Annotated in this window: 54 protein-coding genes (1 of these 54 only partly in view); 35 read left to right on the plus strand and 19 right to left on the minus strand. The window is 73.3% G+C overall.

Annotated elements, in window-relative coordinates; all coding sequences use genetic code 11:
* The first annotated feature begins 122 nt into the window (after positions 1 to 122).
* The 3 genes from dop to ACA361_RS39805 all read left to right on the plus strand — a co-directional run bounded on the left by dop (position 123) and on the right by ACA361_RS39805 (position 3,331).
* Positions 123 to 1,640, plus strand: coding sequence for a depupylase/deamidase Dop (gene dop, locus ACA361_RS39795; protein ID WP_375020324.1), 1,518 nt, complete (start codon positions 123 to 125; stop codon positions 1,638 to 1,640).
* Positions 1,641 to 1,791: 151 nt separating this feature from the next.
* The gene (locus ACA361_RS39800) at positions 1,792 to 2,004 is read left to right on the plus strand and encodes a ubiquitin-like protein Pup (RefSeq protein WP_375020325.1); all 213 of its coding nucleotides are present in this window, start codon (positions 1,792 to 1,794) and stop codon (positions 2,002 to 2,004) included.
* 130 nt (positions 2,005 to 2,134) lie between these two features.
* Positions 2,135 to 3,331 (plus strand): endonuclease VII domain-containing protein, encoded by a 1,197-nt coding sequence (locus ACA361_RS39805; RefSeq protein WP_375020326.1) that lies wholly within the window; start codon positions 2,135 to 2,137, stop codon positions 3,329 to 3,331.
* A 24-nt stretch (positions 3,332 to 3,355) separates the two neighbouring features.
* On the opposite strand, the gene ACA361_RS39810 is transcribed toward ACA361_RS39805, so the two are convergent.
* Positions 3,356 to 4,801 (minus strand): hypothetical protein, encoded by a 1,446-nt coding sequence (locus ACA361_RS39810; RefSeq protein ID WP_375020327.1) that lies wholly within the window; start codon positions 4,799 to 4,801, stop codon positions 3,356 to 3,358.
* A gap of 137 nt (positions 4,802 to 4,938) precedes the next feature.
* Between ACA361_RS39810 and prcB the strand changes: the two genes are divergently transcribed.
* The 6 genes from prcB (at position 4,939) to ACA361_RS39840 (ending at position 10,638) form a co-directional block, all read left to right on the plus strand.
* On the plus strand, positions 4,939 to 5,814 hold the full coding sequence (gene prcB / locus ACA361_RS39815) for a proteasome subunit beta (RefSeq protein WP_375020328.1): 876 nt from the start codon (positions 4,939 to 4,941) through the stop codon (positions 5,812 to 5,814).
* A 21-nt stretch (positions 5,815 to 5,835) separates the two neighbouring features.
* On the plus strand, positions 5,836 to 6,591 hold the full coding sequence (prcA, locus tag ACA361_RS39820) for a proteasome subunit alpha (RefSeq protein WP_375020402.1): 756 nt from the start codon (positions 5,836 to 5,838) through the stop codon (positions 6,589 to 6,591).
* 288 nt (positions 6,592 to 6,879) lie between these two features.
* The gene (gene pafA / locus ACA361_RS39825) at positions 6,880 to 8,238 is read left to right on the plus strand and encodes a Pup--protein ligase (protein WP_375020329.1); all 1,359 of its coding nucleotides are present in this window, start codon (positions 6,880 to 6,882) and stop codon (positions 8,236 to 8,238) included.
* Between the two features lie 185 nt (positions 8,239 to 8,423).
* The gene (locus ACA361_RS39830) at positions 8,424 to 9,365 is read left to right on the plus strand and encodes an FKBP-type peptidyl-prolyl cis-trans isomerase (RefSeq protein WP_375020330.1); all 942 of its coding nucleotides are present in this window, start codon (positions 8,424 to 8,426) and stop codon (positions 9,363 to 9,365) included.
* A 67-nt stretch (positions 9,366 to 9,432) separates the two neighbouring features.
* Positions 9,433 to 10,113, plus strand: a complete 681-nt coding sequence (locus ACA361_RS39835; protein WP_375020331.1) for a helix-turn-helix transcriptional regulator — start codon at positions 9,433 to 9,435, stop codon at positions 10,111 to 10,113.
* Between the two features lie 33 nt (positions 10,114 to 10,146).
* Positions 10,147 to 10,638: a DUF3291 domain-containing protein gene (locus ACA361_RS39840; protein ID WP_375020332.1), complete on the plus strand. Its 492-nt coding sequence runs from the start codon at positions 10,147 to 10,149 to the stop codon at positions 10,636 to 10,638.
* A gap of 79 nt (positions 10,639 to 10,717) precedes the next feature.
* Here ACA361_RS39840 and ACA361_RS39845 read toward each other — a convergent pair whose 3' ends face one another.
* Positions 10,718 to 11,797 (minus strand): DUF3866 family protein, encoded by a 1,080-nt coding sequence (locus tag ACA361_RS39845; protein WP_375020333.1) that lies wholly within the window; start codon positions 11,795 to 11,797, stop codon positions 10,718 to 10,720.
* A 104-nt stretch (positions 11,798 to 11,901) separates the two neighbouring features.
* On the opposite strand from ACA361_RS39845, the gene ACA361_RS39850 reads away from it, so the two are divergent.
* Genes ACA361_RS39850 through ACA361_RS39875 form a run of 6 tightly spaced genes read left to right on the plus strand, consistent with a single transcriptional unit; the run spans position 11,902 to position 18,326 of the window.
* On the plus strand, positions 11,902 to 12,924 hold the full coding sequence (locus ACA361_RS39850) for a helix-turn-helix transcriptional regulator (RefSeq protein WP_375020334.1): 1,023 nt from the start codon (positions 11,902 to 11,904) through the stop codon (positions 12,922 to 12,924).
* A complete protein-coding gene (locus tag ACA361_RS39855) occupies positions 12,921 to 13,910 on the plus strand; it encodes a helix-turn-helix transcriptional regulator (protein WP_375020335.1) in 990 nt (329 codons plus the stop codon). The genes ACA361_RS39850 and ACA361_RS39855 overlap by 4 nt, the downstream gene beginning before the upstream one ends.
* A 23-nt stretch (positions 13,911 to 13,933) precedes the next feature.
* The gene (locus ACA361_RS39860; RefSeq protein WP_375020336.1) at positions 13,934 to 14,155 is read left to right on the plus strand and encodes a hypothetical protein; all 222 of its coding nucleotides are present in this window, start codon (positions 13,934 to 13,936) and stop codon (positions 14,153 to 14,155) included.
* Between the two features lie 27 nt (positions 14,156 to 14,182).
* Positions 14,183 to 14,542, plus strand: a complete 360-nt coding sequence (tatA, locus tag ACA361_RS39865) for a Sec-independent protein translocase subunit TatA (RefSeq protein WP_375020337.1) — start codon at positions 14,183 to 14,185, stop codon at positions 14,540 to 14,542.
* A gap of 52 nt (positions 14,543 to 14,594) precedes the next feature.
* The gene (gene tatC / locus ACA361_RS39870; protein ID WP_375020338.1) at positions 14,595 to 15,512 is read left to right on the plus strand and encodes a twin-arginine translocase subunit TatC; all 918 of its coding nucleotides are present in this window, start codon (positions 14,595 to 14,597) and stop codon (positions 15,510 to 15,512) included.
* Between the two features lie 45 nt (positions 15,513 to 15,557).
* Complete coding sequence (locus tag ACA361_RS39875; RefSeq protein WP_375020339.1) at positions 15,558 to 18,326, plus strand: DEAD/DEAH box helicase; 2,769 nt, start codon at positions 15,558 to 15,560, stop codon at positions 18,324 to 18,326.
* A gap of 27 nt (positions 18,327 to 18,353) precedes the next feature.
* Here the strand turns inward: ACA361_RS39875 and ACA361_RS39880 are convergent, their stop codons facing one another.
* The 3 genes from ACA361_RS39880 to ACA361_RS39890 all read right to left on the minus strand — a co-directional run bounded on the left by ACA361_RS39880 (position 18,354) and on the right by ACA361_RS39890 (position 21,723).
* Positions 18,354 to 20,300: a cytochrome c oxidase assembly protein gene (locus ACA361_RS39880; protein WP_375020340.1), complete on the minus strand. Its 1,947-nt coding sequence runs from the start codon at positions 20,298 to 20,300 to the stop codon at positions 18,354 to 18,356.
* A gap of 23 nt (positions 20,301 to 20,323) precedes the next feature.
* The gene (locus tag ACA361_RS39885; RefSeq protein WP_375020341.1) at positions 20,324 to 20,857 is read right to left on the minus strand and encodes a hypothetical protein; all 534 of its coding nucleotides are present in this window, start codon (positions 20,855 to 20,857) and stop codon (positions 20,324 to 20,326) included.
* A gap of 149 nt (positions 20,858 to 21,006) precedes the next feature.
* Positions 21,007 to 21,723 carry a VOC family protein gene (locus ACA361_RS39890; RefSeq protein ID WP_375020342.1) on the minus strand — a complete coding sequence of 239 codons (717 nt, stop codon included), beginning with the start codon at positions 21,721 to 21,723 and terminating at the stop codon, positions 21,007 to 21,009.
* 75 nt (positions 21,724 to 21,798) lie between these two features.
* Here ACA361_RS39890 and ACA361_RS39895 point away from each other — a divergent pair, with 75 nt between their 5' ends.
* The 9 genes from ACA361_RS39895 (at position 21,799) to ACA361_RS39935 (ending at position 29,974) form a co-directional block, all read left to right on the plus strand.
* A complete protein-coding gene (locus ACA361_RS39895; RefSeq protein ID WP_375020343.1) occupies positions 21,799 to 22,266 on the plus strand; it encodes a MarR family transcriptional regulator in 468 nt (155 codons plus the stop codon).
* A 76-nt stretch (positions 22,267 to 22,342) separates the two neighbouring features.
* Positions 22,343 to 23,116: a helix-turn-helix domain-containing protein gene (locus ACA361_RS39900; RefSeq protein ID WP_375020344.1), complete on the plus strand. Its 774-nt coding sequence runs from the start codon at positions 22,343 to 22,345 to the stop codon at positions 23,114 to 23,116.
* Positions 23,117 to 23,359: 243 nt separating this feature from the next.
* Positions 23,360 to 24,400, plus strand: coding sequence for an iron-siderophore ABC transporter substrate-binding protein (locus ACA361_RS39905; RefSeq protein ID WP_375020345.1), 1,041 nt, complete (start codon positions 23,360 to 23,362; stop codon positions 24,398 to 24,400).
* A complete protein-coding gene (locus tag ACA361_RS39910; protein WP_375020346.1) occupies positions 24,397 to 25,440 on the plus strand; it encodes a FecCD family ABC transporter permease in 1,044 nt (347 codons plus the stop codon). The genes ACA361_RS39905 and ACA361_RS39910 overlap by 4 nt, the downstream gene beginning before the upstream one ends.
* Positions 25,437 to 26,525, plus strand: coding sequence for a FecCD family ABC transporter permease (locus ACA361_RS39915; RefSeq protein ID WP_375020347.1), 1,089 nt, complete (start codon positions 25,437 to 25,439; stop codon positions 26,523 to 26,525). The genes ACA361_RS39910 and ACA361_RS39915 overlap by 4 nt, the downstream gene beginning before the upstream one ends.
* Complete coding sequence (locus ACA361_RS39920; protein ID WP_375020348.1) at positions 26,522 to 27,355, plus strand: ABC transporter ATP-binding protein; 834 nt, start codon at positions 26,522 to 26,524, stop codon at positions 27,353 to 27,355. The genes ACA361_RS39915 and ACA361_RS39920 overlap by 4 nt, the downstream gene beginning before the upstream one ends.
* A gap of 44 nt (positions 27,356 to 27,399) precedes the next feature.
* Positions 27,400 to 28,047, plus strand: coding sequence for a hypothetical protein (locus ACA361_RS39925; protein WP_375020349.1), 648 nt, complete (start codon positions 27,400 to 27,402; stop codon positions 28,045 to 28,047).
* 203 nt (positions 28,048 to 28,250) lie between these two features.
* Complete coding sequence (locus ACA361_RS39930) at positions 28,251 to 28,772, plus strand: copper chaperone PCu(A)C (RefSeq protein WP_375020350.1); 522 nt, start codon at positions 28,251 to 28,253, stop codon at positions 28,770 to 28,772.
* 2 nt (positions 28,773 to 28,774) lie between these two features.
* Entirely contained in the window at positions 28,775 to 29,974 is a 1,200-nt protein-coding gene (locus tag ACA361_RS39935) for a Dyp-type peroxidase (RefSeq protein ID WP_375020351.1), read from the plus strand.
* 55 nt (positions 29,975 to 30,029) lie between these two features.
* Here the strand turns inward: ACA361_RS39935 and ACA361_RS39940 are convergent, their stop codons facing one another.
* Positions 30,030 to 31,001, minus strand: coding sequence for an alpha/beta hydrolase (locus ACA361_RS39940; RefSeq protein WP_375020352.1), 972 nt, complete (start codon positions 30,999 to 31,001; stop codon positions 30,030 to 30,032).
* A gap of 678 nt (positions 31,002 to 31,679) precedes the next feature.
* Positions 31,680 to 32,411 carry a hypothetical protein gene (locus ACA361_RS39945; RefSeq protein WP_375020353.1) on the minus strand — a complete coding sequence of 244 codons (732 nt, stop codon included), beginning with the start codon at positions 32,409 to 32,411 and terminating at the stop codon, positions 31,680 to 31,682.
* 151 nt (positions 32,412 to 32,562) lie between these two features.
* Between ACA361_RS39945 and ACA361_RS39950 the strand changes: the two genes are divergently transcribed.
* Positions 32,563 to 32,760 (plus strand): hypothetical protein, encoded by a 198-nt coding sequence (locus ACA361_RS39950; protein WP_375020354.1) that lies wholly within the window; start codon positions 32,563 to 32,565, stop codon positions 32,758 to 32,760.
* 99 nt (positions 32,761 to 32,859) lie between these two features.
* Here ACA361_RS39950 and ACA361_RS39955 read toward each other — a convergent pair whose 3' ends face one another.
* Positions 32,860 to 33,591 (minus strand): Crp/Fnr family transcriptional regulator, encoded by a 732-nt coding sequence (locus tag ACA361_RS39955; protein ID WP_375020355.1) that lies wholly within the window; start codon positions 33,589 to 33,591, stop codon positions 32,860 to 32,862.
* A gap of 383 nt (positions 33,592 to 33,974) precedes the next feature.
* The gene (locus ACA361_RS39960; protein WP_375020356.1) at positions 33,975 to 34,913 is read right to left on the minus strand and encodes a 5'-3' exonuclease H3TH domain-containing protein; all 939 of its coding nucleotides are present in this window, start codon (positions 34,911 to 34,913) and stop codon (positions 33,975 to 33,977) included.
* 139 nt (positions 34,914 to 35,052) lie between these two features.
* Here ACA361_RS39960 and ACA361_RS39965 point away from each other — a divergent pair, with 139 nt between their 5' ends.
* The 5 genes from ACA361_RS39965 to ACA361_RS39985 all read left to right on the plus strand — a co-directional run bounded on the left by ACA361_RS39965 (position 35,053) and on the right by ACA361_RS39985 (position 41,366).
* A complete protein-coding gene (locus ACA361_RS39965) occupies positions 35,053 to 36,162 on the plus strand; it encodes a M24 family metallopeptidase (RefSeq protein WP_375020357.1) in 1,110 nt (369 codons plus the stop codon).
* 322 nt (positions 36,163 to 36,484) lie between these two features.
* Positions 36,485 to 37,717, plus strand: a complete 1,233-nt coding sequence (locus ACA361_RS39970; protein WP_375020358.1) for an ABC transporter ATP-binding protein — start codon at positions 36,485 to 36,487, stop codon at positions 37,715 to 37,717.
* Complete coding sequence (locus ACA361_RS39975) at positions 37,714 to 39,030, plus strand: ABC transporter substrate-binding protein (protein WP_375020359.1); 1,317 nt, start codon at positions 37,714 to 37,716, stop codon at positions 39,028 to 39,030. Before ACA361_RS39970 ends, ACA361_RS39975 begins: the two co-directional genes overlap by 4 nt.
* 12 nt (positions 39,031 to 39,042) lie before the next feature.
* The gene (locus ACA361_RS39980; RefSeq protein WP_375020360.1) at positions 39,043 to 40,428 is read left to right on the plus strand and encodes an ABC transporter permease subunit; all 1,386 of its coding nucleotides are present in this window, start codon (positions 39,043 to 39,045) and stop codon (positions 40,426 to 40,428) included.
* A complete protein-coding gene (locus ACA361_RS39985; RefSeq protein ID WP_375020361.1) occupies positions 40,425 to 41,366 on the plus strand; it encodes a carbohydrate ABC transporter permease in 942 nt (313 codons plus the stop codon). The genes ACA361_RS39980 and ACA361_RS39985 overlap by 4 nt, the downstream gene beginning before the upstream one ends.
* 96 nt (positions 41,367 to 41,462) lie before the next feature.
* On the opposite strand, the gene ACA361_RS39990 is transcribed toward ACA361_RS39985, so the two are convergent.
* Complete coding sequence (locus ACA361_RS39990) at positions 41,463 to 42,707, minus strand: ABC transporter ATP-binding protein (RefSeq protein ID WP_375020362.1); 1,245 nt, start codon at positions 42,705 to 42,707, stop codon at positions 41,463 to 41,465.
* A gap of 149 nt (positions 42,708 to 42,856) precedes the next feature.
* Here ACA361_RS39990 and ACA361_RS39995 point away from each other — a divergent pair, with 149 nt between their 5' ends.
* Complete coding sequence (locus tag ACA361_RS39995; RefSeq protein WP_375020363.1) at positions 42,857 to 43,903, plus strand: LacI family DNA-binding transcriptional regulator; 1,047 nt, start codon at positions 42,857 to 42,859, stop codon at positions 43,901 to 43,903.
* A 65-nt stretch (positions 43,904 to 43,968) separates the two neighbouring features.
* Entirely contained in the window at positions 43,969 to 44,409 is a 441-nt protein-coding gene (locus ACA361_RS40000; protein WP_375020364.1) for an Lrp/AsnC family transcriptional regulator, read from the plus strand.
* A 59-nt stretch (positions 44,410 to 44,468) separates the two neighbouring features.
* On the opposite strand, the gene ACA361_RS40005 is transcribed toward ACA361_RS40000, so the two are convergent.
* The 3 genes from ACA361_RS40005 to ACA361_RS40015 are packed head-to-tail and all read right to left on the minus strand — an operon-like array spanning position 44,469 to position 47,050.
* Positions 44,469 to 45,374 (minus strand): TIGR03619 family F420-dependent LLM class oxidoreductase, encoded by a 906-nt coding sequence (locus ACA361_RS40005; protein ID WP_375020365.1) that lies wholly within the window; start codon positions 45,372 to 45,374, stop codon positions 44,469 to 44,471.
* A gap of 41 nt (positions 45,375 to 45,415) precedes the next feature.
* Positions 45,416 to 46,483 carry a PLP-dependent cysteine synthase family protein gene (locus ACA361_RS40010; protein ID WP_375020366.1) on the minus strand — a complete coding sequence of 356 codons (1,068 nt, stop codon included), beginning with the start codon at positions 46,481 to 46,483 and terminating at the stop codon, positions 45,416 to 45,418.
* Positions 46,484 to 46,510: 27 nt separating this feature from the next.
* On the minus strand, positions 46,511 to 47,050 hold the full coding sequence (locus ACA361_RS40015) for an FHA domain-containing protein (RefSeq protein ID WP_375020367.1): 540 nt from the start codon (positions 47,048 to 47,050) through the stop codon (positions 46,511 to 46,513).
* A gap of 248 nt (positions 47,051 to 47,298) precedes the next feature.
* Here ACA361_RS40015 and ACA361_RS40020 point away from each other — a divergent pair, with 248 nt between their 5' ends.
* Both ACA361_RS40020 and ACA361_RS40025 read left to right on the plus strand, forming a co-directional pair.
* Positions 47,299 to 47,631: an ArsR/SmtB family transcription factor gene (locus ACA361_RS40020; RefSeq protein ID WP_375020368.1), complete on the plus strand. Its 333-nt coding sequence runs from the start codon at positions 47,299 to 47,301 to the stop codon at positions 47,629 to 47,631.
* Positions 47,632 to 47,641: 10 nt separating this feature from the next.
* Positions 47,642 to 48,685: a TIGR03086 family metal-binding protein gene (locus ACA361_RS40025; RefSeq protein ID WP_375020369.1), complete on the plus strand. Its 1,044-nt coding sequence runs from the start codon at positions 47,642 to 47,644 to the stop codon at positions 48,683 to 48,685.
* Positions 48,686 to 48,711: 26 nt separating this feature from the next.
* On the opposite strand, the gene cynS is transcribed toward ACA361_RS40025, so the two are convergent.
* Entirely contained in the window at positions 48,712 to 49,161 is a 450-nt protein-coding gene (cynS, locus tag ACA361_RS40030; protein WP_375020370.1) for a cyanase, read from the minus strand.
* 177 nt (positions 49,162 to 49,338) lie between these two features.
* On the opposite strand from cynS, the gene ACA361_RS40035 reads away from it, so the two are divergent.
* Complete coding sequence (locus tag ACA361_RS40035) at positions 49,339 to 50,184, plus strand: formate/nitrite transporter family protein (RefSeq protein ID WP_375020371.1); 846 nt, start codon at positions 49,339 to 49,341, stop codon at positions 50,182 to 50,184.
* 48 nt (positions 50,185 to 50,232) lie between these two features.
* On the opposite strand, the gene ACA361_RS40040 is transcribed toward ACA361_RS40035, so the two are convergent.
* From ACA361_RS40040 to ACA361_RS40060, 5 genes are all read right to left on the minus strand, one after another.
* On the minus strand, positions 50,233 to 51,483 hold the full coding sequence (locus tag ACA361_RS40040) for a PP2C family protein-serine/threonine phosphatase (protein WP_375020372.1): 1,251 nt from the start codon (positions 51,481 to 51,483) through the stop codon (positions 50,233 to 50,235).
* A 113-nt stretch (positions 51,484 to 51,596) separates the two neighbouring features.
* Positions 51,597 to 51,998, minus strand: a complete 402-nt coding sequence (locus tag ACA361_RS40045; protein WP_375020373.1) for a hypothetical protein — start codon at positions 51,996 to 51,998, stop codon at positions 51,597 to 51,599.
* 235 nt (positions 51,999 to 52,233) lie between these two features.
* Positions 52,234 to 53,475 carry an acyl-CoA dehydrogenase family protein gene (locus ACA361_RS40050; RefSeq protein WP_375020374.1) on the minus strand — a complete coding sequence of 414 codons (1,242 nt, stop codon included), beginning with the start codon at positions 53,473 to 53,475 and terminating at the stop codon, positions 52,234 to 52,236.
* Positions 53,476 to 53,511: 36 nt separating this feature from the next.
* On the minus strand, positions 53,512 to 54,594 hold the full coding sequence (locus ACA361_RS40055; RefSeq protein WP_375020375.1) for a DUF3616 domain-containing protein: 1,083 nt from the start codon (positions 54,592 to 54,594) through the stop codon (positions 53,512 to 53,514).
* 12 nt (positions 54,595 to 54,606) lie between these two features.
* Positions 54,607 to 55,785: the 3' portion of a cytochrome P450 gene (locus ACA361_RS40060; protein WP_375020376.1), read on the minus strand. 39 nt of this gene lie beyond the right edge of the window; the window shows 1,179 of its 1,218 coding nt (coding positions 40-1,218); the start codon falls outside the window, past its right edge; its stop codon occupies positions 54,607 to 54,609.

Consider the following 55,785-nt stretch of genomic DNA (forward strand, 5'->3'; position numbering starts at 1 on the left):
CCCCCCCCCCGCTTCCACCACACCCCCCACCGCCCGCGAAACGCAACCACGGGCGAAACACCCGGCCCCCACCACCGGGAGCCCCATGGCTCCACCCCCGCGCCCCCGATAGGCTCGACGATATGAGTGTTCGGCGGGTGATGGGCATCGAGACCGAGTACGGCATCTCCGTACCGGGACAGCCAGGGGCCAACGCGATGGTGACCTCCTCACAGGTCGTCAACGCCTACCTCGCGGCATCGGCCGCACGGGCCAGAAGAGCCCGCTGGGACTTCGAGGAGGAGAACCCCCTCCGCGACGCCCGCGGCTTCGACCTCGCCCGCGAGGTCGCCGACCCCAGCCAGCTCACCGACGAGGACCTCGGCCTCGCCAACGTCATCCTCACCAACGGCGCACGCCTCTACGTCGACCACGCCCACCCCGAATACTCCGCACCCGAATGCACCAACCCCCGGGACGCCGTCATCTGGGACAAGGCAGGCGAACGCGTCATGGCCGACGCCATCCGCCGCGCCGCCATGGTCCCCGGCACCCACCCCATCCAGCTCTACAAGAACAACACCGACAACAAGGGCGCCTCCTACGGCTGCCATGAGAACTACCTCATGAAGCGCGAAACGCCCTTCGCCGACATCGTCCGCCACCTCACCCCCTTCTTCGTCTCCCGCCAGGTCGTCACCGGCGCCGGCCGCGTCGGCATCGGCGTCGACGGCCGCGGCGACGGCTTCCAGATCAGCCAGCGCGCCGACTTCTTCGAAGTCGAGGTCGGCCTCGAGACCACCCTCAAACGCCCCATCATCAACACCCGCGACGAACCCCACGCCGACCCCGAGAAATACCGCCGCCTCCACGTCATCATCGGCGACGCCAACATGAGCGAGGTCTCCACCTACCTCAAGCTCGGCACCACCTCACTCGTCCTCGCCATGATCGAAGACGGCTTCCTCACCACCGACCTCTCCGTCGACATGCCCGTCGCCGCCCTCCGCGCCGTCTCCCACGACCCCGCCTGCAAACACCTCCTCACCCTCCGCGACGGCCGCAAGATGACCGCCGTCCAACTCCAGATGGAGTACCTCGAACAGTCCCGCAAATACGTCGAAGACCGCTTCGGCGCCGACGTCGACGAGATGACCAAGGACGTCCTCGACCGCTGGGAATCCGTCCTCCACCGCCTCGGCGACGACCCCATGCAGCTCTCCCGCGAACTCGACTGGGTCGCCAAACTCTCCCTCCTCGAGAGCTACCGCGAACGCGACGGCCTCGACTGGTCCCACCCCCGCCTCCAGCTCGTCGACCTCCAGTACACCGACATCCGCCCCGAGAAGGGCCTCTACAACCGCCTGGTCACCCGCGACCGCATCGAGCGCATCGCCACCGAGGACGAGGTCCAGGCGGCCATCGAGGACCCTCCGGAGGACACCCGCGCCTACTTCCGCGGCCGCTGCCTGCGGCAGTACGCCGAATCCGTCGCCGCCGCCTCCTGGGACTCCGTCATCTTCGACGTCCCGGGCCGCGAGTCCCTCCAGCGCGTCCCCACGCTCGAACCTCTGCGCGGCACCAAGCAGCACGTGGGCGGCCTCCTGGACCGCTGCCGCACGGCGGCCGAACTCGTCCAGACGCTCACCGGACAAGGCTGACCCGCCGCACGTTCGTGACCACTTTGCCCGTTTCACAGCTTCGCGGAACGGCGATAACCCCAGCAGGCCCCCGCGCCGTCGAGGCAGCCAAATCCACTCGACGTCGGTGATCGGAGATAGGCTTGGGGGACCGGCGAAGTGGGAGGTAAGCATGGCCACGAAGGACAACTCGGGCGGTCAGAAGCAGGCCCCGCGGCGTACCGAAGAGGTCGAGGAGACCCAGGCCGCACCCGATGAGGAAGTCCAGGAGCGCCAGGAAAAGCTCTCGGACGATGTCGATGCAATTCTGGACGAAATCGACGAAGTTCTCGAAGAGAACGCAGAGGAATTCGTGCGCGGTTTCGTCCAAAAAGGGGGCCAGTAGGCATATGTCTACATAAAACGGACAGGAGAAAATCGAATAATTCGGATTTTGCGGCCATTTTCTTGATGGTCGGCCCGGAGAATTCGAAACTCTGTGCGAGGCGGTGGGTGGGGGCAGTAGGGTTTGGCCTGTGGAAGGAAAAGAATGCCGCGACTGCGGCCAGGTCAAACCCGCTGCCGAGTTCTGGAAGCGCAAAGCTTCCGAGGACGGGTTGGCGCTGTACTGCAAGGAGTGCTTCGGCCTCCGGAATGCGGCCAGCGGCCGCAAGCGTGCGGCGGCACAGGGAAGAGTCATGCGGCCCTACCGAAGATGGTCGGCCGTTCCGGAGGGCATGAAATATTGCCCCCGCTGTCAAGAGACCAAAGCGGTATCGGAGTTCGGGCGTAACCGGGCGGGCAGGTCCGGGCTCGGCAGCTATTGCAAGCCGTGCTGGACGATCGTGGTGGCTGAGAACAAGCGGCGCAACCACGGCAGTGAGCGCAACTACCTGCTCAAACTTCGGTACGGCGTCACCGCCGACGAAGTCGACGCACAACTGCGCAGCCAGAGCGGCGTCTGCGTGATCTGTCTCCGGGCCGCCGCCAAGCATGTGGACCACGACCACATGACGGGCCTTTTCCGTGCACTGTTGTGTTTCCGGTGTAATGGTGCGCTCGGACAGTACGACGACGATCCATGGCGAATGCGGGAGTCCGCCGACTACCTGGAAGGGCGCAGTTCCCATTCGCGGGCGATGATGCTCGAACTGGGGGTGGTGGTCATCGACGGTCATGCGCGTCGACTCGTGCGGCGGCTGCCTCGGCAGGGCACCGCACGCGATGACCACTTGCGGGAGCGGTACGGACTCGGCGAGGCGGAGGTCGAGAATCTCAAGCGGGTGCAGCGTGGTTACTGCGCGATCTGCCGCGATCGCGCGGCTGAGCACGTCGATCACGATCATGTGACTGGTGCGGTCCGTGGCGTCCTCTGTGGTGGCTGCAACACGGGGATGGGGCAGCTGGATGACGATCCGGTGTCGCTGCGCCGGGCGGCGGACTACGTGCAGGGCAGGCTGATCATGCGGCTGCCCGCGGCGGACGGCGGCGTGCGGTTCTCGTTCACGTGGCCGGACGTCGATCCCGCGACGGTTCCCGTGGACGGCTGGGAGCCGTACAGGGCGGCCGATGGCGCGCATCGGCGTCTTCTCCTGGAGTGGGAGGGGCGCATGGAGGAGCAGCCCGGTCTGAGGTTCGCGGTGAGCCTCTCCACCCGGTGCCGTCGGGAAGTGTTGATGCCTGGTGCGCAGGCGGTGTTTCCGAGGCTGGTGGCGGCGGCGGTGTCGCGCTGAGGAAGGCCGCCCTGGACGGCCCGGTCATGCGTCGTTGAGTGCGTCCAGGTGGGCGGCGTGGGCGTTGGCGACGGGGAGGCCGGCGGGCGGTATGGGGATTCCTCCTGCCAGGCGGCACCAGGCGAAGCCGAGGCCGGCGGCGGCGCCGAGGATTCTGAGGGTGGTGTCGGGGTCGTCGCTGGTGGGGGTGGGCCAGAGTTCGCGCAGGTAGTGGGTCTCGTCGTCGAGGATCTCGGTGAGCAGGGCGCGGAGTTCGGGGTCGAGCCAGCGGCCGACGGGGGTGGCGAGGTCGGGGCGGTAGGCGGCGATGTCGGCGGCGAGGAGGGCCGTGGCGGCGTGGCGGGGTTCGGTGTAGGTGGTCTGGTCTTCGGGGTCGCCGCAGGCCGGGGTGAGGGCGGTGGCGAGGTCGTAGAAGGCGAGCTGGAGGGCTTCGCCGGGGGCTGAGTCGGCGAAGAGGCTGGCGAAGAGGGGTGCGGGGCAGCGGCGGCGCCATTCGCGTTCGAGGACGTGGTCGCCGTAGGGGAGTGCGCGGTGGTCGAGGGCGGGGTTGGCCTGGAGGGGTTCGATCATGGAGAGCAGGGCGGAGGCGCGGACGCGGAAGCGGGTGTCGTCGCGGAGGGCCTGGGCCGTCATGACCATGCAGCGGATGAGTTGGGCGGCGGCGTCGGCGCGGCCGGCGCGGAGGCGTTCGGCGTAGAGGCCGATGAGGGTGTGGAGGGGTGGGGGCGGGAGCCAGCGGAGGCGGCCGTGGTCGGCGGGGGTGGCGGGGGCGGGGGCGAGGTGGGGTTCCCAGAGGTCGAGGAGGCCGAGTTCGGGGTCGAAGAGGGGGACGGCGGCGCACCAGAGGAGGGTGCTCCAGGTGGCGGCGATGGTGCTGGGGGTGCCGTGGAGGAAGTGGCTGAGGCCGAGGGGGTAGTCGGCGGGTGGTGCGTGGGCGGCTTCGGAGAGGACGGAGCGGAGGCGGTAGGTGAGGGCGCCGGATAGGGGTTTGCCGACCATGGCGAGGGGTGGGCCGTAGTCGGTGAGGTAGTCGGCGCCGGTGGGGAGGATCTCGGCGGGGATGGGGGGTGGGGTGGGGCCGGGGGCGGCGTTCTGGCGTAGGTGGGCGGCCTGTGGTGGCGGGGAGGGGAACCAGCGGCCGTCGGCGGGGTGCCAGCGGTACCAGCGGCGCCAGGCGGCGTAGAGCCACCAGCTGTGGTCGGGGAGGGTGAGGAGGCGGGGTTGGAGGGCCTGGCGGCGTTGGAGCGGGGTGGCGGCGGGCCACCAGGGGGCGGTGACGGCGGCGTGGGTTTCGTGTTCGGCGGTGGTGAAGGGGTCGGCGCCGTCGGGGAGGACGATGTCCTCTTCGGTGACGGGTGCGCGGTACGAGGGGCGGCGCGGCGGCCAGCCGGGTTGGCCGGGCGCGCTCGGCCATGTCGGTTGCCCGAGGGGGCTCGGCCAGCCCGGCTGGCCAGGGGGTCCCAACACCACGCCGTCATCGTAGTGGGCGGTGGTGGGTTCGCCGTGGGCGGAGGGCGTGCGGATCACGTGGCATGCGCCGGGCGCTCGTTGAACAGTAGGGTCTGAGTGGTCAGCGCCGGTGGTCCTGTGGTGGGGCCGCCGGTGCCATGGTGGAGGGAAGGAGTCGCGTGGCGTCCCACGATCGACACACCGGGCGGCTGCCGGGGCTGTTCGCGAGCCCCGATACGTCGTCGTTCACGGAGTTCCTTGGGGCTTACAGTCCGCAGTCGCTGCCGGGGCGGCGGTCGTTGCCGGCGGGTCCGTCGGGGTTCTCGGAGCACGACATTCCCCATGCCACGACGATCGTTGCGGTGACGTTCCCGGGCGGCGTGGTGATGGCGGGTGACCGGCGGGCGACGGCGGGGAACGTGATCGCGTCGCGGGACATCGAGAAGGTGTTCCGGGCGGACGAGTTCTCGGCGATCGCGATGGCCGGTACGGCCGGGATCGGGATGGAGCTGATCCGGTTGTTCCAGGTGGAGCTGGAGCATTACGAGAAGCGGGAGGGGCGGACGCTCTCGGTGGAGGGCAAGGCGAATCGGCTGGCGACGCTGGTGCGCGGGAATCTGGGCATGGCGATGCAGGGGCTGGCGGTGGTGCCGCTGTTCGCGGGCTTCGACGAGGAGCGCGGTGAGGGGCGGATCTTCTCGTACGATCCGGCGGGCGGCCGGTACGAGGAGCGCGAGTTCCATTCGATCGGTTCGGGTTCGGTGTTCGCGCGGGGTGCGCTGAAGAAGCTGTTCCGTGCGGATCTGTCGGCGGAGGATGCGGCGCTGGTGTGCGTGCAGGCGCTGTACGACGCGGCCGATGACGATTCGGCGACGGGCGGGCCGGATCTGGTGCGCCGGATCTTCCCGTTGGTGGCGGTGGTGGACGCCGATGGTTACCGGAGGCTCGGCGAGGACGAGGTGGGCGCGCTGGCCCAGGCCGTGGTCGACGGACGTAACGACTCGCCGGGCGGTCCGACCGCCCCGCTGCGATAGAAGGGATCGAGACCGGTGTCCATGCCGTTCTATGTGTCGCCCGAACAGCAGATGAAGGACAAGGCGGACTATGCGCGTAAGGGGATCGCGCGTGGCCGTAGTGTCGTGGTGCTGCAGTACGACGACGGCATCCTGTTCGTGGCGGACAATCCGTCGCGTGCGCTGCACAAGATCAGTGAGATCTATGACCGGATCGCGTTCGCGGCGGTGGGGAAGTACAACGAGTTCGAGAATCTGCGGCTGGGCGGTGTCCGGTACGCGGATGTGAACGGTTACCAGTACGACCGTCGTGATGTGACGGCGCGGGGGCTGGCGAACGTGTACGCGCAGTCGCTGGGGACGATCTTCACGGAGACGAACAAGCCGTACGAGGTGGAGCTGGTCGTCGCGGAGGTGGGTGACGACGCGGAGACGGATCAGATCTACCGGCTGACGTTCGATGGTTCGGTGGCCGATGAGCACGGCTATGTGGCCATGGGCGGTCAGGCCGATGCGGTGGCGCAGGTGCTGAAGGACCGGTACCGGGAGGGGATGCCGCTGGCGGAGGCGCTGCGGGTGGCGGTGCGTGCGCTGGAGGCGCAGGACGCGGACCGGCATCTGGAGGCGAAGTCGCTGGAGGTGGCGGTGCTGGACCGGAATCGGGAGCATCGGCTGTTCAAGGCGCTGACGGCGGAGCGGATCGGGCGGCTGCTGAACGAGGCGGAGGACGGGGGCGCCGGCTCGGCGGGTGCCTCTGGTGCGTCGGAGGGGTCGGCTTCGTCGGACGAGGACGGGTGAGCGTCGCCTAGGGCGGGCCGGTGTCCGGTGCCGCGGGCGTTCGCGAGGTTCACGAAGTACGCGGGTACTCGGGGTACGCGAGTGCGCGGCGTACGCGGAGTTCGTGACGTTGGTGTGAAGGGGTCTGCCGTGCCGGCGGGCCCCTTCACGCATTGATCTACAACGTAAAGGCAGCGGGTGGTGTGCGCGTACACGTTCCGCGGCGCCGGATGTCCGTCTCCCGCGTTCCATGGAAACCAGGGGCACCAGAGACTGCCAAGACGGTGTCCGGGCGCATAGGCTCGCGGTGTGGACAGGCGCATTTTCGGGCTTGAGAACGAGTACGGCGTCACCTGTACCTTCCGCGGGCAGCGGCGGTTGTCACCCGACGAGGTGGCCCGCTACCTGTTCCGCCGGGTGGTGTCGTGGGGCCGGAGCAGCAACGTCTTCCTGCGCAACGGCGCGCGGCTCTACCTGGACGTGGGAAGCCATCCGGAGTACGCCACGCCGGAGTGCGACAGCGTGGTGGACCTGGTGACGCACGACAAGGCCGGCGAGCGGATCCTCGAGGGGCTGCTGGTGGACGCCGAGCGGCGGCTGCGCGAGGAGGGCATCGCCGGGGACATCTACCTGTTCAAGAACAACACCGATTCGGCCGGCAACTCCTACGGGTGCCACGAGAACTATCTGGTGGGGCGGCACGGGGAGTTCGGGCGGCTGGCCGACGTGCTGATCCCGTACCTGGTGACGCGGCAGATCATCTGCGGTGCGGGCAAGGTGCTGCAGACGCCGCGCGGCGCGGTGTACTGCGTGTCGCAGCGGGCGGAGCACATCTGGGAGGGGGTCTCGTCGGCGACGACGCGGTCCCGGCCGATCATCAACACGCGGGACGAGCCGCACGCGGACGCGGAGCGGTTCCGGCGGCTGCACGTGATCGTGGGTGACTCGAACATGAGCGAGACCACGATGCTGCTGAAGGTCGGGGCGACCGATCTGGTGCTGCGGATGATCGAGGCCGGGGTGGTGATGCGCGATCTGACGCTGGAGAACCCGATCCGGGCGATCCGGGAGGTCAGCCATGACATGACCGGGCGGCGGAAGGTGCGGCTGGCGAACGGCCGGGAGGCCAGCTCGCTGGAGATCCAGAAGGAGTACTTCGGGAAGGCGAAGGACTTCGTGGACCGGCGCGGCGGCGACGAGGTCACGATGCGGGTGCTGGATCTGTGGGAGCGGGCGCTGCGCGCGGTCGAGACCGGTGATCTGGATCTGGTGTCGCGCGAGATCGACTGGGTGACGAAGTACAAGCTGATCGAGCGGTACCGGCGGAAGTACGATCTGCCGCTGTCGTCGCCGCGGGTGGCGCAGCTGGATCTGGCGTACCACGATGTGCATCGCAGCCGCGGGCTGTACTACCTGCTGGAGAAGCGGGGGTCGGTGGAGCGGGTGGCGAAGGATCTGGCGATCTTCGAGGCGAAGTCGGTCCCGCCGCAGACGACGCGGGCGCGGCTGCGGGGCGAGTTCATCCGGCGGGCGCAGGAGAAGCGGCGTGACTTCACGGTCGACTGGGTGCATCTGAAGTTGAACGACCAGGCGCAGCGGACGGTGCTGTGCAAGGACCCGTTCCGTTCGGTGGACGAGCGCGTGGACAAGCTGATCTCCGGTATGTGAGGCCGGGGGAGCGTGGGCGGAGAGGTCGTGCGGCGGTTCCGGGGCGGTGGTGACGCTCCGGGGCCGCCGCGTGACCGTTTTGGTGATGTGCCCGGTGAGTCGGGGGCTACCGGCCGGTAGTTCCGGGTAGGGTGTGCGCTCGGACGTTCACTCCCCGAAGGACGCGCACCCCCCGAAGGACGCGAATGAGCCTGAGCCGTCGACTCTCCGTGCTGCCCGCGGCCGCCGTGCTGGCCGTTCCGCTGCTGCTGGCGGGCGGGTGTTCGCTGTGGTCGGACGATGTCGGGGTGGCGGTGAAGGGCGACTTCGGTTCCCGCCCGGACGTGTCGTTCCCCAAGGAGGCTCCGGGTGAGGGCCTGGCGGTGGAGACGGTCCACGAGGGGAAGGGCGCGGCGGCGGCCAAGGGCGACCTGGTGGTGGCCGACTACGTGGGCTACCGGTGGAGCAAGGACGGCAGCAAGCTGCTGGCCAGCAGCTACAACTCGGGCAAGCCGGGGGCGTTCCCGACCGGGCGGCTGGTGCCGGGGCTGGACAAGGCGCTGCAGGGGGCGAAGGCGGGCAGCCGGGTGGTGGCCAGGATCCCGCCGAAGGACGGGTACGGCGACAAGGGCGCGACGCAGCACCAGGTGGGTGCCGGTGACACGCTGGTGTACGTGCTGGACGTGCGCGCGGTGTACGCGAAGGCGGCGGCGGCCAAGGGCGCGAGCCGGCCGCTGAACGATCCGCGGCTGCCGAAGGTCGGTGCGGCCGGGCCGGGCGGGGCGCCCGCGGTGACGGTGCCGAGGACGGCCGCGCCGGGGCGGCTGGAGGTCCGGACCCTGGTGCAGGGCGGCGGCGCGGAGATCCGCAAGGGGCAGCTGCTGGCGCTGCAGTACGTGGGCGTGTTCTGGCGGGACGGGAAGGCGTTCGACTCGTCGTACAAGTCGGGCCGCCCGTACGCCGCGACGATCGGTACCGGTCAGGTCATGAAGGGCTGGGACCAGGCGCTGGTGGGGCAGCGGGTCGGGAGCCGGCTGCTGCTGGTGGTGCCGCCGGCGCTCGGGTACGGGGCGAAGGGCCTGCCGCAGGCGGGGATCAAGGGGACGGACACGCTGGTGTTCGTCGTCGACGTCCTCGGCGCGCACTGAGCCGGGGAGTCCCGCTGTTCCGTCCGGCCGTTCTATAGGGCAGGCTGGTTGTTCTTAGAATGGCCCGGTGGAGGACATCGAGGCGATCGCCGTTCTGCAGGATCCGCTGCGGCGGCGGCTGTACGCGTATGTGGGGGCCCAGGGCCACGAGGTGAGCCGGAACGAGGCCGCCGAGGCGGCGGGCGTCCAGCGCACGCTGGCGGCGTTCCATCTGGACAAGCTGGTCGAGGCGGGGCTGCTGGAGACGGTGAGCCGGCGGCTGACGGGCCGGTCGGGCCCGGGGGCGGGGCGGCCGGCGAAGCTGTACCGCCGCGCGCCGGGGGAGCGGGCGGTGTCGCTGCCGCCGCGCGACTACCGGACGGCCGCCGAGCTGCTGGCCGAGACCGCGGAGGCGGCCGGGCTGGACGAGGAGCTGCGGGCCGCGGCCCGGCGGCAGGGGCGGGCGCTGCGCGGCGGGGAGCCGCCGTGCGGCGCCTCGGGTGATCCGGGGGCTCCGGGAGATCTGGGGGACGTCGCCCGGCTGCTGGAGCGGCGCGGGTACGAACCGCACGCGGACGGTGCGGTGCTGCGCATGCGCAACTGCCCGTTCGACGCCCTGTCGGAGCGCTTCCCGCCGCTGGTGTGCGGGATGAACCTGGCGCTTCTGGAGGGGCTTCTGGAAGGTGCCGAGGGTGTCCGGGTGCGGATCGACGCGCGGCCCGGGTGGTGCTGCACGGTGGTCGAGCCTTCTAAAAACAATGAAGATTGACATAGAAGCGGGACGCGTGGTGGGGTGAGCACCATGCCTTCCACTTCTCCGGCGCCCCCGGCGCCCGCCCACCACCTCGCCCAGTTCAACGTGGGCACGATGAAGCACCCCCTCGACGACCCCCGGATGGCGGAGTTCAGCGCGCTCCTGGACCCGGTCAACGCGCTGGCCGACGCCGCGCCCGGATTCGTGTGGCGGCTGGTGGAGGAGGGGGAGGCCGACGCGACCGGCCTGCGCCCGGCCGGCCCCGACGTGATCATCAACTTCTCGGTGTGGGAGAGCCGGGAGGCGCTGTGGGACTACGTGTACCGCAGCGCCCACCTGGAGGTGCTGCGCCGCCGCCGCGAGTGGTTCCGGCGGCACGTCGAGGCGCACCTGGTGATGTGGTGGATCCCGGCCGGGCACGTCCCGACCGTGGCGGAGGGCATGGAACGGCTCGCGCTGCTGCGCGCCGAGGGCCCGTCGCCGCGCGCGTTCACCTTCCGCGAGACCTACAGCCCCGACGGCGCCCTCGTCCCCTCCTGACCGCGTCCCGTCCTGACCGCGCCCCGTCCCGGCCGGGCGGTCTCGGCCTCTCGGCCCCTCGGCCGGGACGGGCGCGGCGCTACAGCAGGGTGGCGGTGTGGCGGCCGGCGGCGGCCGCGGTGAGGAAGTAGGGGAGGTCCTCGTCCAGGCGGCGGCCCATCGTCGACAGCCGCACGCCCCACTCCTTCTCCGCCGCCGCGAGCTCGTCGCGCAGCCCGTGCACGGCGACCGGGACGAGCTCGTGCCGGTCGCCGAGCGCGGCGGCCTCGCCCGCCACCCGGGCGCCGAACTCGCCGCCCAGCTCGGGCACCGGGATCTGCGCGCGGGCCAGCGCGACCCGCCCGTAGGCGGTGAGGCTGTGGTGGGAGACGCCGATGTGCCGCTCCCGCCGGTCGCCCTCGCTGACCCGCAGGGAGCCGACGGGCCGGCCGGACAGGACGGCCGCCGCGTTGATCGCCTCGCCGGCCGACACGCCCGAGAAGCCCCACTTCGTTCCGGTGCCGAGGTTGCCCGGGCCCTGCGCGAGGACGATCACCTCGGCGTCCAGTACCAGCCGCGCCGCCAGCATCCCGGTGTGGACGGTCACCGCCTCCAGGTCGCCGCCGAACGCCTGGCCGGCCGTGACGGTGGCGGCCAGCGCCCCCGCGTCCTTCAGCCGGGCGACCGACATCGAGAACCAGGACGGCAGCGCCCCGCCGTCCGGCATGACGTACACCACCCGGGTGCCCGGCCGCGCGGCCAGCAGCCCCGCCAGGATCGGCGGCAGCGCCGAGTGCAGGTCGGCGACGACCACCGGCGTCCCGTCCAGGGAGTCGGCGTCGCGCAGCAGCGCGTGGTGGGGGGAGTCCTGCTCGTCGGCGCCCAGCACCGTCGCCTGCAGCGGCGTGTAGCGGGCCTTCACCAGGTGGCCGGGGCCGGCCGGGTCGGGCGGCAGCCGGTCGGGGATCGCGACGACCATCGCGTAGCCGCCCGTCCCCAGTCCCATCGCCAAGGCCGTAGTGTTGAGCAGGACGGTGTCGCCCGGCTCGGGCCGCCCCACGAGCGCGGGGTACGCCAGGGCCCGGTGCGCCCCGTCGCCCCCGATCGTGACGTCCAGTTCGACCGCCCCCGGCCACTCCCGGCGGACGCTTTCCACGGTGCCTTTACGCCATCGGATCACCAGGAAACGGTAGCGTCCAGGCGCCGGGCAGGGTGGGATGGACGGCGTTCGGTGGCGCGGGTCGCCTTACAGCAAGGGTTCGCCGACGGAGAGGTGGTGGCGAAGTGTCGCGGCGCAAGACCGAGCGCCTGCTCAACCTGGTGGTGTGCCTGCTGGCCACGCGGCGCTACCTGACGGCCGAGCAGATCAGGCGGGCGGTGCCGGGCTACCCCGACTCCGACGAGGCGTTCAAGCGGATGTTCGAGCGCGACAAGGAGGAGCTGCGCGAGCTGGGCGTCCCGCTGGAGGTGGGCAGCGACCAGCAGGGCGGCGGCGGTGAGGAGATCGGCTACCGGATCCCGCCGCAGGCGTACGAGCTGCCCGACCTGCACCTCACCCCGGACGAGGCCGCGGTGCTGGGCCTGGCCGCCCGGGTGTGGCAGCGCGCCAGCATGGCCGACGCCGCCTCCGGGGCGCTGCTGAAGCTGCGCGCCGCCGGGGTGGAGACCGACGCCACCACCGCGGTGGGCATCGAGCCGCGCGTCGGCACCGAGGACCCGTCGTTCCCCGCGCTGTGGGAGGCGGTCCGCGACGGCCGTCCGGTGACCTTCGGGTACCAGGGCGTGGGCCGCACCTCCGCGGCCCGCCGGCATCTGGAGCCGTGGGGCGTGGTCAGCCGCCGCGGCCGCTGGTACGTCGTCGGCCACGACCGCGACCGCGGCCAGACCCGCGTGTTCCGGCTCAGCCGCATCATCGGCGAGGTGCGCCCCGACGGCCCGCCCGGCACGGTGACCGTGCCCGCTGGCGTGGACGTGCGGCGCCTCGCCTTCGACATGGGCGACCCGGTCACCGAGCCGCGCCCGGCCGCCGTGCGGCTGCGGACCGGCGCCGCGCAGGGGCTGCGGCGCTGGGCCCGCGACGTCCGCCCGTCCGGGGAGGGCGGCTGGGACGGCTGGGACGAGGCGACGCTGACTTTCCGCGACGTCGACCGGTTCGCGCCGTACCTGGCCCGGTTCGCCGACGACGTGGTGGTCCTCGACCCGCCCGACCTGCGGGAGGCGGTCATCCAGCAGCTCAAGGCGATCCTGGCGGCGGCCCCCGACGAGGGCCGCGCCGGCGACGGCGACATGGACAAGGCGGCGACATGAACACCACGGCGGCCGGCAAGGGCAAGGGCGCCTCCACCACCTCCACCGACCGGCTGGGCCGGCTGCTGGCCCTGGTGCCGTACGTGATCAGCCGCGACTCGGTGGCGCTGGAGGAGGCCGCCGCCGCGTTCGGGGTGACCGAGAAGCAGCTGATCGACGACCTGAACCTGCTGTGGTGCGTGGAGCTGCGGGCGCCCGACCCGTACTGCCCGATCGACCTGTCCTACGAGGGCGGCGAGATCATCGTGACCGAGGCCGAGTCGATCGCCCGGCCGCTGCGGCTGAAGGTGGACGAGGCCAGCGCGCTGCTGGTGGCGCTGCGGATGCTGGCGGGGATCCCCGACCTGCAGGACCGCGACGCGCTCAGCCGGGTGATCGCCAAGCTGGAGGCGGCGGCCGGCGCGGCCGCCGCGGTCAGCAGCCAGGTGGCCGTGGAGGTCGACGCGCGCGGCGAGACGCTCGGGCTGCTGCGCGGCGCGATCGGCGCCGGCCGGCGCGTCCACCTGTCGTACTACGTGCCCGCCCGCGACGAGAACACCGAGCGGGACGTGGACCCGATGCGGCTGCTGGTGGTGGAGGGCAACACCTACCTGGAGGGCTGGTGCCGCCGCGCCGAGGCGGTCCGGCTGTTCCGGCTCGACCGCGTCAGCGGCCTCACCGTCCTCGACACGCCCGCCGAGGTGCCCGCCGGCGCCGAGCCCCGCGACGTCGACGCCGGGCTGTTCCGGCCCTCGCCCGACGACGTGCGGGCGACGCTGGAGCTGACCCCGCAGGGCCGCTGGGTCGCCGACTACTACCCGTGCGAGAGCGTCGAGGAGCTGGGGGAGGGGCGGCTGCGGATCGTGCTGCGCACCCCCGACACCCGCTGGGTGCGCGGGCTGGCGATGCGGCTCGGCGACCAGGGCCGCATCACCGCCCCCGCCGACCTGGCCGGCGCCGTCCGCGCCGACGCCGCGCGCGCCCTCGCGCAGTACGACACGGTTTGAGGTTTTCGGCTACCGTGGCGGGCGTGGCGTGGGCTGGGGTGTCGGTGGTGCTGGGCCTTCTCGGCCTGGCCGTCCTCGCGGTGTGCTCGTTCCGGGTCTACCTCGGCGTGCGGCGCCTGGGGCGTGAACTGGAGCGGGCCAGGCGGAGACTCGGCCCCCAACATTCCGCGCTGCGCGATGAACTCCGAAACCTGCAGGAAGCCCATGAGGCGCAGGAGCCGGACGACGGCGTACGATCGTCGTAAGTACCACGCTGCTGAAGAGGACTCTCCATGCCGAACATCGGGACCCCCGAGCTGCTCATCATCCTTGTGGCCGTGCTGCTGATCTTCGGATCGGCCAAGCTGCCGCAGCTGGCCCGCTCGCTGGGCAAGTCGGCCCGGATCCTTAAGGCCGAGACCAAGGGCCTGCGCGAGGACGACAAGGACGAGGACGCCGACACCGCCGCCCCGGCCCAGGCGCAGGCTCCCGCGGGCGACGCCCGCGAGCGCGCCGCCCGCCTGCGCGAGGAGGCTGCCCGCCTGGAGAGCGAGGCCGGTGCCCAGGAGCCGCGCCGCCAGGGCGCCCTGCCGTCCGGTGAGGCCATCGAGGGCGTGCCGGTCTCGGACTACCGCACCCGCAAGACCTCCTGACCCCGTCCCGCCCCCGCCACGAACGGACCGGCCCCCAGACCCCAGAGTGCCCATGAAGAAGCTCACGACGCGTCAGGCCGCCGATCCCGAGGGCCGCATGCCCCTCATGGACCACCTGCGCGAGCTGCGCAACCGGCTGATCAAGGCGCTGCTGGCGCTGCTGGTCGGCACCGTCATCGGCTGGATCTTCTTCTCGCCGGTGTGGGACTTCCTCAAGGAGCCCTACTGCGCCCTGCCGGCGTCCAAGGACCTCAACGGGAAGTGCTCCCTGGTGGTCAACGGGATCTTCTCCTCGTTCTTCCTGCGGCTGAAGATCGCGTTCATCCTGGGGCTGGTGATCTCCTCACCGGTCTGGCTGTTCCAGCTGTGGGCGTTCGTCGCGCCCGGCCTGTACCGCAAGGAGCGCCGCTGGACGTACCTGTTCATGGGCGTGGCGATCCCGCTGTTCTTCGTCGGCACCGCGCTGGCCTACGTCACCGTCGACAAGGGCCTGTCGATCTTCCTGGGGTTCGTGCCCGACGACGTGGCCGCGCTGATCACCGTCGACCACTACCTCGGCTACGTGCTGGCGATGCTGCTGGTGTTCGGGCTGACGTTCGAGCTGCCGCTGTTCGTGGTCATCCTGAACCTGGCCGGGGTGCTCAGCTCGGCCCGCATCCGCAAGGCGCAGCGGATGATCATCTTCGGGATCTTCGTCTTCGCGGCCGTCGCCACCCCCAGCGCCGACCCGTTCACCATGCTGGCGCTGGCGCTGCCGACGGTGCTGCTGTTCGAGGTCGCCGCGTTCCTGGCGTTCCTGAACGACCGGCGCCGCGCCCGCCGCCCCGACCCGTACGCCGGCCTGTCCGACGACGAGGCGTCCCCGCTCGACCTGGAGAGCATCGACGCCGAACTGGAGAAGGGCATGCGGGGCGACGGCGCCGGGTCCGTCCTGGATGCCGAGAAGGACGGCCGGCTCGAGAAGCAGTAGGGCCCGAATTGGGAATCGGGCCGGTCGAAACCGTAGGCTCGACGTATGACCACCCCCGACACGCAGTCGGCCGCCGGCACGTCCCCGGCGCAGCGGTACGCGGCCTACCGGAAGCGCACCGACGGAAACGGCCCGGCCCTGCTGGACTTCCAGACCCTCTACGACTTCGCCCTGGACCCGTTCCAGATCGAGGCGTGCCGGGCCCTGGAGGGCGGCAGCGGCGTCCTGGTCGCCGCGCCCACCGGCTCCGGCAAGACCGTGGTGGGGGAGTTCGCCGTCCACCTGGCCCTCACCGGCGGCGCCAAGTGCTTCTACACCACGCCGATCAAGGCGCTGTCCAACCAGAAGTACGCCGACCTCGTCAGCCGCTACGGCGCCGAGAAGGTCGGCCTCCTCACCGGTGACAACAGCGTCAACGGCGAGGCCCCGATCGTCGTCATGACGACCGAGGTGCTGCGGAACATGCTGTACGCGGGGTCGCAGACCCTGGCCGGGCTGGCGTTCGTGGTGATGGACGAGGTCCACTACCTGGCCGACCGGTTCCGCGGCGCCGTCTGGGAAGAAGTGATCATCCACGTTCCGGAGTCGGTCCGGATCGTGGCGCTGTCGGCGACCGTCAGCAACGCCGAGGAGTTCGGCGAGTGGCTGCAGGCCGTCCGCGGCGACACCGCCGTGATCGTCGACGAGCACCGACCCGTGCCGCTGTTCCAGCACATGCTGGTCGGCACCCGCCTGTACGACCTGTTCGTCGACACCGGCCGCAAGGGCGACCGGCAGGCGAGGATCAACCCGCAGCTGCAGCGGATGGCGGTGGAGGAGGTCCGCCGCGCCAAGGTCAACCAGGGCCGCCGCACCGGCCGCCGCCGCGCGCCGCGCCCGCAGCGGTTCCGGCCGCCCGCCCGGCCCGACGTGATCGAGCGGCTCGAGCGGGCCGGGCTGCTGCCCGCGATCACGTTCGTGTTCAGCCGCGCCGGCTGCGACGCCGCCGTCCTGCAGTGCCTGAACGCCAACCTGCGGCTCACCTCCAAGGAGGAGGCCGAGGAGATCGCCGCGCACGTGGAGCTGCGCACCGCCGACATCGCCCGCGACGACCTGCGCGTCCTCGGCTACGACGACTTCCTGGCCGGGCTGGAACGCGGCATCGCCGCCCACCACGCCGGGATGCTCCCCACGTTCAAGGAGATCGTCGAGGAGCTGTTCACCCGCGGGCTGATCAAGGCGGTGTTCGCCACCGAGACGCTCGCCCTCGGCATCAACATGCCCGCCCGCACCGTGCTGATCGAGAAGCTCGACAAGTGGAACGGCGAGGCCCACGTCGACCTCACCCCCGGCGAGTACACCCAGCTGACCGGCCGCGCCGGGCGCCGCGGCATCGACGTCGAGGGCCACGCGGTCGTCATCTGGAGCCCCAGCGTCGACCCCAACTCCGTCGCCGGGCTCGCCGGCACCCGCACCTACCCGCTCAACTCCAGCTTCCGGCCCTCGTACAACATGGCCGTCAACCTCGTCGGCGCCGTCGGCGTCGAGCGTGCCCGGAACCTGCTGGAGGAGTCGTTCGCCCAGTTCCAGGCCGACCGCGCCGTGGTCGGGCTGGCGCGGCAGGTCCGCAAGAACGAGGAGGCCCTGGCCGGGTACGCCAAGGCCGCCGAATGCCACCTCGGCGACTTCATGGAGTACGCCGGGCTCCGCCGCCGCCTGTCGGACCGCGAGGCCGAGCTGTCGCGGGAGCGGTCGACCGAGCGGCGCGCCGAGGCCGCCCGCTCCCTGGAGCACCTGCGGCCCGGCGACGTGATCCTGGTGCCGTCCGGGCGCCGCTCCGGGCTCGCGGTCGTGCTGGACCCGGGGCTGGGCCGCCGTTCCGACGGGCCCGCACCGCTCGTCCTGACGATCAGCCGGTCGGTGCAGCGGCTGTCGATCCAGGACTTCCCGCGCCCGGTGGAGCCGGTCGAGCGGATCCGCATCCCCAAGTCGTTCAGCCCCCGCAACCCGCAGGCCCGCCGCGACCTGGCCAGCACGCTGCGCGCCAAGGTCCCCGACGACGTCCGGGAGCGGCGCCGGCACCGTGACACGCCCGCCGCCGACGACGCCGAGATCGCACGGCTGCGCGCCGAGCTGCGCGAGCACCCCGTGCACGGCTGCGACAAGCGCGAGGACCACGCCCGCTGGGCCGAGCGCTACTTCCGGCTCGAGCGCGAGACCGAGCAGCTGCGCCGCCGCGTCGAGGGCCGCTCGCAGGTCATCGCCCGCACCTTCGACCGCGTCTGCGCCGTGCTGGAGCAGCTCGGCTATCTGGCCGGCGACACCGTCACCGACGAGGGCCGCCGCCTCGGCCGCATCTACAACGAGCTGGACCTGCTGACCGCCGAGAGCCTCCGCGAGGGCGTCTGGGAGAAGCTCGACCACGCCGAGCTGGCCGCGTGCGTGTCGGCGCTGGTGTTCGAGTCCCGCCAGCCCGACGACGCCGCCCCGCCCAAGACCCCGACCGGCCCCACCCGCGACGCCCTCGCCGCGATGGTCCGGCTGTGGGGCGAGCTGGACGGCGTCGAGAAGGACAACCGGGTCTCGTTCCTGCGCGAGCCCGACCTGGGTTTCGCGTGGACGGCGTACCAGTGGGCCAAGGGCCAGGACCTCGACGAGGTGCTGCTGGAGACCGGCATGACCGCCGGCGACTTCGTCCGCGCCGTCAAGCAGCTGCTGGACCTGCTCGGCCAGGTCGCCGACGCCGCCCCGCCCAACAGCCACATCCGCAAGACCGCCCGCCGCGCCATGGACTCCATGCGCCGCGGCGTCGTGGCCTACTCGTCGGTCGCCTGAGGACGGCCTCTGCCGCCCCGGGCGGCGCTAGCGCGTGACGGCCGGCTCCCCGGTCCCGGTTCCGCGGCGGTCGCCGCCCGGGGCCGGGGGCGGGTCATCGCGGATCCAGCGGTGCGCCAGCGCCATTACGATCACCAGCGCGGCCACCTCGCCGAGCGCCCACGCCAGCCCGCCGGCCACCCGCTGGTCGCGCAGCGCCGGGGCGCCCCAGCCGCGGCCCAGCCGGGTGAACCAGTCGCCCGCCAGCACCGTCCCCCATCCCATGATCAGCACGCCGAACAGCGCGTGGAACGGCACCGTGCACGCCGCCAGCAGGAACCGCACGCTCAGCGGCGGCCGCCGCGGCAGCGGGTCCGGCCCCATCACCGGCCACAGGTAGCAGCACGCCGCCGCCACGAACCCCGCCATGGCCAGCGAGTGCAGCGCGTGGTTGCGCAGCGACGCCTCCAGCAGCGGCGACAGGTAGAAGCCGTACAGGCTCGCCAGGAACACCACCGGCGCGACCGCCGGATGGCACGCCGCCCGCAGCGCCCGGCTCCGCAGCAGCGCCACCAGCGTCTCCCGCACCGAACGGCCGCCGGCGCCGCCCTCGCGCGGCAGCGCCCGCAGCGCCAGCGTCACCGGCGCCCCGAGCAGCAGCAGCGCGGGCGCCACCAGGCTCAGCAGCAGATGCTGGAGCATGTGCGCGCTGAACAGCACCATGCTGTAGCGGGCCAGGCCGCCGCACGTCGCCACCAGCAGCACCGCCAGGCCCGCGTACCACGCCACCGTGCGCGGCACCGGCCACCGGCGCCCGGCCCGGCGCAGCCGCGCGACCCCGGCCGCGTACAGCGCCCCGCCGCCCAGAGTCAGGCACAGGAGAAGAGGGTCCGGCCACCAGCCGAGCGCGTAGGACGTCCACGACGGCGCCTCCGGCAGCGGGAACCCCAGCCGCAGCGTCACCAGGTCGAGCGTCCCCCGCGCCACCTCCGGCGGCGGCGTCCGCGACAGGCCCGCCGCCAGCGCCATCGTGGCCGCCATCGCGACCACCTCGACCGTGGCGACCCGCACGAACACCCCGCGTCCCGCGCCGCCGCGCAGGGCCGGGAGGCTGGCGCGGCGGTGCCACCGGCCCAGCGCCCCGATCGCGGCCAGCGCGGCCGTCTTGGCGGCGATCAGCGCCCCGTAGGACGAGCCGAAGTCGAACCCGCCCAGCCGGATCCACGCGTTCACCAGCCCGCTCACCGCCACCGCCGCGAAGCAGCACAGCGCCAGGCGGCTGTAGCGGGCGGCGACGGCCGCCAGCCGCCCGCCCAGGAGGTCCCGGGAACGGGCCGCCGCGAGCAGCGCCACCAGCCCGCCCACCCACAGCGTCGCGCCCAGCACGTGCGCGGCGAGGCTGTAGACCGCCGCGGTGTGGTGGGACGTCCCGGCGGCGTGCCCGGTGAACACCGGCGGCAGCGCGCCCGCGAGCGCCAGCAGCAGCGGGTACCAGGCGGTGCCCGGCGAGGAGGCCGCCTGGGACGCGACCGCCGCCGCCACCGCCGCGGCCGCCACCAGCAGCAGCGCGCGCCCCTGCGGCAGCTCCAGCACGAACGTGCGCAGCATGCCGCCGGTGACGCCGGTCGTCACCGGCACGCCGAACAGGTCGGCCGCCGAGAACATCACCACCGCCAGGACCGCCAGCGCCCACGCCGCCGACCACAGCGCCGCGGCGCGCAGGAAGCGGCGCACCGGCGCCCCGGCGGGCGTGAACACCGCCGCCAGCAGCAGCCAGCCCGCCGCCACGGCGCCGCACGCGGTCGCGGCCAGCTCCGCCAGCGCCAGCCCCGTCTTGGTCAGCGCCCCCGACCGCGTCAGGCCCGGCACGGCCTCCGCGCCCAGCGCGCCGCCGAACCGCAGCACCAGCGCCAGCACGAGCACGCCCGCGGCCGCCGCCGCGGGCCAGGGCGGCACCGGCCGCGCGGCGCCCCGGGCCTCGGCCGGTGCCGTCATCGGTACGGGTCTGCCTTCGGCGGTCACGTCGCTCCCACATGGGTGCCGGACGGCGGGTCCTCGGTCGCGTGCACGTCCGGCTGTACGTCGCCGCCGCCGCGGGAGTTCAGGTCCGGGCACGCCAGCACCAGCCCGTGCCGGGCCAGGAACTCCGTCAGCCGCGTCCCGGCCGCCGTCAGCGTCCGGCCGCAGCCGCCGCAGGTGGTGCAGCGGACCCGTTCGGGCCCGTCCGGGCGGGTGTTCATGTGGTCTCCGATCGCGCGATCGATCGCCGTGACGATCGCGGGCGTCTCCGCCGCCTCCCGCGCCGCCTCCGGCGAGATCCGCGGCACCCCTTCGGGAACGGTCGGCCGCGCCCCCTGCGGCACGGCCGGCCGCGCCTGGCGCAGGTCGGTGGCGCGCCGCGCGGCCTGCGCCACCCGCACCAGCTCGCCCGCCCGCTCGTGCCACGCCCGCCAGGCGGGCGCGTGCACCGTCCCCGCGCCGCCGCAGTCCGCGCAGGGCGCCTCCAGCGCGGCCAGCAGGCGCGTCCACAGGGCGTCGTTCGGCTCGGTCATCGTGGACTCGACCCCAGTGGACCTGTCCCCAAAGGAGCCCCCCTCCGCCGCCGGCGACACGGGTCTGATCCCCTGTACGGGCCGCTTCCGCCCGGGGTTCACCGCGCCGCGCCGTGCCGGTCCGGGGAGCGGCGGGGCGGGGCGGCGTCTCAGGCGTGCCGGGCGGCGAGCTGCGCCAGGCCCGGGGCGCCGGACGGGGCGCGCAGCGCGATCTCCGCGCCGTCACGGGTGGCCAGCCCGACGCCGCGCAGGCCGGCGGGGCCGCCGACGAACCGCAGCGGCAGCGCGGCGAACGTCTCGGCGCCGACGTGCTCCTCCAGCTCGGCCGGGTCGCCGCCCACCTCCAGCCAGGAGATCTCGCGCAGCGGGCGCTCATGGTCCATGGGGGACAGGCGCGCGGGGTGCCGTTCCAGGCTCTCGTGGTGATACCAGTTCGGGAGGCCCCGCGCCCACGTCAGCGCCGCGTCGCCCGGCGCCATGACGGTGGTCGAGGTGGAGCCGTCGGGGCGCCGCGCCCCGGGCGCGGTCACCACCGCCCCGCCCAGGCGCCGGGCGACGTCCTCCAGGTCGGCGCGGCTGCGGGCCCGAAGGTTCCAGGTCATCCAGTGGTCGCCGCGGCGGGTCGTCTCCTCGAACCAGGTGCGGAACGCCGCCACCCCGGGCGGCAGGTCGGCGTGGTGGTCGATGACGGACTCGACGTTGACGAAGGCGCCGCCGGGCAGCGCGATGGTGCGGTGCGCGGTCGGCATGGCGTCCAGCCAGCCGCCCTCGTGGCTGCGCAGCCCCGTCTCGGCGCGCAGGCGCTCGGCGCTCGCGTAGAGGTGCCGGACACCGAGGGTGAAGTGGTCCAGGTCGTAGACGGCCATGCGGGTCCTCCGCCAGGATGAAGGTGTTGAAGTCAAGACTGATTTGAAAGCAAACGTAAATTGGGGGGCGACCTGATGTCAACCGACGGCCCGACCGTCGACCAGGGCGTGCGCGAGATGATCCTGCTGCTGCCGCGGCTGATGGCGCGCGCCAAGCGGATGCCGATCCCGGAGCGGCTGCGCGACTACGCGCTCACGCCGCGGCACCTGTCCCTGCTGGCGCTGCTGCTCTACGACGAGTCCGCCACCGTCAAGGACCTCGCCGCCCGCCTCCAGCTCGCCTCCACGACGGTGAGCCTGATGGTGAACGACCTCAGCCGCCAGGGCATCCTGCACCGCCGCGAGGACGAGCGGGACCGGCGCCGGACGATCGTGGGCATCGCCGACGCCCACCGCCCCGCGATCGAGGGCTGGCTGGGCGCGGGCGCGGCGGCCTGGCGCACCGTGTTCGAGCCGATGTCGCCGCCCGAGCGGGCACTGGTGATCAACGCCCTGCTCACCTACGAGCGCGAGACGATGGAACTCACCCGGCAGCCGGACTGAGCCGAGCTGCCCGCCGGCCGCCGGCCGCCGAGAAGATGGACGAGGAGACGCCGACCGTGATCGACCGCGCGCGCCCATGAGCGGCGAGACCCGTACGCTGCCCGCCCTGGAGGCGGGACCGGTCGAGATGCCGCACGCCATCCTGAACTGGAGCGAGGACTTCACCCGCGACACCGTCTGGAACGAGCACTCGCACCCCTTCCACGAGCTGCTCTGGAACGAGCGGGGCACGTCCACGGCCGTGGTGGGCCCGCGGGTGTGGACGATCACCCCGGCGCTCGGCGTGTGGATGCCCGCCGGCACGCTGCACTCCGGATCGGCGGCCGCCGGCACCCGGTGCCGGGCCGGCTTCTTCGGGTTCGGCACCATGGCGCCGATCTCGCCGACGCCCGCCGGGGTCGAGATCACCCCGCTGCTGCGGCTGCTGCTGGAACGGCTCGGCGGCACCGCGCTGCCGGCCGCGTCGCGGGCGCTGACGGAGGCGATGGTGCTGGACGTCCTCGCGCCCTCCTCGCGCGAGCTGCTCGTGCAGATGCCCGCCTCCGACCTGCTGCGCCCAATCGCCGAAGCGGTCCGCGCCGCCCCCGGCGACCGGCGGACGCTGGCCGACTGGGCGTCCCGCCTGGGCGTCAGCCCCCGCACGATCACCCGCGCCTTCAACGCGGAGACCGGCACCAGCTACGCGCGGTGGGTCGCGGCGGTGCGCGCCCGGCACGCGGTCGAGCTGCTCGGCCGGGGCTGGGAGATCGACGCCGTGGCCGAGGAGGTCGGCTACCGCTCCGCGAGCGCGTTCGGGGCGGCGTTCCGGCGGACGACCGGGCTCACGCCGGGAGCGTTCCGGGCGCACTGACCGGGCCGCGGGCAGGGCCGCCGGCCGGGCCCGCGGCCGTCTCCGCTGTCCCGATCGCTATAAGGGATGTCCCAAAATCGCGATTGCGACAACTCAGGCATTCCTCTTAGAGTTCGGACCAAGGCAAGCCTTACCTAACTAGCTCGGGGCTTGCGGTCGCACGGTGCCCCGCGCACGGACACGCCAGCCGCGTTCCGGGCGTGCGAGGGCCGGCGCCAGCGGATTCCTGAAAGTGGAGCACGAGTGAAACGTCCACCCAGCCTTCGCCTCCTCGCCGTCCTGACGGTCCTCCTGGGGAGCATCGCGGCCTGCGGGAGCACCTCCGAGGACACCGGGACGAGCGCGGGCGGCGGCACGGCCGCCGCGTTCCCCATGACGATCAAGCACGCGCTGGGGACGACCACCGTGCCCGCCGAGCCGAAGCGGGTGGCCACGGTCAACTGGGCCAACCACGAGGTGCCGCTGGCCCTCGGCGTCGTCCCGGTCGGCATGGCCGCCGCCAACTTCGGCGACGACAACGGCGACGGCGTCCTGCCCTGGGTGGAGAAGCGCCTGAAGGAGCTCAACGCCAAGACGCCCGTCCTGTTCGACGAGAACGACGGCATCGACTTCGAGGCCGTCGCCGACACCAGGCCGGACGTCATCCTCGCCGCCTACTCCGGCCTCACCAAGCAGGACTACGACACGCTGAGCAAGATCGCCCCGGTGGTCGCCTACCCCGACGCCGCCTGGGCCACGCCCTGGCGCGAGATCATCAAGCTGAACGCCAAGGCCATCGGCAAGGCCGCCGAGGGCGACCGGCTGATCGGCACCATCGAGGGCGACATCAGGCGCGTCGCCGCCAAGTACCCGCAGCTCAAGGGCAAGACGGCGATGTTCATGACGCACGTCGACCCCAACGACGTCAGCCAGATCGGCTTCTACACCACCCACGACACCCGCACGCTGTTCTTCGAGGACCTCGGGCTGAAGATCCCCGCCAGCGTCGCCGAGGCGTCCAAGGGCACCGACAAGTTCGTCCTGAACCGCAGCGCCGAGCAGATCGACGTGTTCGACGACGTCGACATCATCACCGGCTACGGCGACGGCAAGGGCGAGCTGCTCGGCAAGCTCCGCAAGGACCCGCTGCTGTCGAAGATCCCCGCCATCGAGCGCGGGTCGGCGTACCTGCTGCCCAGCACCGAGCCGCTCGGCACCGCCGCCAACCCGACCCCGCTGTCGATCTCGTGGGTGCTGGAGGACTACGCCAAGGCGCTCGCCGAGGCCGCGGACAAGGTCAAGTGACGACCGCCCGCACCGAAACCCCGCCGGACGCCGCCCTCGTGCGGCGTCCGGCGCGCGTCCGGATCCTGTGGCTCCTCGCCACCGCCACCGTCCTGGCCGTGCTCATGGCCGCCTCGGTCGCCCTCGGCTCCCGCGACGTCGCCTGGTCCGACGTCTGGGCTGCGCTCGGCGGCGCGGACGGCTCCCTCGAAGAGGCCGCGGTCGCCAAGCGCATCCCGCGGACCCTGCTCGCGGTCGCCATCGGCGCCGCGCTCGGCCTCTCCGGCGCCGTCATGCAGGGCGTCACCCGCAACCCCCTGGCCGACCCCGGACTGCTCGGCATCAACATGGGCGCCTCGCTCGCGGTCGTCACCGCCGTCGCCCACTTCGGGCTCGTCTCGCCGACCGGGTACATCTGGGTCGCGATGGCGGGCGCCGCCGCCACGGCCGTGTTCGTCTACACCGTCGGATCCCTCGGCCGCGGCGGCGCCACCCCGCTCAAGGTCGCGCTCGCCGGCGCCGCCACGTCGGCCGCCTTCGCGTCCCTCGTCAGCGCCGTCGTCCTGCCCCGCAACGACATCGCCGGCGGCTTCCGGCTCTGGCAGATTGGCGGCGTCGGCGGCGCGTCCTACGAGCGCATCGGGCAGGTCCTGCCGTTCCTCGCGGCCGGGTTCGCGGTGTGCCTGCTGTCGGCCCGCGCCCTCAACTCGCTCGCCCTGGGCGACGAGCTCGCCGCCGGGCTCGGCGAGCGCGTCACCGTCATCCGCGCCACGGCCGCCCTCGGCTCGGTCATCCTGTGCGGCGCGTCCACCGCCGTCGCCGGGCCGATCGCCTTCGTCGGGCTCGTCGTCCCGCACGCGTGCCGCCTCCTCGCCGGCGTCGACCACCGCTGGCTGCTGCCGCTGTCCGCGCTCACCGGCGCCGCGCTGCTCACCGCCGCCGACGTCGTCGGGCGCGTCGCGGCCCGCCCCGAGGACATCGAGGTCGGCATCGTCACCGCGCTGATCGGCGCCCCGTTCTTCGTCCACATCGTCCGCCGCCAGAAGGTGCGTGAGCTGTGAGCGCCCCCGCCGCCACCCCCGCCGCCACCCCCGCCGCGCCGCCGGCCGCCCCGCCCGCCGGCACCGTCCGGGCCGTCGCCCGCGGCCGCCGCCGGCGCGCCGCCCGGCGCCGCGCCGTCGTCCTGACGCTGGCGGTCCTCGTCGCCGCCGGGTTCGCCGTGACGCTCATGGCCGGGCGGACGTTCTACCCGCTCGGCGACGTCGTCCGCGTCGTCCTCGGCGAGCAGGTGCCCGGCGCGTCGTTCACCGTCGGGGAGCTGCGGCTGCCGCGCGCCGTCCTCGCCGTCACCGCCGGGTTCGCGTTCGGCCTGGGCGGCGTCACCTTCCAGACGCTGCTCCGCAACCCGCTGGCCAGCCCCGACATCATCGGCATCAGCTCCGGCGCCGGCGCCGGAGCCGCCATCGCGATCGTGACGCTCGGCCTCGGCGGCACCCGGGTGTCGGCGGTCGCGATCGCCTCCGCCCTCGCCGTCGCGCTGCTGATGTACTCCCTGGCGTTCCGGGACGGCGTCGCCGGCACCCGGCTCATCCTGATCGGCATCGGCACCGCCGCGTTCCTCGACAGCGTCATCTCCTACGTCCTGTCCCGCGCCGCCGAATGGGAGCTCCAGGAGGCCCTGCGCTGGCTCACCGGCAGCCTCAACGGGACGACCTGGGAGCAGGCGGCGCCCACCCTCGCCGCCGTCCTCGTCCTCACCCCCGTGCTGCTGGCCCTGGCGCGCGACCTGTCGGCGCTGCGGCTCGGCGACGACACCGCCGCCGCCCTCGGCGTGCGCGTCGAACGCACCCGCGTCGCCGTCATCGTCGCCGCCGTCGGCCTGATCGGGTTCGCCACCGCCGCGGCCGGGCCGGTCGCGTTCGTGGCGTTCCTGTCCGGGCCCATCGCCGCCCGCCTCGTCGGCGTCAGCGGCTCCCTGCTCGTGCCCGCCGGGCTCGTCGGCGCCCTCCTGGTCCTGGCCGCCGACCTCACCGGGCAGTTCGCGTTCGGCACCCGCTACCCGGTCGGCGTCGTCACCGGCGTCCTCGGCGCGCCGTACCTCATCTACCTGATCGTCCGCACCCACCGGGCCGGAGGCTCGCTGTGACCACGTCCCACTCCCTGGAGGCCGAGCGCCTCACCCTCGGGTACGGCGACCGCGCCGTCATCGAGTCCCTCGACCTGGCCGTCCCGCCCGGCCGGGTCACGGCCATCGTCGGCGCGAACGCCTGCGGGAAGTCGACGCTGCTGCGCTCCCTGTCGCGGCTGCTCGCGCCCCGCGCGGGCCGCGTCGTCCTGGACGGCAGGGAGGTGCACCGCACCCCCGCCAAGGAGCTGGCCCGCACCCTCGGGCTGCTGCCCCAGTCGCCGGTCGCGCCCGACGGCATCACCGTCCTCGACCTCGTCTCCCGCGGCCGCCACCCCCACCAGGGCATCTTCTCCCGGTGGAAGGCCGAGGACGACACCGCCGTCGCCGCCGCGCTCGAGGCGACCCGGACCACCGATCTCGCCGACCGCGCCGTCGACGAGCTGTCCGGCGGCCAGCGGCAGCGGGTCTGGATCGCCATGGCGCTCGCCCAGCAGACCGACCTGCTCCTGCTCGACGAGCCCACCACGTTCCTGGACGCCAGCCACCAGATCGACGTCCTCGACCTGCTCACCGACCTCAACCGCACCCGCGGCACCACCATCGTGATGGTCCTGCACGACCTCAACCTCGCCGCACGCTACGCCGACCACCTCATCGCCCTCGCCGGCGGCCGCCTGCACGCCGCCGGAACCCCGGCCGAGGTCCTCACCGAGGAGAACGTCCGCACCGTCTTCGACCTCGAAAGCCGCATCATCGAGGACCCCGTCTCCGGCCGCCCCCTGATGCTCCCCATCGGCCGCCACCGCGTCCGGGCCGAGGCCGTCCCCGCACCGGACCGCGCCCGCTGACACCCCGGACGCCCGCCGCGGGCAAGGGCCTGCATACTGGTCGTGTGACGCCCGACCGGAGCCTGCGGACGCTGCGCGCCGCCGGCTTCGGCGCGGTCTGCACGATCGTCTCCGCGGCCGCCCACCGGTACGCCGGCGGCGCCCCCGCCGGGCCCGCCGTGCTCGGCCTGGCCGCGGCGCTGACGGCCGCGGGCGCGTTCCTGCTCGCCGGCCGCGAGCGCGGGACGAAGGTGATCCTCCCCGCGACGTTCGCCGCGCAGTACGGGCTGCACCACCTGTTCGGGCGGCTGGCGCCCGGAACGCCGCCGGCGGCGCACGAGGCCCTCGCCGACCCGGCCGCGCACGCCCACCTGGCCCACCAAGCCCACCAAGCCCACTGGGCCCACTCGGCTCACCAGGCCGGCCAGGTCCAGCAGGCGGGCGCCGGCGGCATGGACCACTCCGGCGCGGCGATGCTGCTCGCGCACGTCATCGTCGCGCTGGTGACGGCCGCGTGGCTGCGCCGGGGCGAGGAGCTGTTCTGCTCCCTCGTGCGGCGGCTCGCCACGCGGATCGCGCGCGTCGTGCGGCCCGGCCCGGTGCCGGCGCCGCCCTTCTCCCGGCCAGCCGTGACGCGGGTGCGGGTGCTGATCCCGGACGCCGTGGTGACCGCGGTCGGCCGGCGCGGCCCGCCCGCCGCGCTCCCCTCCTGACCCCGCCTTCCCCCGGCCACCGGCCCCCGGCGTCCCGCCCGGGGCCCGAGGCCGCGCGCCCGGGCGGGGCCGCCTGACGCGGCGCCCGGCGCCGCCCCTCCCCTCCCGGACGCCGTGCCGTCCAGGGCACCGCCATGCCGCGCCGCCCTGCCGACCGGCGCCCCTCCGCCCCCTGTTCGCGAGACCTCGCGGAAGGAACACCCGTGAACATCCGTGCCATCGTGCCCGCCCTGACCCTGCTCGCCCTCCCGCTGGCCGCCTGCGGCGGCGAAGGCGACGGCGGCCGAAAGGCGGCCGGCGCCGCGCCCTCGCCGTCCGCCGCCCCCGCCAAGGCCGCCCTGACCATCACGAACCCGTGGGTGAAGACCGTCGACAAGGGCATGACCGCCGCGTTCGGCACCCTCGCCAACACCACCGGCGCCGACGTGACCGTCGTGTCCGCCGCGACCCCCGCCTCGGCCGAGGTCGAGCTGCACGAGGTCGCCCGCGCGGGCGGCGAGATGAAGATGCGCCCCCGGAAGGGCGGCTTCGTCGTCCCCGCGGGCGGGAAGCTCGAACTCAGGCCCGGCGGCTACCACATCATGCTCATGGACGTCACCGGCCCGATCGAGCCGGGCCGGCAGGTCCCCTTCACGCTCACGCTCGGCGACCGCTCCACCGTCCGGTTCTCCGCGCTCGCCAAGGACTTCAACGGCGGCAACGAGACCTACGAGCCGGGGCACTGACGATGGGCCGCGACCTCACCCGGCGCGGCCTGATCGCCGGAGGCGCGGTGGCGGCGGGCTCCACGCTCGCCGCCGCCGGCGGCTACCTCGCCGCCCCGCGCCCCGGCGACCGGCCGCCCGCCGCGCCCGCGGCGGCCACCGCGACCGGCCGCGCCATCGAGCCGTTCCACGGGGCCCACCAGGCCGGCATCGCCACCGCCCCGCAGACCCACGCCGCCTTCCTCGGCCTGGACCTGCGGCCCGGCACCGGCCGCGAGGCGCTCGGCAGGCTGATGCGCATCCTCACCGACGACGCCCGCCGCCTCACCGAGGGACGGGCCGGACTGGCCGACGCCCAGCCCGAGCTCGCCGACACGCCCGCCCGCCTGACCGTCACCTTCGGCTTCGGGCCCGGCCTGTTCACCGCCGCCGGCCGGGAGGACCAGCGCCCCGGCATCGACCTGCCCGGATTCCCCATCGACCGGCTGGAGGACCGCTGGAGCGGCGGCGACCTGCTGGTCCAGCTCTGCGCCGACGACGCCGTCACCCTCGCGCACGCCCTGCGGCTGATCGCCAAGGACGCCCGCGCGTTCGCGACCGTCCGCTGGACCCAGCGCGGCTTCCGCCGCCCGCCCACCTCGCAGCCCGCCGGGCGGACCCAGCGCAACCTCATGGGCCAGCTCGACGGCACCGTCCAGCCCGCCGACCTCGGCACCGCCGTCTGGATCACCGGCGGGCCCGCCTGGCTGCGCGGCGGCACCCTCATGGTGCTCCGCCGCATCCGGATGGACCTGGAGAAGTGGGACGAGGCCGATGAGGGCGCCAAGGAGTTCTCCATCGGCCGCCGGCTGGCCGACGGCGCCCCGCTCACCGGACGGAGGGAGCACGACGAACCCGACTTCGAGGCGACCGACCGCCTCGGCCTCCGGGTGATCCACGACGACGCCCACATCCGCCTCGCCCGAACCGCCGACCCGTCGCTGCGGATGCTGCGCCGCGGCTACAACTACGACGGGGACGTGGGCCGGGAAGGCGCCACCGACACGGGGCTGCTGTTCGCCTCCTACCAGGCCGACATCGGCCGCCAGTTCGTCCCCGTCCAGCGGCGGCTGGCCGCCACCGACCTCCTCAACCGGTGGACCGTCCCCATCGGCTCCGCCGCCTTCGCCCTCCCGCCCGGCTGCGCGCCGGACGGATGGATCGGCGAGACGCTCCTCGCCTGAAGGCGCGGCGGCCGCCGCCGGACCCCCGGGGCCCGGCCGCGGCCGCCGTCCGCGGTCACCCCTCCAGGGCCGCCAGCAGGTCCGGGAACGCGAGGTGCAGCTCGCGCTGCCAGTACGGCCAGGAATGCTGCCCGTCGTAGAACCGCGCGGTCACCGGAACGCCCAGCTCCCGCAGCCGGCCCGTGAACGCGCGGGCGTGCCCGTCCGCGGCCGCCTCGACCGGGTCGGTGAACGGCAGCCCGCCCAGCGGCCCGGCGCGGCCGCTGCCCGAGGCCACCCGCAGCCGCACGCCGCGCAGCCGGTCCGCCACGTCGTACGGGTTGTGCGCGTGCCAGATCGCGGCCTGATCGTCGGGGTCGCCCCACACGCGGCGCCAGTCGGTGCCGGGGCACACCAGCGACGTCCCCCAACCCGCCGAGTCGTCGCCCGGCCGGTGCCCGTGCAGGGTGTGCAGGTAGCCGCTGAACGCCGCGGCCGCGCGGAACGACCCGGGGAAGCGGGCGGTGTAGAGCATGGCGCCCAGGCCGCCCATCGAGTTCCCGGCGATCGCGCGCCGCGTCCCGGCGCGGTAGTCGCGCTCCAGGATCCGCCGCACCTCGGACATGTGGAACGTCTCCCAGGCGGGCGGGCCGCCCGCGCCGTGGTTCCACCAGTCGGAGTAGTTGCCGCAGCGGCCGCCGTTCGGCATCACGACCAGCACGCCGGAACCGGCGGTGAGGCGCTCGACGTCGGTCTCGCGCGTCCACGCGGTGTGGTCGTCGGCGCCGCCGTGCAGCAGCCACAGGACCGGCCAGGTGCGCGCGGCGTCCCGCGACCATCCGGCGGGCAGCAGCAGGCGCACCTTCTCCTGGCGCCCCATGGCGGGGGACTGGACGGTCAGGTCGAGCGCGCGCGGCCCCGCCGGGGCCTCGGTGACGACCCGCGGCCCGGCCGCGGCGGCGGGAACCGCCGCCGCTCCGGTGAACGCGGCGCTCGCGAGCAGGAGGAACGCCCCCGCCGACGCGGCGGGGGTGAGAAGGCGTGCCAAGACGGGAGCCCTTTCGGCGCATGGTGGCGGGGGAGCGCACGGCGGGGGAGCGCGTGCCGGGGCCGCGGCGGCGGGCGCGCGCCGCGAGAGCGCGTGGCGGGGGGCGCCCGCGGCGCGGGCGGAAACGCGCGCGGGCGGCGGTCGGAAGGGAACGGGTCGAAGCGGGAGAAGAGGGAGTCCGGCCGCGTCCAGAATGGCGGCGACAGTGAATACGTCCCCATTTCCGGGACCATTCAAAGCAGAAAGGGCGGGTTTATATGATGCATCGCCCCGATGGCCGCCTGAAAGGTGGGACCCGGAGGCTTTACCCGGCCTCCGGGTCCCTGGTTACCGCCACGTGCGCACGCCGGTACTTTTAAGGGCGCGGGTCAGTCGTCATGTCATCGTGCTCTACGGTTGAGCTACCGCGCCATGGAGAGGCGCGGGCCGGAGTTGAACCGGCAACCCGATGATCAGGCCCGTGCCCGGGCGACCCGGCGATCGGCGGTGAATGCTGAAGCTGGAGCGAGAGTCTGAGCGTGACCACGGCCGCCTCTACCGATTGGGCCACCCCGGCGCGCGGTGCCGGGGGAGGGACTCGAACCCCCATGAAACCGTGTTTTTCAGCCTGACGTTTCAGTTTCAGCTTCCGCGCCTTTCCGGCGCGTTACCCCGCGCTCCCACGGGGCGTCTGTGACCTTACTCGAACAGGTAGCCGAACACCACCTCGCCGACGCTGCGCTCGTCCACCTCGGTGCCGTTGGCCTCCTCGCGCGCGAACTTGACCGCCTGCTGCAGCCGGTCGACGCGGTCGAGCAGCTCGTTGACGCGGCGGGCCGGCAGCGCGCCGGAGAACTTCACCGTCGTCCAGTGACCGACCGTGACGTCCTCGTAGAAGACCTCGACCTGCGCCGGGTGCTTGTCGGTCGCCTCGGCCTTGACGTGGTTGAACGGCACCTTCTTGGTCTTGACCGTGCGGACGGGGTCGGTCCGGTAGGAGTCGCTGGAGGCGTCGAACGTCCACGACTCGGCGGCGTCCAGGACCGGCAGCTTCTTGATGAAGGTGTGCAGGTCGACCAGCTGCTTCTCCAGGAAGAGCAGGTAGGTGACCGGGACGTCGCGCAGCAGCGGGCGGCCGTCGACGGTGACGTCGGCGCGGGCGACGCAGTTGGTCCAGTCCTTGGTGGCGGTCACGTCGAACAGCCGGGTGAGGGTGGCGGCGGCCTGCCGCAGCACCTCCTCGGCCTTGACCTGCACGCGGGTCGACTCCGGCGGCAGCTGCTCGCCGTCCTCGTCCTTCGGCTGGTAGTTGCGGGAGATGCCCGAGAGCAGGGGCTGCTTCTGCACCGCGTGGTGGGCGTCGGTCAGCTCGCGCAGCGACTTGGCCTTGACGCCCTTCTCGACGGCGATGATCTGGTTGAGCTTCGGCACAATTCCTCCCGTTCGGACCTAAACGACCGTAGCGGTTTCGGACGGCCGCCCGCACGCGCTTTTCGGCGGCCCATTCCCGGCCGGGGTTTGCCGGGCCGCCGGGCGGACATCGGGCCGGTGGCATCGGGGGACACCCGGACTAGGAGGTTCCATGCTCGCGATCGTCGCGGCCGTCGTCTTCGGCCTCGCGCTGCTGTTCGACCTGGCCGACATCGCGTCCGACCCGTTCGACTACCAGACGCTCATCACGGTGGGCCTGCTGCTGATCGCGCTGCACCTGGCCGGTGTCGGCGCCGGGAGCGACTGGCGGTCCCGCGGCTGGTCGCGCCGCCGCACCACCCGCCGCTGATCTACAACGTAAAGGCGACGGGCCGCTCCGCGCGGTGCCCGCACCGCCCGGGCGCGCATGCCCCCGGGCGCGGGCAGGAGCGGCCCGTCCCGGCGGCGGTCAGGAGCCGTCGCGGCCCTGGGCGTAGTCGCGCAGGCCGGGCAGGTCCGTCACCACGGTGCGGCGCCAGCCCGTGCGGACCAGGCCGCGGCGGCGCAGGCTGTTGAGGCCGCGGGCGACGGTCTCGCGCGAGGCGTCCATGCAGCTGCCCAGCTCCTCCTGCGACAGCGGCGGCGCGATCTCGATGCTGCCGTCGGGCTCGGGCGGCACGTGCCGGGCCGACAGCTCCGCCAGGCTCGCCAGCAGCTGCGCCAGCCGCTGCGCGCCCTTGGCCGACACGTGCGACTGCAGCCGCTGGTCGGCGTCGTCGAGGCGGCGCACGAACGTGCCGGTCACCAGCCGCCACACCGTGGCGTGCGCGTCCAGGAAACCGGTGAAGCGGGCGGCGGGCACCACCAGCGCGCGGACCGGGTTCAGCGCGGTGACGGTCGCCGACCGGTGCCGGCTGCCCAGCACCGCGCTCTCGCACACCAGGTCGCCGGGCCCGCGCACGGCCAGCACCACGTCGTGGCCGTCCTCGGTGGAGGAGGTGACCTTGGCCCAGCCCTCCTCGATGATGACGATGTGGTCGGACTCCTCGCCCTGGTAGCACAGCGGCCGCTTGGCCGGGTAGGCGCGGCGCCGCGCGACCTGCCGCAGCGCGGCCCGCTGCCCCTCGTCGAGCGCGTCCCAGAAACCGTCGCGGCGGCCGCTGGGGACGCCGTCACGCGGCAGGGTGATCCGTTCGGTCACGGGCGATCCGTCTCCTGCGCTCCCCGCCCGTGCGGGCGCGGGGTTCCGAGTGAAGGTGACTCCAGTGGACAATCGGCGCGCCGGTCTGGCAAGCCGGCGCGGGGACGCGGTGGACCGGCGCCCGCGGCAGTTGGGGGGAGTGGGGCGGTGAGGCCCAGTGCCGCGGGCACCGGCCCGCTCGTGCGCGGGCCGCCGCGGAACCCGCCCCGCGGGTTCCCGCGGCGCCCGCGCCGCCTAGCGTTCGTGCTGCTGTCCACGTCTCCCAGGAAACCCCGTCACTGATCACGATGCTGCTCTTCGGGGCACGCCCTGTCTGCGTCATCTGACACAGAAGGCGCCGCCGCCTTACCTTAAGGTCAGAATTCCGGTCAGGGCGGCCGGTGTCAGGAGGCCGCCGGGGCGAGGGCGTTCAGCAGCCGGTTGACCGGCCCGGACAGGTTCCACTCGTCCGCCAGCGCCGCCAGCGCCACCAGGGCCGCCGGATCGCGGGGCTCGGCGGGCAGCCGGTCGTCCAGGCCGCTCAGCACCGGGTCGTCGATGCCGGTGACGACCTTCACCACCGTCTCGGCCGCCGCCAGGTAGTCGCTCGCCGCCTCCATCCGGCGGCGCGCGCCCGCCGGGAAGCCTTCGGTCGTGCCGGCCTGCAGCGCGGCCAGGATGCCCTCCAGCGAGCCGAACCGCGTCACCAGCGCCGCCGCGGTCTTGTCGCCGATCCCCGGCACGCCCGGCAGCCCGTCGCTGGGGTCGCCGCGCAGCGTCGCGTAGTCGGCGTAGCCGCGGCCGGGGATGCCGTACTTGGCCGCGACCTCCTTCTCGCCCATCACCTGCAGGTTGCGGATGCCGCGCGCGGTGTAGAGGACCTGCACCGGGCCGCGCTCGTCGACGAGCTGGAACAGGTCGCGGTCGCCGGTCACGATGTCGACCGGGCCCTGCGCGGCGCCGCGCACCGCGAGCGTGCCGATCACGTCGTCCGCCTCGTACCCCGGCACCCCGGCGACGGCCAGCCCGAACGCCTTCAGCACCGCGTCGATCACCGGCAGCTGCGCCTCGAGCGCGTCCGGCGTCTGGTCGCCGCCGTCGTCGGCGACCCGGTGGGCCTTGTACGAGGGCAGCGCCTCCACCCGGAACGCCGGCCGCCAGTCGGCGTCCATGCAGCACACCAGCCGGTCCGGGCGGCGGTCCTGGACCAGCCGCGCGATCATGTCGACCAGCCCGCGCACGGCGTTCACCGGCGTCCCGTCCGGCGCCTTCACCGACTCGGGCACCCCGAAGAAGGCGCGGAAGTACAGCGACGGCGTGTCCAGCAGCATCAGCCCGCTCATGCCCACATGCTCCCACGCCGGTGCGACAGAGCCGGGGAACCCTTGCGATGCTGGTGCGGTACGAGCAGGTGAGACGGGCCGGGACGAGGGTCCGCGGCGAGGACCCGGGACCAGATCCGGAACGAGAATGGAGACGGATGTGACAGAGTCGTTGTATCCGCGCGAGCGGCTCGCGCAGGTGCGGGCGGCCGCGGAGGAGGCCGGGCTCGGCGCGCTGCTGCTGACGCCGGGACCGGACCTGCGGTACGTCACCGGCTACGACGCGCTCCAGCTGGAGCGGCTGACCTGCCTGGTGGTGCCGGCGTCCGGCGAGCCCTTCCTGGTGGTGCCCAGGCTGGAGCTGCCGGCGGCGCAGGAGTCGCCGGCCGGGGCGCTGGGCGTGGAGCTGGTGCCCTGGGACGAGACCGACGACCCGTACGCGCTGGTCGCGGCGCGGCTGCCGCGCGGCCTGGCGAAGGTCGCGGTGGCCGACCGGATGTGGGCGGCGATGGCGCTGCGGTTCCGGGCCGCGCTGCCGGGCGCCGAGCAGGTCGCGGCGGGCCGGGTGATGGGCGGGCTGCGGATGCGCAAGAGCGCCGCCGAGGTCGAGGCGCTGCGCGAGGCGGGCGCGGCGATCGACCGGGTGCACCGGCGGGTGCCGGAGTTCCTCAAGCCGGGCCGCACCGAGCGCGAGGTCGGCCGCGACATCGCCGACGCGATCATCGCCGAGGGCCACGAGCGCGTCGACTTCGTCATCGTCGGCTCCGGTCCCAACGGCGCCAACCCGCACGCCGAGCTGTCGGACCGCCCCATCGCGCCCGGGGAGCCGGTGGTGGTCGACATCGGCGGGACGATGCCGAGCGGCTACTGCTCGGACTCCACGCGCAACTACTGCGTCGGCACGCCGCCGGCTTCCTACGTGGCCTACTACGACGTGCTGCGCGAGGCGCAGGAGGCGTCGTGCCGGGCGGTGCGCCCCGGCGCCACGCCCGAGGCGGTGGACGCGGCGGGCCGCGACATCATCGCCGCCGCCGGGTACGGGGAGCACTTCTTCCACCGCACCGGCCACGGCATCGGGCTGGAGACGCACGAGGAGCCGTACATCGTCGCGGGCAACACCGAGCCGCTGGAGCCGGGGATGGCGTTCTCGATCGAGCCGGGGATCTACCCGGGCGAGCACGGCGCGCGGATCGAGGACATCGTGGTGTGCACCGCGGACGGGTTCGAGCGGATGAACGCCACCACCCGGGAGACCGTCATCGTCCACTGAACGGCCCGGCGCGCGGGAACGGTGCGGAGCGGCGGGGGGGCCCCGGGGGGCCCCGCCGCCGCGGCATTCGTACCTTATGTTCGGCTCGATAACGATATGTACACCGTTTGGGCGTCCCGGCGGCACCCTATTGCGGCCCGGTCGCCCCGCCCTGTACGCACTAGGCATTGTTCCGCCGGGGTTACGAACGCCTGTCCCGCCGGCCGTGCGCGCGTACGGCCGGCGCGGCGCGCGCGAGGGCCCCGGGAGGTGGCCGGGGACGGGCCGACGTCCGCCACGGCTATTGGACGATTTGCCAGCTGGGCGGGCGGAAGGAGGGGCCGTGGCAGAGGTGGTCCTCAGCGGCGTCGGGAAGGTCTATCCGGACGGCACCAGGGCCGTGGCCGATCTCGGCCTCACCGTCGCCGACGGGGAGTTCCTGGTCCTGGTCGGGCCCTCGGGCTGCGGGAAGACCACCGCGCTGCGGATGGTCGCCGGGCTGGAGGAGATCTCCGAGGGCGAGGTCACGATCGGCGGCCGGGTCGTCAACCGCGTCCCCGCCCGGGACCGCGACGTGGCGATGGTTTTCCAGAGCTACGCCCTCTACCCGCACCTGTCGGTGCGCGACAACATCGGCTTCGGCCTGTCGCTGCGCAAGCTCCCCAAGAAGGAGATCCGCGAGAAGGTCGAGCACGCCGCCCGAATCCTCGGCCTCACCGACCACCTGGACCGCAAGCCCCGCAACCTGTCGGGCGGGCAGCGGCAGCGGGTCGCGATGGGCCGCGCGATCGTCCGCGAGCCGCAGGCGTTCCTGATGGACGAGCCGCTGTCCAACCTCGACGCCAAGCTGCGCGTCCAGATGCGCGCCGAGATCGCCCGCATCCAGCGCGACCTCGGCGTCACCACGATCTACGTCACCCACGACCAGACCGAGGCGATGACGCTCGGCGACCGGGTCGCGGTGATGAAGAAGGGCGAGCTCCAGCAGGTCGCGCCGCCGCAGGAGCTGTACGACCGCCCGGCCAACCTGTTCGTGGCCGGCTTCATCGGCTCGCCCGCGATGAACCTGCTCCACGGGCGGCTGTCCGGCGACGCCGCCGCGCCGCGGCTGGAGGTCGGCGGCCGGACGCTGGACCTGCCGCCCGCCGTCCTGGACACCCGGCCCGCACTCGCCTCCTACCTCGGCCGCGACGTCGTCGTCGGCATCCGCCCCGAGGACATGGAGGACGCCGAGCTGGTCGAGGCCGGCGACGGCGCCCGGCTCACCGCCACCGCCGACCTGGTGGAGGCGATGGGCTCGGACGTGCTCGTGCACTTCGCGGTCGAGGCCGAGCGCGTGGACACCGAGGACACCCGGGAGCTGGCGCGCGACGCCGGCACCGACGTGCTCGGCACCCCCGAAGAGCCCCGTACGGACCTGGTAGCGCGGTTCAGCCCGCGCACCCGCGTCAAGGTCGGCGACCCGGTGGAGGTACGGGTCGACACCGGCCGGCTGCATTTCTTCGATATCGGGACCGGCGAGTCGATCTGGGGATCGGCCGGCGCCGGATCGGCCAGGGAGGAAGAAGAGGGATGAGGGTCAGCAGGCGAGTACTGAGCACCGCCGTCGCGGCGGGGCTGCTGGTCACGGCCGCCGGATGCGGCGGCGACGACGGCGGCGGGGAGGCGCCGGCCGGAGGCGGCGCGCTCAAGGGCACCACCGTCGAGGTCGCCGCCAAGTGGACCGGGCCGGAGGAGAAGAACTTCCGCGAGGTCCTCAAGGCGTTCGAGAAGAAGACCGGCGCCACCGTCAAGTACGCCTCCACCGGCGAGAACACCGACGCCTTCCTCGGCCCGCGGCTGCAGGCCAACCAGCCGCCGGACGTGGCGATCCTGCCGCAGCCCGGCCTCATGCGGCAGTACGCGGAGAAGGGCTCCCTCAAGCCGCTCGGCGCCGACGTCACCCAGACCATCGACCAGAACTTCTCGCCGTACTGGAAGGACCTGGGCTCCGCCGACGGCAAGACCTACGGCGTGCTCATCAAGGCCGCCTACAAGTCGATCATGTGGTACCGGCCGCAGGTGTTCTCCGACGCCGGCGTGCAGCCCCCGGCGACCTGGGCCGACCTGGTGAAGGCGGCTGGCACCGTGCGCGACTCGGGCACCACCCCGTTCGTGCTGGCGGCCGGCCCGCAGGACTCCTGGACGCTCACCGACTGGTTCGAGAACGTCTACCTCTCGCAGGCCGGGCCCGAGAAGTACGACCAGCTCGCCGAGCACAAGATCAAGTGGACCGACCCGTCGGTCGGCCAGGCGCTGGAGACGCTCGCGCAGATCTGGGGCAAGCCCGACCTGATCGCCGGCGGCACCTCGCAGGCCACCAAGACCAAGTTCGACGCCTCGGTGACCGAGGTGTTCGGCCAGCAGAAGGCCGCGATGGTGTACGGCGGCGACTTCGCCGCGGCCAACATCAACACCACCAAGTCCAAGGTCGGCACCGACGCCAAGGTCTTCGCCTTCCCCAAGGCCGGGAACACCGCGCCGGCGATGCTGGGCGGCGACATCGCGGTCGCGATGAAGGACGGCAAGGGCGCCCAGGAGCTGATGAAGTTCCTCGCCTCGCCCGAGGCCGGCAAGACGTGGGCGGGCCTGGGCGGCTACCTGTCGCCGAACAAGGGCGTCGCCCCCGACGCCTACGCCGACCCGGTCGCCAAGCAGCTCATCGCCCAGCTCCAGGCGGCCGGCGACGCCGCCCGCTACGACCTGTCGGACCTGACCCCCGCCGCGTTCGGCGCCACCCCCGGCGAGGGCATGTGGGAGGCGCTGCGCGGCTTCGTGCAGAACCCGTCGGACGTCAAGGGCACGCAGGCGAAGCTGGAGGCCGAGGCCGCCAAGGCGTACAAGGGTTAGGGCGAGCACCGGATGAAGGTCGCTCACGACGACGCGGCGCCGCCGGCCGGACCGGCCGGCGGCACCGCCGCGGCCGCCGCGAAGCCCGCCGGCCGCGGCGGCAAGGGCGGGCTGCAGCCGCCGTCCTGGTTCGCGCTGCTGTTCCTGCTGCCCGCGCTGCTGCTGCTCGGCTTCCTGGTCGTCTACCCGATCGTGTACTCGGTCGTCCGCAGCTTCTTCGACGCCGAGGGCACCGGCTTCGTCGGCCTCGACAACTACGTCGGCGTCTTCCAGGGCCACGACAACCTGGTCGCCGTCCGCAACACCGCGATCTGGGTGGTCGTGGCGCCGACCCTGGTCACCATCGTCGGGCTGGTCTTCGCCGTGCTCACCGAGCGGATCCGGTGGGCCACGGTGTTCAAGCTCGTGGTGTTCATGCCGATGGCGATCTCGTTCCTCGCCTCCGGCGTGATCTTCCGCCTGGTGTACGAGCAGGACCCCGACAAGGGCGTGGCCAACGCCGCGATGGTCGCCGTCCACGACACCTTCGCCGGGGGAGCGAGCTACCCCGGCGCCGGCCCGCGGACCGGCGGCGGCCAGCCGGTGCGGCCCGGGGCCGACGGCGTCTCGGTGAACGTCGCAGCGCCCGTCGCCGCCGGGCAGAGCGCGCTCGTCCCGCTGGTGCGGGTCAAGCCCGAGCTGCTGCCGGAGGACGCGAAGCCCGCGGCGCCGCCGCCGGCCGCCCGGCCCGGGCAGCTGACCGGCACCGTGTGGTTCGACTTCACCAGGGGCGGCGGCGGGGCGCCGAACCGGCCGAACGCCGGCGAGTCCGGCCTGCCGGGCGTCACCGTCCAGGCGATGCGGGGGAGCGAGGTCGCCGGCACCGCCACCACCCGGGCGGACGGCACGTTCACCATCACCGGGCTCGGGTCCGGGACGTACACGGTCACGCTGCCCAAGGACAACTTCACCGCCGCCTACGGCGGCGCGGAGTGGCTCGGCGGCACCCTCATCACCCCGGCGATCATCGGGTCGTACCTGTGGGTGTGGGCCGGGTTCGCGATGGTCCTGATCGCCGCGGGCCTGGCCGCCATCCCGCGCGACGCGCTCGAGGCGGCCCGGGTCGACGGCGCCACCGAATGGCAGGTGTTCCGGCGGGTGACGATCCCGCTGCTGGCGCCGGTGCTGATGGTCGTCCTGGTCACGCTGGTCATCAACGTGCTGAAGGTGTTCGACCTGGTGTTCATCATCGGCGGCGGCGATCCCGACGCCAGCGTGCTGGCGCTGCGGATGTGGACCGAGTCGTTCGGCGGCGGCAACGACCAGGGGGCGGGCAGCGCGATCGCGGTGCTGCTGTTCCTGCTGGTGGTGCCCGCCATGCTGTTCAACCTCCGGCGGCTGCGGCAGGAGCGGTCATGAGCGCGAAGAACCCGGCGAACACGGGCAACGCAGGGCACGCGGGAAACGCGGGGCCTGCGCCCGGGGCGCCGAAGCGGGGCGTGGCCGCCCGGATCGCCGGCCGCGTCGGCGGCGGCGCGGCCCAGGGGCTGCTGGTCGTGGTCGCGCTGTTCTGGCTCGTCCCGACGTTCGGGCTGCTGATGGCCTCGCTGCGGTCGAACGAGGACAACAACGCCGGCGGCTGGTGGCAGGTGTTCACCGCGCCGTCGCAGCTGACCGGCGAGGCGTACACCGCGCTGCTCGACAAGCCCGACTTCGTCGACTCGTTCTGGAACACCGTGCTCATCACGGTGCCCTCCACGGTGCTGGTGGTGGCGATCGCCGCGCTGGCCGCGTACGCGTTCGCGTGGCTGGAGTTCCCCGGCCGCGACTGGCTGTTCCTGCTCGTGGTGGCGCTGCTGGTCGTGCCGGTGCAGGTCGCGCTGATCCCGGTCGCCAAGCTGTACGGGCGGATCGACTTCGGCGGCTTCCAGATGTTCGGGTCGGTCACCGGCGTGGTGCTGTTCCACGTGGCGTTCGGGCTGCCGTTCGCCATCTTCCTGCTGCGCAACTTCTTCGCCGCGATCCCGCGCGACCTGCTGGAGGCGGCGCGGATGGACGGCGGCTCGGAGTGGACGATCTTCCGCCGGGTGATCTTCCCGCTGGGCGGCCCGGCGATCGCCTCCCTGGGCATCTTCCAGTTCCTGTGGGTGTGGAACGACCTGCTGGTCGCGCTGGTGTTCGCCGACACCGGCTCGCAGCCGATGACCAAGTGGCTCCAGTCGCAGATGCGGCAGTTCACCGGGAACATCGACGTGCTGGCGCCCGGCGCGTTCCTGTCGCTGATCATCCCGCTGGCCGTCTTCTTCGCGTTCCAGCGCTACTTCGTGCAGGGAGTGCTGGCCGGCTCGGTGAAGTGACCCGCCTGGAGACGGCAGCGTGAGAGCGGCGAGGCCCGGGCCGTACGGCCCGGGCCTCGCCGTGTCCGGGTGTTCCGGGTCAGGCGGTGTTCCGGGTCAGGCGGACGCCTTGGTGACCGGGGTGCCCGCCGCGGCGGCGTCGGCGTGGCCGATCGCCAGGCCGCTGGCCGGGTCGAAGAAGTGCAGCCGGCGGGTGTCGACGGCCAGCTCGATGTCCTGGCCGGGCCGCACGTGCGAGCGGGCGTTGACGCGGGCGGTCCACAGCGCCTTGTTGTCGGCCAGCGGGATCGCCATGTCCTCCTCGCCCTCGGCGGCGTCCTCGGCCAGGTCGGCGGTGTCCTTGTGCTCGACCGGCGGGGCGTCGATGGCGAAGATGACGTTGATCTCGCTGCCCAGCTCCTCGGTCACGCTGGTGGTGGCGTGCAGCGGCGCCCAGTCGGGCTTGGCGTGCGCGGCGTCCTCGAAGTCGGACGGCCGGATGCCGAGGATGATCTCGCGGCCGACGTACCCGTCCAGGCCGGGCTTGGCGGCCAGCAGGTCGGCCGGCACCGGCAGCGTGTAGCCGGCGAACGAGACCCGCGCGCCGTCGTCGTCCTTCTCCAGCTTCGCGGTGACGAAGTTCATCGCGGGCGAGCCGATGAAGCCGGCCACGAACAGGTTGACGGGGTTGTCGAACAGCCGCTGCGGCGTGTCGACCTGCTGCAGCTTGCCCTCGCGCAGGACGCAGACGCGGTCGCCGAGCGTCATGGCCTCGACCTGGTCGTGCGTGACGTACACGGTGGTGACCTTGAGGCGCTCGTGCAGCTGGCTGAGCGAGGCGCGCATCGACACGCGGAGCTTGGCGTCCAGGTTGGACAGCGGCTCGTCCATCAGGAACGCCTGCGGCTCGCGGACGATCGCGCGGCCCATCGCGACCCGCTGCCGCTGCCCGCCCGACAGCGCGGCCGGCTTGCGCGACAGGTACTGCTCCAGGCCGAGCATCTTGGCGGCGTCGCGGACCTTCTTGGCGCGCTCCTCCTTGGACACGCCGCGCAGCTTCAGCCCGAACGCCAGGTTCTGCTCGACGGTCATGTGGGGGTAGAGGGCGTAGTTCTGGAACACCATCGCGATGTCGCGGTCCTTGGGCGCCAGGTCGTTCACCACCCGCTCGCCGATGGAGATCTTGCCGCCGCTGATCTCCTCCAGCCCGGCGATCATCCGCAGCGCGGTGGACTTGCCGCAGCCCGACGGGCCGACCAGCACCATGAACTCGCCGTCGCGGATCTCCAGGTCCAGCCCGTCGACGGCCTTGACGCCGCCGCCGTACACCTTGTCGACCCGCTCCAGCACGATCTCGGCCATCTCGTCCCTCTCACTCCGGTTAGTGGAAACGTTTCCAACGACCTGCCGCCCACCAGGGCTTTCGACCAGTGACCGGAGTCAACATGATGGAAACGTTTCCAGGAAAGGTGTGGTCATGAAAAGATGACCGGCGGAGAGGCGGTGGGCCGATGGCGGGCGGGCGGCCAGCGACGATCAAGGACGTGGCGGCGGCGGCCGGGGTGGGCATCGCGACCGTGTCGCGGGTGTTCACCGGCACCGGCTCGGTCGGCGCGGCCACCCGCGAGCGCGTGCTGGCCGCGGCCCGGGAGCTGGACTACCGGCCCAGCGCCCTCGGCCGCGGGCTCAAGCTGCGGCGCGCCGGCGGCATCGGGCTGGTCGTCCCCGATGTCACCGACCCGTTCTGCGCCGAGCTGATCGCCGGGGTGCTCGCCTGCGCCCGCACCCTGGGCGAGCACGTGATCGTGGACGCCGCGCACGGCGACCCCGCCCGCGAGGCCGAGATCGTGGAACGGCTCGTGGAGCAGCGCGTCGCCGGCGTCATCGCGCTGCCCGCCGGCGACGCCGCCGCCTGGCGCAGCGCCGCCGGTGCCGGTCCCGGCGCCGGCGTGGTCTTCGCCGACCGGGCCCTGCCCGGCCTCCCGGAGATCCCCGCCGTCCTCGCCGACGACCGCGGGGGCGTCCGCACGCTCACCGAGTACCTGGCCGGCCTCGGGCACCGCCGCATCGCGTTCCTGGGCGGCGCGGCGCCCGGCACCCCGCCCGGCGTGCGCGAGCGCGCGTTCCGCGACACCCTGGCGGCCGTGGGCGTGCCCGCCGACGAGGACCTGATCGTCGCCGCCCGGCCCGAGCGCGACAGCGCCTACGGCGCCGCCGCCGGCCTGCTGCAGCGGCGCGGCGACGTGACCGCCGTGCTCGCCGCCGGCCACCTGCTCGGCGAGGCGGCCGTCCTGGTCGCCCGCGAGCTCGACCTGCGCGTCCCGGCCGACGTCTCCATCGCGATGGTCGACGACGTGCCCTGGGCCGAGCTGTGCGACCCGCCCCTCACCGCCGTCGCCCGCCCCGGGCACGACATCGGGTACCGGGCGTGCGAGCTGCTCCTGCGCGACCGCGCGCGGCGCGGCCGCGGCGGCCCGGTGCTGCTGCCGGCCGAACTGATGATCCGCGGCAGCTGCGGCCCGCCCCGCACCGCCCGCGGCGGCGGCCGTTCCGGCTGAGCACGGCCCCGCCTTGATCGGCTCTTGACCCTGCACGGACCCCGCCGACACGCTAGATTTCCCGGGTGGAGGAGATCGATCGTCAGATCATGGCGTTGCTGGCCGATGACGGCCGGATGAGCTTCACCGATCTGGCCAAGGAGACCGGCCTTTCGGTGTCGGCCGTGCACCAGCGGGTGCGGCGGCTGCAGAAGCGCGGCGTCATCAAGGGGTTCACGGCACTGCTGGACAACGAGCAGATCGGGCTGCCGCTCACCGCGTTCGTATCGATCAAACCGATCGACCCGGCGGCGCCGGACGACGCGCCCGAGCGGCTGGCCGGCCTGGCCGCGATCGAGGCATGCCATTCGGTGGCGGGGGAGGAGAGCTACATCCTCAAGGTGAGGGTGAAATCCCCCAACGAGCTGGAGGACCTGCTCCAGCAGATCCGAGCCGCGGCCAACGTCGCGACCCGCACCACGGTCGTTCTCAGCACCCCCTGGGAGAACCGCCGCCCGCCCCTTTAAGGAAGACGAGAGGAACGATCACGCCTCCCCGCGGGCCGCCGCCCGCGGGGAGGCGGGACTCAGGCGCCGGGCGCGAACGCCTCCAGGGCCTCGCGGGCGCGGCGCAGCGACTCCGCCGGGTCCGCCGCCGGCCCGCTGATCTCCGGATCGAAGTTCAGGTCCACGAACAGCTCGGTCATCCCCTGCGCGGCGATGTCGTCGAAGTCGGCGCGGATCTCCTCGTACGAGCCGGTCAGCGGCCGCCGGTCCGCCCGGCCCCCCGCGCGCACCCGTACCGCCGCGCGGCACACGAACCGCAGGGCCGCCGGGTCGCGCCCGGCCTCCTCCGCCGCCTCCCGGACGACCGCGATCGACCGCCCCAGCGACCCCGGATCGGCCCGGCTGGCGCTCACCCAGCCCGCCGCCAGCCGCCCCGCCCGGCGCAGCGCGGAGTCGGCCGCGCCGCCCAGCAGGATCGGCGGCTCCGGCGACTGCACCGGCGCCGGGCCCATCACCACCGGCGGGAACCGGTGGAACTCGCCCTCGAAGCCCTCGCCGCCGGCCCACAGCGCCCGCATCGCGGCGATGAACTCCTCGGCCCGCGCGCCGCGCCGCTGCATCGGCGCGCCCGACGCCGCGAACTCCTCGGGCATCCAGCCGATCCCGAGCCCGAGGTCCAGCCGCCCGGCCGCGACCCGGTCCAGCGTCGCCGCCTGCTTGGCCAGCAGCACCGGCGAGTAGAACGGCATGTTGACGATCGCCACGCCCAGCCTGATCCGCTCGGTCAGCCCCGCCAGGTACGCCAGCGTCACCAGCGGGTCCGGAACGTCCCGGTACGGGGTGTCGGTGGCCCCGGCAGGGTTGAGCAGCCGCTGGAGCGTCCAGACCGAGTGGTACCCGAGCTCCTCGGCCCGCCGGGCCACCGACGCCTGGCCCGCCGGTTCCGACCAGCCGCCCGACACCGGCACGGCGAACCCGATCAGCACGTTCTGCCTCCCCTTGTCCTCACGATCCGACCCGGGCGACTCTACCGAGCGGGCTCCTCCCACCCGCCGCCGGCCAGGAAGCGCTCGATCACCGCCGCGTACGGCGCGGGGTCCAGGCCCTTGCCCGCGGCCCAGCCGTCGTCGTGGACGCCGCGCAGGTGCCGCTCGCCCGCGTCGGCCACCAGCGACACGATCGTTCCCTCCTCGCCCCGCTCCATGAGCCGCGCCGCCAGCCGCAGCGCGCCCCACAGGTTCGCGCCCGTCGACCCGCCCACCGCGAGCCCGGTGGCCGCGCGCACCGCCCGCGCCCCGGCGACGCTCGCCGCGTCCGGCACCGGCAGCATCAGGTCGACCAGCGACGGCAGGAAACCCGGCTCCATGCGGGGACGCCCGATGCCCTCGATCCGCGACGGCATCCCGGTCGCGTAGTCCCGCGCGCCCGTCGCCCAGCCTGGAAAGTACGCCGAGTTCTCCGGGTCCACGACCGCCAGCCGCGCCGCCAGGCCGCGGTGCCGGACGTACCGGCCAAGGCTCGCCGCCGTGGCGCCCGTACCTGCCCCGACGACCACCCAGGCGGCATCGGGCACCTGCGCGAACAGCTCCCCGGCGACGTCGTCGCCGCGCCAGTCCAGCGCCCGCTCGGCCCACGCGAACTGGTCGAGGTAGCAGCCCCCGGTGTCGTCCGCCACCCGCCGCGCCTCGTCGTAGATCGCCAGCGGCGGCGTCACGAACCGGCACTCGCCGCCCAGCTCCCGCACCGGCCGCGCCTTCGCCGGGTCGTCCTTCCCGGGCATCACCGCGACGTACGGCAGGCCCAGCAGCCGCGCCATGTACGCCTGCGCCACCGCCGCGTTGCCGCCGGTCGCCTCCACCACCGTGCCGCCCTCGGTGATCCGGCCGCAGGCGATCGCGTGCCGGAACAGGGCGCGTGCCGAACGGTGCTTGAGGCCGCCCGTCGGATGCGCGGACTCGTCCTTGAACAGCAGCGTGACGCCCTGGCCCGGCAGCGGGAACGGGATCAGGGGCGTCGGGCCGAGCTCGCCGCGCTCGGCGTCCAGCCGCCCGATCGCGAGCGCCGCCCAGGCCCGCTCGTCTCGATCATCAGCCACGGGATCATGAAACCACCCGGGCGGCGGTCAGGAGGCGGCGACGATGAAGCTGGAGTTGCCGAAGCCGACCTCGTCCCCGGGCCGCACCCGGGTCGGCCCGGTGAGCCGCCAGCCGTTGAGCCGGGTGCCGTTCATCGAGCCGAGATCGGAGATCATCCACTCCTCGTCGGCCCGGTAGATCTCGGCGTGAAACCGGGAGACGGTCAGGTCGGTGAGGATGAACTGGCACCCGGGCGCGCGCCCCACCACGATCCGGGTCAGCCCCGGCGGCGGCAGCATGAACCGCGGCAGCCGCGGCGCCCGCCACGCCGCCTCGAACCGCGCCGTCACCTGCGAGACCGACGAGATCAGCCCGGTCAGCCGGCCGACCACCCGGTTGGTGGGCGGCAGGTCGTGCACGATGTCGGCCAGTTCGGCCTGGCTCTGGGCGCGCAGCACCTGGTCGACCCGGCGTTCGAACGTCTCGTGCGACATCCGGCCCTCGGCCACCCGGTCACTGAGGACGCGCAGGATCCGGTCGCGCTCCATGTCGGACGCTCTCACCGGGAACGCGGGCTGACCGTCCATAGCTGTGAGTATCCAGAACCTCTCAACGACTGTCTAGCAGGGGCTTTCGGGAGCGAGGTGAAGATCATTGCTGGACCGTACTTTCGCATGTTAGACGTCCCCCGGCCACCCAAAGTTCGAACTTCCCCCCGGCCCCGGCCCGTCTGGCAGCAGCGGCGGCATCAGGAGTAGCGGTCCGCTCGGCACGGAACACGTAGGAAAAATCCGACGTATAGTGTCTGCCATGCACCTCACGTGGGAGGCCGCCGATGACTGAGGTCGAGGACCGGCTGTTCGCCGCGCTGGCCAGCCCTGTGCGGCGGGAGGTCCTGCGGCTGCTCCGCGACCAGGGGCCGACACCGGTCAACGAGCTCGCCGGGCACTTCGCCATGGCCCGCCCGAGCTTCTCCGAGCAGCTGCGGGTGCTGCGCGAGGCCGGGCTCGTGGACGAGCGCCGCGAGGGCCGCCGCCGGCTCTACCGGCTGCGGCCCGAGCCGCTGGCGGAGGTCCAGGAGTGGCTCCACCCCTTCGAGCGCTTCTGGCGCGAACGCCTGGACGGCCTCAGTGACGTCCTTGACAGCCTGGAAGACGATGACACATGACGGAGACCGCATGATCGAAGACGACCCGACCGCGATCAGCGTCGGCCGGTTCCTCGCGCACCCGCCCGCCAAGGTGTGGCGGGCGCTGACCGAACCGGAACTGCTGGCCCGCTGGCTGATGCCCGGCGACTTCCGCCTGGAGGTCGGCCACCGCTACCTGATGAACACCCGGCCCGTACCGGCGACCGGGTTCTCCGGGAAGGTGCTGGCCGAGGTCCTCGCCTTCGAGGCGGAGAGGATGCTCCAGGTCTCCTGGAAGGACGCCGAGCGCGGCGGCACCGACTGGACGCTCACCTGGACGCTCCGTCCCGAGGGCCGCGGCACCCGGCTGTTCCTGCTCCACGAGGGCTTCGACCCCGGCAACCCGTTGCACCAGCGTTCCCGCGGCATCATGGGCGGCGGCTGGCGCGGCCACGTGATGCGCGCCCTGGAACGCGTCCTCGGCGCCGAGGAAGAGGTGGTCCCCATGTCCGGCCAGGCCGGGCGCTTCCGCGCCGCCGCCGACGGCTTCGCCGCCAGGATCGCCGCCGTCCCGCCCGGCGGCTGGGACGCCCCCAGCCCCTGCCCCGGCTGGTCGGCGCGCGACGTGGCCGCCCACGTCATCTCCGAGACCCGCCGTATCGCGGCCACCGTCCGCGGCACCTCGCCCGAACCCGTCCACGGCGTGGGCCTGGCCGCGATGGGCACGCCGCCGCGGGTCGAGTCCGACGCCGCCCTGGGCGACGCCTGGGCCCGCGTCAGCGCGGACCTGACCGCCGCGATCGACGATCCGGCCTGCCGCGCGGCGAAGCTGCCCACCCCGGTCGGCGAGACACCGTTCGCCGATGTCGCCGAGGCGCTGCCGGAGGACGTCCTCGTCCACACCTGGGACCTGGCCCGCGCGACCGGCGGCGACGAGCGGCTGGACCCCGGCCTCGTCGCCCACGTCTACGAGCACCTCAAGCCGATGGACGAGGCGCTGCGGCAGCCGTGGGCGTTCGGCCCGAAGCTGCCCGTGCCGGCGGGCGCCGACCTGCAGACCGAGTTCCTGTGCTTCGTCGGCAGGAAGGTCTGACAGCGGCCGCCCCCGCGTACCGGCGTTCACCACTTGTAGTCGAGGAACTTCCCGTCGAACGTGACGACGACGCGGTCGCCCTCGGGGTCGGGACGGCGGGCGATGCCGACGCGGAAGTTGATGGCGCTCATGATCCCGTCGCCGAACTCCTCGTGGATGAGCTCCTTGAGGGCCGGGCCGTACACCGCCAGCGCCTCGGCGAAGCGGTAGATCGTGGGGTCGGCCGTCAGGGCCGGGTCCGCGCCGCGGGCGGGCTGGAGCCGGAGGCTCTCGGCGACCGCCTCGTCCAGCTCCAGCAGGTCGCACACGCGCCGGGCCTGCTCCTCCGTCATCGGATGCTGCCCGAGCAGCGCCGCGGTCGACCACACGACGGGGGCGCCGATCTCGTCGGCGATCCGGGCCCAGGACAGGCCGCGGCGCAGCCGGGCGGCGACCACCAGGGCGGCGGCGTCGGACTTCCTCATGATCGGGTTCATGGAGCGAAGGCTAGGGCGATAACAGCCGGTACGGGCCGCTGTGAGCCCAACGTGACGGGATGATCTTCGCCTCGTCACATGCCGGAAATACGCGCTTTCCAAACTCGGCCGGACATCAGCCGGAACCCGGTCACGCCCGCTCGCGCGTGCCGGGCCGCACCATGAGAAAGCGACGCCATGTCCTATCTGAACCCCTCAGAGTTCGTCACCAAGATGATCGACGCCGGCGAGGCCAAGGCGTTCATGTCCACCCGCGACACCATCATCCGCGCCTACATGGCCGGCGCCATCCTCGCGCTGGCCGCGGCGTTCGCGGTCACGATCAGCGTGCAGACGGGCCAGCCCCTCCTCGGGGCCGTGCTCTTCCCGGTCGGCTTCTGCATGCTGTACCTGCTGGGATTCGACCTGCTCACCGGCGTCTTCACGCTGGTCCCGCTGGCGCTGATCGACAAGCGGCCCGGCGTGAACGTCCGCGCGGTGCTGCGCAACTGGTGGCTGGTCCTCGTCGGCAACTTCGCCGGTGCGCTGACCGTCGCGGCCATGATGGCGTGCATCTTCACGTTCTCGTTCACCGCCGACCCGAACGAGGTCGGCCGGGCGATCGGCACCATCGGCGAGTCGCGGACGGTCGGCTACGCCGAGCACGGCGCCGCCGGGATGCTGACGCTCTTCATCCGGGGCGTCCTGTGCAACTGGATGGTGTCCACGGGCGTCGTCGCCGCGATGATCTCGACGTCGGTCTCGGGCAAGGTGATCGGCATGTGGATGCCCGTCCTGGTGTTCTTCTACATGGGCTTCGAGCACTCGATCGTCAACATGTACCTGTTCCCGTCCGGCCTGATGCTCGGCGGCGACTTCTCGGTCGCGGACTACCTCCTGTGGAACGAGATCCCGACGGTGGTCGGCAACCTGGTGGGCGGCCTGACGTTCGTGGGGCTCACGCTGTACGCCACGCACGCCCGCACGGGCGCGGCCCGCAACGCGCCGGTGCTCCCCGAGAAGGTCGCCGTCCCGGTCAAGTGAGGCGGCGCGGCCGGACGCCGCCACGCCGGGCCCCGCGCCGCCGCCGTGCTACGAGAGGGGGCCGCCCGGCAGGCGGCCGCGGGACGCGGGGGCGATGTCCTTGGCCGGCCCCTGCCATTCCAGCAGGAGGATGGTGGCGTCGTCGTCGAGGCGGCCCGCGTGGTGGTCGAGGATGCCGCGGATGAGCCGGCGCAGCGTTTCGGGCACCGGGAGGCCGTCGGCGTCGCGGCGGATGATGAAGTCGACGAAGCGGTGCAGGCCGAACTCCCGGCCGTGCGGATCGCGGGCCTCCACGATCCCGTCGGTGTAGAGCAGCACCCGGTCGCCGGGTTCGAGCTGCTCCTGGCACGGTTCGGCGGCCACCCCCAGGCCGGTGCCCAGGGGGCCGGCCGGTTCGCAGTCCAGGCTCGTGACCCAGCGCCCGCCGCGGATGACCACCGGCGGCGGGTGGCCGTGGTTCACCCACGACAGCGCGCCCGTACGGGTGTCCAGGGTGGCCAGGAGCGCGGTGACGAAGCTGCCGGAGTCGAACTGCCGCTCGAGCACCTCCTCGATCGCCTGGCCGGTCTCGACGAGTCCCGCGCCCTGCAGGCGGCTGTTGCGGGCGGCGGCCACGGCGAGGCTCGCGGTCAGCCCGGACGTGGTGTCGTGCCCCATGGCGTCGAAGATCGCCAGATTGACGATGTCGCCGGCCAGGCCGTAGTCGAAGGCGTCGCCGCCGAGCTGGTACGCCGGTTCCAGGGCCGCGCCGATGATCACGCGGTCGTTGGCGAACGTCAGCGGCGGCATCAGCCGCCACTGCATCTCGGCCGACACCGTCATGGGACGCACCCGGACGAGCCGGGAGTAGGTGTCGCTCAGCGGGCGCTTGCTCACCACCATCAGCGCCACCAGGCCCACCAGGCGCCACAGCAGCTGCAGGGCGTCCGGGGCGTCGCTCTCCACGGTCGCGCGGACCGCCCCGACGCGCTCGGTGCCGTCCAGCAGCGGCACCCACCACTGCTCCGCGCCGTCCTCCAGCGACTGGCCCTGGACCATCTCCAGGCTCTGGTAGGCGCGCCCCGCCAGCGTCCCCTCGATGCGCATCTCCATTGCCGCGCCGTCCGGGACGGTGTCGTCGTCGCGGCCGGTCAGCAGGCGGAGCACGTCCTGCTGCAGATCCGCGACATAGATCAGGATGTCGCGGAAGCCGGCGCGGGAGGCGTGCCGGGCCAGCGCCGTGGGGATCTGCTGCATCGACAGCAGGTGGCTGGCCTCGATCAGCTCTCCCAGCACCTGCTCCGCGTCATCGGCACGCATCGGCATCCATCTCGGCTAGAACCCGGGCCGCCCGAGCCCTGGCGCCGCCGCCGGCCGCCGACCCCACCGTCCGGTCCTTTCTGCCCCGCTCACCAGGTGCGGAAACAGGAGGATCAGTCGACGCGCTCGGCGTTGGAGACGTAGCCACCCCCGCCCGGGTAGACCCAGGCCCCGTTGAGCGTGCGGCCGTCGGCGCTGAAGGTGCCCTGGAAGTAGGCGGGCGACCCGCGGTCGCCGGCCCAGATGGTGAGGGTGTCGCCGTCGATCTCGTAGGTGTAGTCGAGGGTGCTGCCGTCGTCGCCGTAGTAGCGGGACTTGATGTCCGCGCTGGGCTCGGCCATCAGCGGCCGCTCCCGGCCGATGATCTCGAAGCCGTACGTGTCGCCCAGGTGCACGTCCTGCCGGAGGAAGAAGTCGTTCAGCCAGCGGTAGGTCACGGTGCCCTCGTGCCCGCCGCTGATCTTCCAGGTGCCGACAAGCCTGGCCAGTGCCTGAAGCGCCGCGTCGCCGGTCATCGCCGTCTCCCTCGCAGTGGGATCTCAGTGGGTGCGAGCAATTTATCCCGGCCGGTACCGCGGGGACCGCCGTCCCGGCGGAGTGGCCGGAAGCGGCGTCCCGGGAACGATCGGGCGACCCGCCGCAGGGAAGGCGCCCTCCGCCGAAGTCGCCGGCCTTCGACGACGGCCCGCGCGGCCGCGCGCCCGGGCGCGCTGGGGCCGGCCGCCGCGGCGCCCGGCCCCGGCGGCGCTGTCAGGCGAGGAGGTCGCGGGCGATGTGGGTCACCTGGATCTCGTCGGTGCCGGCGTAGATCTGGAACGACTTGGCGTCGCGGGCGAGCTGCTCGACGCGGTACTCCGACATGTAGCCGTTGCCGCCGAACAGCTGGACGGCCTCCATCGCCACCTCCGAGGCGGCCTGGGCGGAGTACAGCTTCATCGCCGACGCCTCGGCCAGCGTCGGGGTGCGGCCGGCGCGCTGCATCTCGATGTGGCGGAACACCAGGTTCTGGACGTTCAGCCGGGCGACCTCCATCTTGGCCAGCTTGAGCTGGATGAGCTGGAAGTCGCCGATCCGCTGCCCCCACAGCTCGCGCTTCTTGGCGTAGTCGACCGACAGCCGCAGGCACTCCTCGATGACGCCGAGGGACATGGCGGCGACGCCGGCGCGCTCGGTGACGAAGTTGGCCTTGGCCGACTCCTTGCCGCCGCCGGAGCCGGAGTTCAGCAGCCGGTCCGGGCCGACCTGGACGTCGTTCAGGAACAGCTCGCCGGTGGGGGAGGAGTGCAGGCCCATCTTGCGCAGCGGCCTGCTCTGCTCCAGGCCCGGCATGCCCCGGTCGAGGACGAAGGTGAGGATCTCCCGGTCGCGGGCGTCGCGCCCGTCGTCGAGCTTGCAGTAGAAGACGATCGTGTCCGCGTACGGGCCGTTGGTGATGAACGTCTTGCTGCCGTTGAGGACCCACCCGTCGCCGGACGGCCGCGCGGTGGCCTGCATGCCGCCGAACGCGTCCGACCCCGAGTTCGGCTCGGTGATCGCCCACGCGCCGATCTTGTCGAAGGTGAGCAGGTCCAGCGCCCAGCGGCGCTTCTGCTCGGTGCTGCCGCGCCCGGCGATGGTCCCGGCGGCCAGCCCGAGGCTGACGCCCATGGCCGAGACCATCCCGGGCGCGACCTTGCACAGCTCGATGACGGGCAGCATGGTCATGGCCGCGTTCCCGCCGCCGCCGGAGCCCTTCTCACCGCCGGCCTCGCCGGCCTCCTCGCGCTCCAGCCGGGCCTGGAACGACGAGCGGGCCAGCTCGTCCATGCCGAAGGTCTTGTAGAGGCTCCGGATGAGGTCGTACGGGGGGAGCTCGCCGGACTCCAGCCGGTCGGCCTGGGGCCGGACCTCGGCCTCGATCCAGTCGCGCACCGCGTCCCGGATCATCAGATCTTCGTCGGACCACTCGATCATGCGGGTGTCGCCCTCGCTCTCGCCTGGTGGGGCGTCCATCCAAGCAGAAGATGAAAGCGAGCGCTTACCGCGGGGTCACTTCTCGAACGACACCACGTCGGCCAGCACGCCGCCGGCGGAGGTGAGCCGGTCCTCGGCCGGGCTGTCGTAGACGACCAGCAGCTTCGGGCGGCCGTCGTGGTCGGTCTCGTCCAGGACCGCGATGCCCTCGGCGTGGTCGTCGCCGTCGCCGTACGGCAGCGGGCCCAGGACCTGCAGCTCGTCGGCGTGCACGATGCCGGGGGCGTCCACGGTGACGGCGCCGGGCCAGCGCACGACCCGCACCGGGCCGTCCAGGTCCATGCTGGGGCCGGTCAGGACGAGCAGGTCGTCGCCGTGCGGGCACAGGTCCCGCACGCCCAGGCCGCCCAGGTCGAGGAAGTGGGTGCGGTAGCGCTCGCCGTCCTCGCCGATCCTGCGCAGCCGCAGGCGCCGCGGGTCGTCCGGGTGGGTCTCGGGGTGGATCTCCACGAGCACCGCCCAGCCGCGCAGCACCGGCCCGCGGAACCCGATGTAGAGGCGCTCGCCGTGCGCGGCGATGCCCTCGATGTCGACCCCGTTGTCCTTGCTGGGGACGGCCAGGAACGGCCCCAGGTGCGGGTCGTCGGCCAGCAGGTCGGTGAGCGCGTCGCCGCGCCCGCCGAGCACGGCGGCGGTGCGGCCGCCGTCGGCCGCCACCACCTCCGGCAGCCCGTCCGCGCCGGTGACCAGGGGCATCCGCGCGATGATGAACCGGTTCTCCTCGCGGACCACGGTGGCCAGCCGCTTGCGCGACTTGGCGTCGGACTGGTCCGGCTTGATCTTCTTGCGCTTGAGGCTGTGCGACCCGATCGCCCAGAGCCACCCGTTCGTGCGGGCCAGCCCCTCGATGTCGGCCTCCTCGTCCGGCCCCGCCGGCAGCGGGATCAGGTCGGCGAGCCGCACGGTGCGCTGGCCGGCGTAGCCGGTGACGTGCCCCTGGGCGTCGGTGGTCGCGGTCAGCCGCTCGATGGTGGCGGTCTCGTCGCCGGCCACCCACAGGCAGGAGCCGTCCTGGCGGACGGCGGACAGGTTGGTGTGCGTCTCGGCCTCGCGGCTCTCCTGCGCGAAGCGGAGCTCGACCCGGCGTTCCACGATCATTCGGCGATGGTTTCACATTCCGGCGGGACCGGTCCCGGCCCCCGGGTGAACGTTCCAGCGAACGTTCAGGGTTTCGGGCTTGCGGAAAACCAGTCCGCGCGGCCGCGGGACGGGCCCGGGTGCGAGCCGCAGGCCCGGCAGGCGGTCCAGCAGCGCCTCCAGGACGGCGCGCGTCTCGAGCCGGGCCAGGTGCGCGCCGAAGCAGAAGTGCGGGCCGTGCGCGAACGCCAGGTGCTCGGCGGCGTTCGCGCGGCGGACGTCGTAGCGGTCGGGGTCGGGGAAGGCGGCGGGGTCGCGGTTGGCGCCCGCCAGGGACACGCGCACCAGGTCGCCCTTGCGGATCGGGGCGCCCTCCAGCTCCACGTCGCGGGTGGCGTACCGGTCGACGACCGAGGCCGAGGGCTCCAGCCGCAGCGACTCCTCGATCGCGGCCGGCAGCAGCGCGGGGTCGGCGCGGACCAGGTCGAGTTCGGCGGGATGGGCCAGCAGGTGCAGGACGGCGTTGGCGATCATCCCCTCGGTGGTGTCGATGCCGCCGAACATCAGCACCGCCGCGTTGGCGACGACCTCGGCGCCGGTCAGGCCCTCCTCCTGGTGGGTGGCCTCGGCGAGCAGGGAGGTGGTGCCGGGTTCGGCGGCGGCCTCCTGGACCGCGGCGCGCAGCTTCGCGTACGCCTCGTCCGCGCGCGGGTCCGGCTCGCCGCCCGCGGTGATGGCGGAGACGGCCTCGACGAACGCCTCGTACCAGGACCGGATCGTCGCGGCGTCGGCGCCGCGCAGCCCGAGCGCCTCGGCGACCACCGCCACCGCCAGCGGCCCGGCCAGCTCGCCGCGCAGCTCCGCCGCGCCGGCGGGGGCCAGCGCCGCCGTGAGCCGCCCGGCCTCGGCCTCGACGAACGCGGTGAAGCGCTCGCGCGTACGGGCCGGGCGGAACGGCCGCGCGAACGGCTCCCGGTGGCGGGCGTGCGCGCGGCCGTCCAGCGACAGCATGCTCGGCCCGAGCAGCCGCGCGGTGGAGAAGCGCGGGTCGTCGACGGTGAACGTCGCGGCGTCGCGCATCACCGCCAGCGCGGGGCGGCGGGCGGTGACGAGCCAGCCGTCCAGCGCCGGCAGCCAGGAGACGGGCTCGCGGGCGCGCAGCCGGGCCAGGTGGGGGTGCGGGTCGCCCTCCAGGTCGGCCACGGTGACGGC

Source organism: Actinomadura sp. 21ATH, from assembly GCF_041951345.1.
Lineage (GTDB): Bacteria > Actinomycetota > Actinomycetes > Streptosporangiales > Streptosporangiaceae > Spirillospora.

What these genes read in the sequence shown, in the direction of transcription:
- ACA361_RS39895 (WP_375020343.1), top strand. Translation starts at nt 21,799, where the DNA reads ATGTCAACCGACGGCCCGACCGTCGACCAGGGCGTGCGCGAGATGATC.
- ACA361_RS39950 (WP_375020354.1), top strand. Translation starts at nt 32,563, where the DNA reads ATGCTCGCGATCGTCGCGGCCGTCGTCTTCGGCCTCGCGCTGCTGTTC.
- ACA361_RS40045 (WP_375020373.1), bottom strand. Translation starts at nt 51,998, where the DNA reads ATGACCGGCGACGCGGCGCTTCAGGCACTGGCCAGGCTTGTCGGCACC.
- ACA361_RS39875 (WP_375020339.1), top strand. Translation starts at nt 15,558, where the DNA reads ATGACCACCCCCGACACGCAGTCGGCCGCCGGCACGTCCCCGGCGCAG.
- ACA361_RS39990 (WP_375020362.1), bottom strand. Translation starts at nt 42,707, where the DNA reads ATGGCCGAGATCGTGCTGGAGCGGGTCGACAAGGTGTACGGCGGCGGC.
- ACA361_RS39980 (WP_375020360.1), top strand. Translation starts at nt 39,043, where the DNA reads ATGAAGGTCGCTCACGACGACGCGGCGCCGCCGGCCGGACCGGCCGGC.
- ACA361_RS39800 (WP_375020325.1), top strand. Translation starts at nt 1,792, where the DNA reads ATGGCCACGAAGGACAACTCGGGCGGTCAGAAGCAGGCCCCGCGGCGT.
- ACA361_RS39900 (WP_375020344.1), top strand. Translation starts at nt 22,343, where the DNA reads ATGAGCGGCGAGACCCGTACGCTGCCCGCCCTGGAGGCGGGACCGGTC.
- ACA361_RS39880 (WP_375020340.1), bottom strand. Translation starts at nt 20,300, where the DNA reads ATGACGGCACCGGCCGAGGCCCGGGGCGCCGCGCGGCCGGTGCCGCCC.
- ACA361_RS40015 (WP_375020367.1), bottom strand. Translation starts at nt 47,050, where the DNA reads ATGGACGGTCAGCCCGCGTTCCCGGTGAGAGCGTCCGACATGGAGCGC.
- ACA361_RS39995 (WP_375020363.1), top strand. Translation starts at nt 42,857, where the DNA reads ATGGCGGGCGGGCGGCCAGCGACGATCAAGGACGTGGCGGCGGCGGCC.
- ACA361_RS39975 (WP_375020359.1), top strand. Translation starts at nt 37,714, where the DNA reads ATGAGGGTCAGCAGGCGAGTACTGAGCACCGCCGTCGCGGCGGGGCTG.
- ACA361_RS40035 (WP_375020371.1), top strand. Translation starts at nt 49,339, where the DNA reads ATGTCCTATCTGAACCCCTCAGAGTTCGTCACCAAGATGATCGACGCC.
- tatA (WP_375020337.1), top strand. Translation starts at nt 14,183, where the DNA reads ATGCCGAACATCGGGACCCCCGAGCTGCTCATCATCCTTGTGGCCGTG.
- ACA361_RS40020 (WP_375020368.1), top strand. Translation starts at nt 47,299, where the DNA reads ATGACTGAGGTCGAGGACCGGCTGTTCGCCGCGCTGGCCAGCCCTGTG.
- dop (WP_375020324.1), top strand. Translation starts at nt 123, where the DNA reads ATGAGTGTTCGGCGGGTGATGGGCATCGAGACCGAGTACGGCATCTCC.
- cynS (WP_375020370.1), bottom strand. Translation starts at nt 49,161, where the DNA reads ATGAACCCGATCATGAGGAAGTCCGACGCCGCCGCCCTGGTGGTCGCC.
- ACA361_RS40040 (WP_375020372.1), bottom strand. Translation starts at nt 51,483, where the DNA reads ATGCGTGCCGATGACGCGGAGCAGGTGCTGGGAGAGCTGATCGAGGCC.
- tatC (WP_375020338.1), top strand. Translation starts at nt 14,595, where the DNA reads ATGAAGAAGCTCACGACGCGTCAGGCCGCCGATCCCGAGGGCCGCATG.
- ACA361_RS39830 (WP_375020330.1), top strand. Translation starts at nt 8,424, where the DNA reads ATGAGCCTGAGCCGTCGACTCTCCGTGCTGCCCGCGGCCGCCGTGCTG.
- ACA361_RS39855 (WP_375020335.1), top strand. Translation starts at nt 12,921, where the DNA reads ATGAACACCACGGCGGCCGGCAAGGGCAAGGGCGCCTCCACCACCTCC.
- ACA361_RS39885 (WP_375020341.1), bottom strand. Translation starts at nt 20,857, where the DNA reads ATGACCGAGCCGAACGACGCCCTGTGGACGCGCCTGCTGGCCGCGCTG.
- ACA361_RS39935 (WP_375020351.1), top strand. Translation starts at nt 28,775, where the DNA reads ATGGGCCGCGACCTCACCCGGCGCGGCCTGATCGCCGGAGGCGCGGTG.
- ACA361_RS39960 (WP_375020356.1), bottom strand. Translation starts at nt 34,913, where the DNA reads ATGAGCGGGCTGATGCTGCTGGACACGCCGTCGCTGTACTTCCGCGCC.
- ACA361_RS40050 (WP_375020374.1), bottom strand. Translation starts at nt 53,475, where the DNA reads ATGGACGCCCCACCAGGCGAGAGCGAGGGCGACACCCGCATGATCGAG.
- prcA (WP_375020402.1), top strand. Translation starts at nt 5,836, where the DNA reads ATGCCGTTCTATGTGTCGCCCGAACAGCAGATGAAGGACAAGGCGGAC.
- ACA361_RS40055 (WP_375020375.1), bottom strand. Translation starts at nt 54,594, where the DNA reads ATGATCGTGGAACGCCGGGTCGAGCTCCGCTTCGCGCAGGAGAGCCGC.
- ACA361_RS39890 (WP_375020342.1), bottom strand. Translation starts at nt 21,723, where the DNA reads ATGGCCGTCTACGACCTGGACCACTTCACCCTCGGTGTCCGGCACCTC.
- prcB (WP_375020328.1), top strand. Translation starts at nt 4,939, where the DNA reads ATGGTGGAGGGAAGGAGTCGCGTGGCGTCCCACGATCGACACACCGGG.
- ACA361_RS40025 (WP_375020369.1), top strand. Translation starts at nt 47,642, where the DNA reads ATGATCGAAGACGACCCGACCGCGATCAGCGTCGGCCGGTTCCTCGCG.
- ACA361_RS39985 (WP_375020361.1), top strand. Translation starts at nt 40,425, where the DNA reads ATGAGCGCGAAGAACCCGGCGAACACGGGCAACGCAGGGCACGCGGGA.
- ACA361_RS39840 (WP_375020332.1), top strand. Translation starts at nt 10,147, where the DNA reads ATGCCTTCCACTTCTCCGGCGCCCCCGGCGCCCGCCCACCACCTCGCC.